The 56,226-nt window shown below is 63.5% G+C and carries 53 protein-coding genes (1 of these 53 only partly in view); 22 read left to right on the forward strand and 31 right to left on the reverse strand.

The genetic code is table 11. The features are described 5' to 3' along the window. Positions 1-362 (reverse strand): hypothetical protein (locus ACN0X6_RS19185; protein ID WP_417706401.1); only part of this gene is annotated, 362 nt, incomplete at its 3' end. Positions 363-514: 152 nt separating this feature from the next. Next, positions 515-817: an ArsR/SmtB family transcription factor gene (locus tag ACN0X6_RS19190; protein WP_417706402.1), complete on the reverse strand. Its 303-nt coding sequence runs from the start codon at positions 815-817 to the stop codon at positions 515-517. Between the two features lie 610 nt (positions 818-1,427). Here ACN0X6_RS19190 and ACN0X6_RS19195 point away from each other — a divergent pair. Further along, on the forward strand, positions 1,428-2,021 hold the full coding sequence (locus ACN0X6_RS19195; RefSeq protein WP_417706404.1) for a TetR/AcrR family transcriptional regulator: 594 nt from the start codon (positions 1,428-1,430) through the stop codon (positions 2,019-2,021). A 51-nt stretch (positions 2,022-2,072) separates the two neighbouring features. Here ACN0X6_RS19195 and ACN0X6_RS19200 read toward each other — a convergent pair whose 3' ends face one another. Next, a complete protein-coding gene (locus ACN0X6_RS19200; RefSeq protein WP_417706406.1) occupies positions 2,073-3,017 on the reverse strand; it encodes an LLM class oxidoreductase in 945 nt (314 codons plus the stop codon). A 369-nt stretch (positions 3,018-3,386) separates the two neighbouring features. Then, positions 3,387-3,755: a hypothetical protein gene (locus ACN0X6_RS19205; protein WP_417706408.1), complete on the reverse strand. Its 369-nt coding sequence runs from the start codon at positions 3,753-3,755 to the stop codon at positions 3,387-3,389. A gap of 369 nt (positions 3,756-4,124) precedes the next feature. Here ACN0X6_RS19205 and ACN0X6_RS19210 point away from each other — a divergent pair, with 369 nt between their 5' ends. After that, entirely contained in the window at positions 4,125-5,333 is a 1,209-nt protein-coding gene (locus ACN0X6_RS19210) for an MFS transporter (protein WP_417706410.1), read from the forward strand. A 41-nt stretch (positions 5,334-5,374) separates the two neighbouring features. Here the strand turns inward: ACN0X6_RS19210 and ACN0X6_RS19215 are convergent, their stop codons facing one another. The 7 genes from ACN0X6_RS19215 to ACN0X6_RS19245 all read right to left on the reverse strand — a co-directional run bounded on the left by ACN0X6_RS19215 (position 5,375) and on the right by ACN0X6_RS19245 (position 12,865). Continuing rightward, a complete protein-coding gene (locus tag ACN0X6_RS19215) occupies positions 5,375-6,319 on the reverse strand; it encodes a LysR family transcriptional regulator (protein ID WP_417706412.1) in 945 nt (314 codons plus the stop codon). Positions 6,320-6,508: 189 nt separating this feature from the next. Then, a complete protein-coding gene (locus ACN0X6_RS19220; protein ID WP_417706414.1) occupies positions 6,509-7,438 on the reverse strand; it encodes a D-2-hydroxyacid dehydrogenase family protein in 930 nt (309 codons plus the stop codon). Between the two features lie 14 nt (positions 7,439-7,452). After that, positions 7,453-8,967 (reverse strand): tripartite tricarboxylate transporter permease, encoded by a 1,515-nt coding sequence (locus ACN0X6_RS19225; protein ID WP_196477103.1) that lies wholly within the window; start codon positions 8,965-8,967, stop codon positions 7,453-7,455. A gap of 4 nt (positions 8,968-8,971) precedes the next feature. Then, complete coding sequence (locus ACN0X6_RS19230; RefSeq protein WP_417706416.1) at positions 8,972-9,424, reverse strand: tripartite tricarboxylate transporter TctB family protein; 453 nt, start codon at positions 9,422-9,424, stop codon at positions 8,972-8,974. 52 nt (positions 9,425-9,476) lie between these two features. Next, positions 9,477-10,457, reverse strand: coding sequence for a Bug family tripartite tricarboxylate transporter substrate binding protein (locus ACN0X6_RS19235; protein WP_417706417.1), 981 nt, complete (start codon positions 10,455-10,457; stop codon positions 9,477-9,479). 40 nt (positions 10,458-10,497) lie between these two features. Continuing rightward, positions 10,498-11,748, reverse strand: a complete 1,251-nt coding sequence (locus ACN0X6_RS19240) for an OprD family porin (protein ID WP_417706419.1) — start codon at positions 11,746-11,748, stop codon at positions 10,498-10,500. A 40-nt stretch (positions 11,749-11,788) separates the two neighbouring features. Beyond that, positions 11,789-12,865 carry a 4-oxalomesaconate tautomerase gene (locus ACN0X6_RS19245; protein ID WP_417706421.1) on the reverse strand — a complete coding sequence of 359 codons (1,077 nt, stop codon included), beginning with the start codon at positions 12,863-12,865 and terminating at the stop codon, positions 11,789-11,791. A 212-nt stretch (positions 12,866-13,077) separates the two neighbouring features. On the opposite strand from ACN0X6_RS19245, the gene ACN0X6_RS19250 reads away from it, so the two are divergent. From ACN0X6_RS19250 to ACN0X6_RS19260, 3 genes are all read left to right on the forward strand, one after another. Beyond that, the gene (locus ACN0X6_RS19250) at positions 13,078-14,010 is read left to right on the forward strand and encodes a LysR family transcriptional regulator (RefSeq protein ID WP_417706423.1); all 933 of its coding nucleotides are present in this window, start codon (positions 13,078-13,080) and stop codon (positions 14,008-14,010) included. Positions 14,011-14,139: 129 nt separating this feature from the next. Beyond that, positions 14,140-16,338 (forward strand): OsmC domain/YcaO domain-containing protein, encoded by a 2,199-nt coding sequence (locus ACN0X6_RS19255; protein WP_417706425.1) that lies wholly within the window; start codon positions 14,140-14,142, stop codon positions 16,336-16,338. A gap of 2 nt (positions 16,339-16,340) precedes the next feature. Then, positions 16,341-16,943 carry a nucleotidyltransferase family protein gene (locus ACN0X6_RS19260; RefSeq protein ID WP_417706426.1) on the forward strand — a complete coding sequence of 201 codons (603 nt, stop codon included), beginning with the start codon at positions 16,341-16,343 and terminating at the stop codon, positions 16,941-16,943. 206 nt (positions 16,944-17,149) lie between these two features. Here ACN0X6_RS19260 and ACN0X6_RS19265 read toward each other — a convergent pair whose 3' ends face one another. Then, complete coding sequence (locus ACN0X6_RS19265; RefSeq protein WP_417706428.1) at positions 17,150-18,067, reverse strand: LysR family transcriptional regulator; 918 nt, start codon at positions 18,065-18,067, stop codon at positions 17,150-17,152. Positions 18,068-18,189: 122 nt separating this feature from the next. On the opposite strand from ACN0X6_RS19265, the gene ACN0X6_RS19270 reads away from it, so the two are divergent. After that, the gene (locus ACN0X6_RS19270; protein WP_417706430.1) at positions 18,190-19,434 is read left to right on the forward strand and encodes a cation:dicarboxylate symporter family transporter; all 1,245 of its coding nucleotides are present in this window, start codon (positions 18,190-18,192) and stop codon (positions 19,432-19,434) included. Here the strand turns inward: ACN0X6_RS19270 and ACN0X6_RS19275 are convergent. The 4 genes from ACN0X6_RS19275 to ACN0X6_RS19290 form a co-directional block, all read right to left on the reverse strand. After that, on the reverse strand, positions 19,411-20,022 hold the full coding sequence (locus tag ACN0X6_RS19275) for a hypothetical protein (RefSeq protein ID WP_417706432.1): 612 nt from the start codon (positions 20,020-20,022) through the stop codon (positions 19,411-19,413). The genes ACN0X6_RS19270 and ACN0X6_RS19275 overlap by 24 nt on opposite strands. A gap of 9 nt (positions 20,023-20,031) precedes the next feature. Further along, the gene (locus ACN0X6_RS19280; RefSeq protein WP_417706433.1) at positions 20,032-21,624 is read right to left on the reverse strand and encodes an argininosuccinate lyase; all 1,593 of its coding nucleotides are present in this window, start codon (positions 21,622-21,624) and stop codon (positions 20,032-20,034) included. A gap of 50 nt (positions 21,625-21,674) precedes the next feature. Next, entirely contained in the window at positions 21,675-22,916 is a 1,242-nt protein-coding gene (locus ACN0X6_RS19285; protein ID WP_417706435.1) for an OprD family porin, read from the reverse strand. A gap of 135 nt (positions 22,917-23,051) precedes the next feature. Then, complete coding sequence (locus tag ACN0X6_RS19290; protein ID WP_417706437.1) at positions 23,052-23,939, reverse strand: LysR family transcriptional regulator; 888 nt, start codon at positions 23,937-23,939, stop codon at positions 23,052-23,054. Between the two features lie 119 nt (positions 23,940-24,058). Here ACN0X6_RS19290 and ACN0X6_RS19295 point away from each other — a divergent pair, with 119 nt between their 5' ends. From ACN0X6_RS19295 to ACN0X6_RS19310, 4 genes are all read left to right on the forward strand, one after another. Beyond that, positions 24,059-24,757, forward strand: a complete 699-nt coding sequence (locus ACN0X6_RS19295; protein WP_417706439.1) for a CoA transferase subunit A — start codon at positions 24,059-24,061, stop codon at positions 24,755-24,757. Positions 24,758-24,769: 12 nt separating this feature from the next. After that, complete coding sequence (locus tag ACN0X6_RS19300; protein WP_160018439.1) at positions 24,770-25,426, forward strand: CoA transferase subunit B; 657 nt, start codon at positions 24,770-24,772, stop codon at positions 25,424-25,426. A gap of 131 nt (positions 25,427-25,557) precedes the next feature. Next, positions 25,558-26,736, forward strand: coding sequence for an acetyl-CoA C-acetyltransferase (locus tag ACN0X6_RS19305; RefSeq protein WP_417706441.1), 1,179 nt, complete (start codon positions 25,558-25,560; stop codon positions 26,734-26,736). Between the two features lie 439 nt (positions 26,737-27,175). Further along, a complete protein-coding gene (locus tag ACN0X6_RS19310) occupies positions 27,176-28,519 on the forward strand; it encodes a short-chain fatty acid transporter (RefSeq protein ID WP_417706442.1) in 1,344 nt (447 codons plus the stop codon). A gap of 273 nt (positions 28,520-28,792) precedes the next feature. Here the strand turns inward: ACN0X6_RS19310 and ACN0X6_RS19315 are convergent, their stop codons facing one another. From ACN0X6_RS19315 to ACN0X6_RS19360, 10 genes are all read right to left on the reverse strand, one after another. Further along, a complete protein-coding gene (locus tag ACN0X6_RS19315; protein ID WP_417706443.1) occupies positions 28,793-31,399 on the reverse strand; it encodes a LuxR C-terminal-related transcriptional regulator in 2,607 nt (868 codons plus the stop codon). Positions 31,400-31,569: 170 nt separating this feature from the next. Then, positions 31,570-32,937, reverse strand: a complete 1,368-nt coding sequence (locus tag ACN0X6_RS19320; protein WP_417706445.1) for a DUF1329 domain-containing protein — start codon at positions 32,935-32,937, stop codon at positions 31,570-31,572. Between the two features lie 27 nt (positions 32,938-32,964). After that, positions 32,965-34,758: a DUF1302 domain-containing protein gene (locus ACN0X6_RS19325; protein ID WP_417706447.1), complete on the reverse strand. Its 1,794-nt coding sequence runs from the start codon at positions 34,756-34,758 to the stop codon at positions 32,965-32,967. Between the two features lie 355 nt (positions 34,759-35,113). Further along, positions 35,114-36,130 carry an alpha/beta fold hydrolase gene (locus ACN0X6_RS19330; RefSeq protein ID WP_417706449.1) on the reverse strand — a complete coding sequence of 339 codons (1,017 nt, stop codon included), beginning with the start codon at positions 36,128-36,130 and terminating at the stop codon, positions 35,114-35,116. Positions 36,131-36,316: 186 nt separating this feature from the next. Further along, complete coding sequence (locus ACN0X6_RS19335) at positions 36,317-37,471, reverse strand: phospholipase D-like domain-containing protein (RefSeq protein WP_417706450.1); 1,155 nt, start codon at positions 37,469-37,471, stop codon at positions 36,317-36,319. Between the two features lie 2 nt (positions 37,472-37,473). Next, on the reverse strand, positions 37,474-38,046 hold the full coding sequence (locus ACN0X6_RS19340; RefSeq protein WP_417706452.1) for a YceI family protein: 573 nt from the start codon (positions 38,044-38,046) through the stop codon (positions 37,474-37,476). A 204-nt stretch (positions 38,047-38,250) separates the two neighbouring features. Then, the gene (locus tag ACN0X6_RS19345; protein ID WP_192979862.1) at positions 38,251-38,571 is read right to left on the reverse strand and encodes an amidase; all 321 of its coding nucleotides are present in this window, start codon (positions 38,569-38,571) and stop codon (positions 38,251-38,253) included. Then, positions 38,568-39,686: a serine hydrolase domain-containing protein gene (locus ACN0X6_RS19350; protein ID WP_417706454.1), complete on the reverse strand. Its 1,119-nt coding sequence runs from the start codon at positions 39,684-39,686 to the stop codon at positions 38,568-38,570. The genes ACN0X6_RS19345 and ACN0X6_RS19350 overlap by 4 nt, the downstream gene beginning before the upstream one ends. 107 nt (positions 39,687-39,793) lie before the next feature. After that, positions 39,794-40,579 (reverse strand): MBL fold metallo-hydrolase, encoded by a 786-nt coding sequence (locus ACN0X6_RS19355; RefSeq protein WP_417706456.1) that lies wholly within the window; start codon positions 40,577-40,579, stop codon positions 39,794-39,796. A gap of 66 nt (positions 40,580-40,645) precedes the next feature. After that, positions 40,646-41,536, reverse strand: a complete 891-nt coding sequence (locus ACN0X6_RS19360; protein ID WP_417706458.1) for an acyl-CoA dehydrogenase — start codon at positions 41,534-41,536, stop codon at positions 40,646-40,648. Between the two features lie 148 nt (positions 41,537-41,684). On the opposite strand from ACN0X6_RS19360, the gene olsB reads away from it, so the two are divergent. Together olsB and ACN0X6_RS19370 are read left to right on the forward strand one after the other, a co-directional pair. Then, the gene (gene olsB, locus ACN0X6_RS19365; RefSeq protein WP_417706460.1) at positions 41,685-42,416 is read left to right on the forward strand and encodes an L-ornithine N(alpha)-acyltransferase; all 732 of its coding nucleotides are present in this window, start codon (positions 41,685-41,687) and stop codon (positions 42,414-42,416) included. Positions 42,417-42,484: 68 nt separating this feature from the next. After that, positions 42,485-43,267, forward strand: coding sequence for a lysophospholipid acyltransferase family protein (locus ACN0X6_RS19370; RefSeq protein WP_417706462.1), 783 nt, complete (start codon positions 42,485-42,487; stop codon positions 43,265-43,267). 81 nt (positions 43,268-43,348) lie between these two features. Here the strand turns inward: ACN0X6_RS19370 and ACN0X6_RS19375 are convergent, their stop codons facing one another. Next, positions 43,349-44,197 (reverse strand): universal stress protein, encoded by an 849-nt coding sequence (locus ACN0X6_RS19375; protein ID WP_417706464.1) that lies wholly within the window; start codon positions 44,195-44,197, stop codon positions 43,349-43,351. Between the two features lie 177 nt (positions 44,198-44,374). On the opposite strand from ACN0X6_RS19375, the gene ACN0X6_RS19380 reads away from it, so the two are divergent. Beyond that, complete coding sequence (locus ACN0X6_RS19380; RefSeq protein WP_417706466.1) at positions 44,375-47,092, forward strand: cation-transporting P-type ATPase; 2,718 nt, start codon at positions 44,375-44,377, stop codon at positions 47,090-47,092. Between the two features lie 93 nt (positions 47,093-47,185). On the opposite strand, the gene ACN0X6_RS19385 is transcribed toward ACN0X6_RS19380, so the two are convergent. Next, entirely contained in the window at positions 47,186-47,770 is a 585-nt protein-coding gene (locus ACN0X6_RS19385) for an ACP phosphodiesterase (RefSeq protein ID WP_417706468.1), read from the reverse strand. 126 nt (positions 47,771-47,896) lie between these two features. Between ACN0X6_RS19385 and ACN0X6_RS19390 the strand changes: the two genes are divergently transcribed. Then, positions 47,897-48,193 carry an ArsR/SmtB family transcription factor gene (locus ACN0X6_RS19390; protein WP_196476975.1) on the forward strand — a complete coding sequence of 99 codons (297 nt, stop codon included), beginning with the start codon at positions 47,897-47,899 and terminating at the stop codon, positions 48,191-48,193. A 27-nt stretch (positions 48,194-48,220) separates the two neighbouring features. Then, positions 48,221-49,270, forward strand: coding sequence for an alkene reductase (locus tag ACN0X6_RS19395; protein WP_417706470.1), 1,050 nt, complete (start codon positions 48,221-48,223; stop codon positions 49,268-49,270). Positions 49,271-49,382: 112 nt separating this feature from the next. On the opposite strand, the gene ACN0X6_RS19400 is transcribed toward ACN0X6_RS19395, so the two are convergent. Beyond that, positions 49,383-50,231 (reverse strand): ATPase, encoded by an 849-nt coding sequence (locus ACN0X6_RS19400; RefSeq protein WP_417706472.1) that lies wholly within the window; start codon positions 50,229-50,231, stop codon positions 49,383-49,385. Between the two features lie 351 nt (positions 50,232-50,582). On the opposite strand from ACN0X6_RS19400, the gene ACN0X6_RS19405 reads away from it, so the two are divergent. Then, complete coding sequence (locus ACN0X6_RS19405; RefSeq protein WP_160018460.1) at positions 50,583-50,870, forward strand: hypothetical protein; 288 nt, start codon at positions 50,583-50,585, stop codon at positions 50,868-50,870. On the opposite strand, the gene ACN0X6_RS19410 is transcribed toward ACN0X6_RS19405, so the two are convergent. Both ACN0X6_RS19410 and ACN0X6_RS19415 read right to left on the reverse strand, forming a co-directional pair. Then, positions 50,861-51,859, reverse strand: coding sequence for an NAD-dependent epimerase/dehydratase family protein (locus tag ACN0X6_RS19410; protein ID WP_417706474.1), 999 nt, complete (start codon positions 51,857-51,859; stop codon positions 50,861-50,863). The two genes, ACN0X6_RS19405 and ACN0X6_RS19410, sit on opposite strands and share 10 nt — an antisense overlap. 125 nt (positions 51,860-51,984) lie before the next feature. Continuing rightward, positions 51,985-52,887, reverse strand: coding sequence for a LysR family transcriptional regulator ArgP (locus tag ACN0X6_RS19415; protein WP_417706476.1), 903 nt, complete (start codon positions 52,885-52,887; stop codon positions 51,985-51,987). A gap of 94 nt (positions 52,888-52,981) precedes the next feature. Here ACN0X6_RS19415 and ACN0X6_RS19420 point away from each other — a divergent pair, with 94 nt between their 5' ends. From ACN0X6_RS19420 to putA, 6 genes are all read left to right on the forward strand, one after another. Further along, entirely contained in the window at positions 52,982-53,395 is a 414-nt protein-coding gene (locus ACN0X6_RS19420; RefSeq protein WP_417706478.1) for an ACT domain-containing protein, read from the forward strand. After that, positions 53,395-53,997 (forward strand): LysE/ArgO family amino acid transporter, encoded by a 603-nt coding sequence (locus ACN0X6_RS19425; protein WP_160018464.1) that lies wholly within the window; start codon positions 53,395-53,397, stop codon positions 53,995-53,997. The genes ACN0X6_RS19420 and ACN0X6_RS19425 overlap by 1 nt, the downstream gene beginning before the upstream one ends. Positions 53,998-54,046: 49 nt before the next feature. Then, positions 54,047-55,003: a LysR family transcriptional regulator gene (locus ACN0X6_RS19430; RefSeq protein WP_417706480.1), complete on the forward strand. Its 957-nt coding sequence runs from the start codon at positions 54,047-54,049 to the stop codon at positions 55,001-55,003. 90 nt (positions 55,004-55,093) lie between these two features. Next, positions 55,094-55,288 (forward strand): hypothetical protein, encoded by a 195-nt coding sequence (locus tag ACN0X6_RS19435; protein WP_417706482.1) that lies wholly within the window; start codon positions 55,094-55,096, stop codon positions 55,286-55,288. 86 nt (positions 55,289-55,374) lie between these two features. After that, entirely contained in the window at positions 55,375-55,602 is a 228-nt protein-coding gene (locus ACN0X6_RS19440; RefSeq protein ID WP_417706484.1) for a DUF2790 domain-containing protein, read from the forward strand. A gap of 414 nt (positions 55,603-56,016) precedes the next feature. Beyond that, positions 56,017-56,226 carry the 5' end (the start) of a trifunctional transcriptional regulator/proline dehydrogenase/L-glutamate gamma-semialdehyde dehydrogenase gene (gene putA / locus ACN0X6_RS19445; protein ID WP_417706485.1) on the forward strand. The gene runs 3,726 nt beyond the window's last position, so the window shows 210 of its 3,936 coding nt (coding positions 1-210); the start codon lies at positions 56,017-56,019; its stop codon lies off the right edge, out of view.

A 56,226-nucleotide genomic window follows, 5' to 3' on the forward strand; every position in this document is an offset into this window, starting at 1 on the left:
GCAATGCGCTCGCCGAGAGGCGTGCGGTCGAAACCGTCTTCAGCAATGCGCTCGCCGAGAGGCGTGCGGTCGAAACCACCTTCAGCAATGCGCTCGCCGAGAGGCGTGCGGTCGAAACCGTCTTCAGCAATGCGCTCGCCAAGAGGCGTGCGGTCGAAACCGTCTTCAGCAATGCGCTCGCCGAGAGGCGTGCGGTCGAAACCATTTTCCGAAACATTCAGATGGCCGGTGGTTACTTGCTGGACGGTCGTGGCGCTTTGCAACGGCTGCAGGTTGGACGGAGTTACAGCGAATGCAGTTGAAGCAGCATGGGCCAGAATTACAGCTGTAAGTACGTTCTTCAAAAAAGTTTGCGCTTTCATTTTTGGATCCTCGTTTCTGGAAAAAGGGATATAGGGAATTTTCGATATATGAGGTTAAAAAAAATGCATGTCTTGCCTAAGGTCTCTCCATCGCGAATCCTCGCTTCGACAAAAAGGGATATCGAGAATTATCGATACGCAAGGTTAAAAAATTACAGCTCCTTGCCTATGAGCTCGGCCAGAGCACGGATATTGGCTTCATTGCGCTTGTAGTAGGTCCACTGTCCGACCCGGCGAACTTCTACCAGGCCGACGCGTTGCAGCGTCGCGAGGTAATCCGACACCGTCGACTGCGACAGACCAACACCTTCCTGAATACTGCTGACGCACACACCCACGGTATGCACGTCCCCTTCATCCTGGGGAGGAAAGTTCTTCACCGGATCCTTCAACCCCTTGAGGACTTCAAGACGGGTTGGATTCGAGAGGGCTTTGAATACGTTGATCAGTTCCATGGGGTTCATAATATCGAGATTTGCCGATATGTCAATACGCGCTTCAACCGTTCGTCGGGCATTGAATCCAAGGGCTGCGGTCAGCTCGCCGGCGCTTACCTCTGCTATCAGATCGCTCAGGATAGTCGCCTGGGGAACAGAGCAGGCCCAATAGCACGGGGGCGCGGCAAGAGGTGCACGACATCTGCGAACGTCGTACCTGCTGATCGGGCCATCTCGCCCGGTGCTGTATTACCCGCGCCTCATCGAGCAAAATACCAGGCTGCAAGCCAAGGGACAGCACGTCCGGGAGCATCGGCAATCGATGGCCTTGTAGCTGCAGACATGGCCCGAACATGCCCTCGCCGCCCTGCCCTTTGGCACCTGCCACAGCATCGGTGGCATTATCAGCGCCATTGGCCTGGCATCTGATCGAAACGAAGATCTGATGGTAACGCTGCTCGTCCATGGAGCCATCTCCTGCTCTGTCTGCAGGTACCTGCGCCTGCATGGATGAAAGCGACCCCAGTGCAACCGCATACAATACGTATGTGAATCAGAATTCAACGTACGCGGCGCATGCCAATTGACTCATACGCATCGCACGCACATTGCTTGAGGACGAATTTCGATGGCGCAGAAGCGTGCAGCGATGATCGTGGAAACGCGCAACAAGCTGATCAAGGCGGCGCGCGAGGCTTTCGCGGCGAAGGGCTATGCGGACAGCTCGATGGACGACCTGACCGCTGCCGCAGGCCTGACAAGGGGCGCGCTCTATCACCACTTCGGAGGTAAACAGGGCTTGCTGCAGGCGGTCATCGAACAGATCGACGGAGAGATGATGCAACGCCTGTCGGTGATCATCGATGAAGCCGGCAGCACCTGGGACGGCTTCATCGATGAATCCATCGCCTACATCAAGATGGCGCTGGAACCGGAAATCCAGCGCATCGTGCTCCGCGATGGGCCTGCAGTACTGGGCGCTCCATCCCAGTGGCCAGACCAGAGCGCCTGTATGCGCAGCACGCAGCGCAGCGTGCAGAAATTGATTGACGAGGGAAGTATCGAGAACGTGGATGCCGAGGCGACGGCCTATCTGATCATGGGAGGACTACGCTGCGCCTCGTCATGGATAGCCCATGCAGACGACCCTCATTCGGCATCGGAGAGAGCCATCGAAGGTTTCGTAACACTGGCCTCCGGCCTGCTGCGCAAGCAGGCCTGATCCTTGCACTGAAATAACCGGCGCACGCTATCGAGGCCGCGCAAGATTCCTTCAGGGATTGATCGGGAAACTCGGCACGACGAACTCACCCAGCTCCTGAACCACCTCATGGGCTGGACGGCGAGCATATTTGAGGTTCAGCCCGACGTGATTGACGCCAATGCCCCTGAGCATTTCCAGGTAGTCGATCAAAAACCGATGCCCCGCTCTGAAGCCAAGGTGGATCGGGGTCGGCGGCTCGTCGGGATCTTCCGCAAGGTCGATATAAAGAGACTGCGAAAATGGTTTGAACACCTGAGTCAGTGAACGCCATCTATCGATGGTCGCCGCCTGCTGCTCGAGGCTCTGCGGGTAATAAAGCCAACCGTCGGCGTGCTGGGCAATCCATTCCAGCGATTGCCGCGAATTCCCCGTGACCATCAAAGGTATGGCGCCCAACTGAGGTTTTGGCAGCAGGTCTGCACCATGTAGCTCGACCCTCGGCGTTGAGATGCTGGGAAACTCCTCGCTCCAGACTTTGCGCATAACGGCCAGTGATTCCTGGAAGAACGCCTGGCGGTCATCGATAGAGGCGTTGAATGCGGCGAACTCCGTCGGCCTGTCGCCCGTTGCCAGACCAAGCACGAGGCGCTGCCCCGACAGCCGATCGACCGAAGCTGCCGCCTTGGCCAGGTGCAGCGGATGGCGCAATGTCGTGACGATACTGCCAGTGGCCAGGGCTATACGCGCCGTGTGCGCCGCTACGTAGCCCATGAATACCCAAGGGTCGTAGATATGCCCAACATCCCCGAACGACGGCACATGCAGCGGTACATCACGGAAATAAAGCGCTGAGAATCCATGAGCCTCAGCCATCTTTGCCGTACTGATCTGCTGCTCTATGTCCATATCCGGAATGGCGCCTGCGTATGACTCGATCGCAAAATAGAGCCCGAGTGTCAGATGCCCTTCTCGGTACATGGCCGAGTAACCGCGGTGGTGCTTGAAATCATTCATGTTCAATCCAGCGAAGATTAAATATCCACAGCCCCGCCCAACCCTATTGCGCAGCCGCCGCCTGCCATGGATCGCCCCTCGCTGATCCCTTGCGATGGGGACTTCCCGCACACCTCAGCAGCCTTGATCCAGCGAGGCTGGCGACTTGCAGCGCGCCCTTGGGAAACGCTGGCAGACCATCACTCGGCAAGCGGCGTGAGGATGCGTCGATTGCAGTCAGACCAGTTGATGTGAGCCTTCAAACTATCACATACGGATTGCATGTCAAATAAAACATACGCGCCGTATGTAAGACACTGAACGCCCCTGAAACACAAGACACCGCCTGCCCCTCACCTCAACCTTTACTCTTTGGGTTATTCATCTGGTTCACTCCTCATCAAGGGTTTGAACCTGGGCACCTCTAGCTTGCAGGGCGTGAATGCACCGATGCTGAGCATCATTCGAAGCCGGGCCACGTGTGGCAAGACGAGCGATCACAGGAGAGGTGAAGTAATCGACCGATGCCACCTCCGAGGCGGGATCCTGGATGTGAAGGACAGTGCTCAGCAGAGCAGCCCGGTCCAACCACTTGTGATCGGAGCCATGCAGGACGCCGTAATGGCGGTTATCGCCGTCGACGAAGAAAGCTGTACGCACCATGCCCTGTGCCTGGAAACGAAAAAAGCCGACTCTGGGGCCGGTTTCTTCACCCGTGGCTAAGGCTGGACTGAATCGGCTCGCCGAGGGTTGAGCCATGGAGGAAATCTTGCCCGCATCCGAACAGGATTCAACAGGGTTCCACGCCAAGCAGGGCGGATATCTCCGCGCCAGGATTCAGCCTCACCGCCTCGGCCAAATGCTCCGGCGCCTGGTGCGCCTGGTCATGACCAGACTGGAGTGACCCGGGATGTCCTGCCGGGTGAGGAGGTTGCCGCCGTTGTGGATGAAGGGGCTGGCGAAGTGCATGGGCGGCCTGGCCTCTCGGCAGGCGGATGGTCGGCCGAGCCGCGCTCAGCTGCACCCAACCAATTAAAGAAATTATTTCATTAATAGAATGAATAAATGACAAAAATAAGAACATAAATAATCAATAGACTCGCGGCCGTTATTCTCGGAGCTCCGCCCATGTCTGTTCATGAATCAGCCTCTCAGCCTGTCGGCTCGCAACGAGGCGCCGGCCTTAGCGTCGCCATCCTGGCATTTTCCGCCTTTCTCATCGTCACCACTGAATTTCTGATCGTCGGCCTCCTGCCTGCTCTTGCCCGAGACCTTAATATTTCCATCTCCATGGCAGGCCAACTGGTGACCCTTTTTGCCTTCACGGTGATGATTTTCGGCCCACCGCTGACGGCAATGCTGTCTCATCTGGATCGGAAGACGCTGTTCGTGACCATTCTGCTGATTTTCGCCGCCTCGAACGCGCTTGCGGCAGTAGCGGAGAGCTTCTGGCTTCTCGCCGTCGCGCGCCTGGTGCCTGCACTGGCGCTGCCCGTTTTCTGGGGTACCGCCAGTGAAACCGCAGGGCAACTGGTCGGCCCCGAAAAAGCGGGCCAGGCGATCGCGAATGTCTACCTGGGTATCTCTGCCGCGATGCTGCTCGGCATTCCGCTGGGCACTCTGGTGTCGAATGCGCTCGGCTGGAGGGGCGCATTCTGGTTGCTCGCCGGCTTATCGATGATCATGGCGCTGGCAATTGTGGCGTTCATGCCTGCCGTTTCCCGCGCTGCCAAGGTGAACTTTGTGCAGCAAGCGAAGATTTTCAAGGAACCCTATTTCCTTTCGAATGTGCTGCTTTCCATCGTCGTGTTCAGCGCCATGTTCACCGCCTACACCTATCTGGCCGACATCCTGGAGCGCGTGGCGGGCGTGCATCCGGAAAATATCGGATGGTGGCTGATGGCATTCGGCGCAGTCGGCCTGATCGGCAACTGGATTGGCGGCAAGGCGATTGCTGTGTCCCCGATCAAGGCCAGCGTGCTCTTTCTGCTTCTGCTGGCGATTGGCATGACTGCGGTTGTTCCGTTCGCTCATGTGGGCCTGATCTTCTGCGCTGCGCTGGGCCTGTGGGGCATTGCAAATACCGCTCTTTATCCGGTCAGCCAGGTCCGGGTCATGAGTTCGGTCTCCCACTCCAAGGCACTGGCGGGCACCACCAACGTATCGGCGGCGAATGCCGGCATCGGTATTGGCGCCATTGTCGGCGGCATGACCATTGCCAACCTGGGGCTCGAGTATCTTGGCTATGCGGCTGCGGCTATCGCCGTCATGGCTCTGATGCTGGTGCCGCTGGTACACAAGCTGGCGTCCCGGCAGGAGCAGGCACCTGCGACCTGAAAGCGTCGGTTCTGATCAATGCGGAGCATGATTCGGCGTGATCAGTGCTCCGCCGTATCTGTCGAGACTCTCGTTCCATACGGCGTAAGCCGGAGGCGCAGGTAGTCCAGAAGGGCTCTGACCTTGGCGACGTTTTCGCGATTTTTCAGCCAGATCAAATGCATGGGCAAACCATCCGTAGCCAGCTCTGGCAGTACCTCGACGAGCGTGCCCTGTTCAATGTGGCGCTGCGTAAGCCAGGTCGGTAACTGCCCGATACCGTGACCGGCAAGCACCGCTGCCACCTCCCCTTCGCCATCTCCCACTGCAATTCGCGTCTGCATGGTTCGGCGCTCCATCTCTCCCGGCCGCGCACCCCTGAAGAACCAGGGGCTGACCAAGCCATCGCTCTGCACGTAACCGATGCACTGGTGGTTATCCAGATCATCCTGTCTTTCTGGACAGCCGAAGCGCCTCACGTAGTCCGGTGAAGCGCAGAAGATCAGGCGCTGCGCACCGAAATACTCATGCCCCAGATTGGCCGGCCAGGTATCCGGGCCACCGATGCGAACGACGATATCGATGTTCTCGTAAACAGGATCGATGAACCGATCGGTGAACGAGATATGCGGCTGGAGCATGGGGTGCAGACGGACAAAATCCATGATCAGCGGCAGCACATGGAGGCGACCGTAGGAGGCCGGCAGGTCTATGCGGACCTTGCCATGGAGCTCGTGTTCCTCGCTGACGAGCGCATGCTCGACCTCTTCCAGCTCGGACAGAACCGATGTGCAGGTTCTGTAGAACAGGACTCCGGCATCGGTGAGCGCCAGCGAACGAGTGGTGCGATTGAACAGCCGCGAGCCCAAGCGCTCCTCCAGCCGTGCCACGCTTTTGCTGACGGCAGAGCCGGTGAGATTGAGGCGTTCGGCAGCAGCACTGAAGCTGCCGGAATCAGCGACAGCCACAAAGACATCGATCCCCTTCAGCCGCTCGGACGAGTGCATCCCTATCTCCATTTCTGAACCCAGGTGCGATCCTACCGAAATACCTGGCAGAGGCCTGCATCCAACTCGGTGATTCGCTCAAAAGCCCGCTGCAGACACGCTGCAGATCGATGCGTTGAGCTGATGCGATAGAACGCCGAGGAGGATTCGGACTCTGCCTCGATAATCCTTGCCGCAGCGCTCAGGCCGTCATCCTTGCGCAAACGCCCTGACATTGGCGAAAGCCTCGCCGAAGTAGGCTTCGTAGCTGTGCTTTTCGACATAGCCCAGGTGCGGTGTACAGAGCACGCGCGGATGGGTCAGCAGCGGATGATCGGCCTGCAGGATCGGCTCCTGCTCGAACACATCCAGCGCTGCCTGACCAGGCCGGCCAAGGTCCAGCGCGTCGAGTAGCGCCCCGGGGGCGATCAGCTCGGCGCGGCTGGTATTGACCAGCAGCGCGTCAGGTTTCATTCGCGCCAGGTCGGCAGCGCCCACGCAGTGCCGGGTGGCGGGCACCAGACGCAGGTGCAGGCTGAGCACGTCGACCTGCTCGAAGAAGGCTTCGCGCGTCGGCGCAGCCTCGTAGCCATCGGCGATGGCGGCCTGGCGCGAGGCCTCGCTGCCCCACACCAGCACACGCATGTCGAAGGCGCGCGCATAACGCGCCAGGCGCTGGCCGATCTTGCCGTAACCCCAGATGCCCAGCGTCTGACCATACAGACGCTGGCCGAGGTTGACCTGCCAGTGCCCGGCATACAGACCGTTGATGGCCTCGCGCAACTGCCGCCGGGCATTGAGGATCAGCGCCCAGGTCAGCTCGGCCGCCGCGATCGGCGAGCCGGTGCCCTCGGCGACGGTCACGCCGCGCTCGCGGCAGGCCTGCAGGTCGAGATGCGGGCCGGCTCGCCCGGTCTGGCTGATCAGTTTCAACCTGGGCAAACGTGCCAGCAGCGCGGCATCGATACTCGTGCGCTCGCGGGTCAGCACCAGCGCCTCGGCATCGGCGAAGCGCTCGGCCAGCACCTGCGGATCGCTGACGGCATCGTGATACAGGCGGACATCGAAGCCCTCCAACAAGCTGAAACAATCGAGCTGTTGAACGACCCGCTGATAGTCATCCGGTATCACGATACGCATGCCAACCCTCCGAATCAGGCCACGCTGGCGGCGCGGCCCTGCTGACGACGCGCACGCCAGGCGCGCCAGAATGGCAGCACGATCATCACCGCCACCAGGCCCCAGACCACCCAGGTGATCGGGCTGGCGTACAGGATACCGAGATCACCGCTGGACAGGGACAATGCGCGACGCAGGTTCTGCTCCATCATCCCGCCGAGGATGAAACCGAGCAGGATCGCCGACAGCGGGAAGTCCAGCTTGCGCATGACGTAGCCGAAGAGGCCGATGGCGATCATCAGGTACAGGTCGAAGGTAGTCGCATGCACCGCGTACACGCCGATGGCAGTGATGATCGCCACCGCCGGTACCAGCGCCCAGTAAGGGACGGCCAGCACCTTGGTGAAGACCTTGATCATCGGCACGTTCATGATGATCAGCATGATGTTGGCGACGAACAACGAGGCAATCAGGCCCCAGACGATGTCCGGCTGGTTCTGGAACAACAGCGGCCCCGGCGTGATGTTGTACAGCGTCAGGGCGCCGAGCATCACTGCCGTGGTGCCCGAGCCCGGTACGCCGAGAGTCAGCATCGGCACCATGGAGCCGCAGGCAGCCGCGCTGTTGGCGGTTTCCGGTGCGGCCAGACCGCGCAGGTCGCCGTTGCCGAACTTGTTGTCTTTCACCGCCAGGCGCTTCTCGCTCATGTAGGACACCGCGCTGGCCAGCGTCGCCCCGGCACCTGGTAGCACGCCGAGCACGAAGCCGACCACGCCGCTGCGCAGGTTGGTGGCAAACACGAAGCCGCCCTCCTTCATGCTGAACAGCATGCGCCCGCTGGCCTTGATCGCCTTCTGCCCATGATGGGTACGTTCGAGCAGCACCAGCAGCTCACTGACCGAGAACAGCCCCAGCACCAGCACCACGAACTGGATGCCATCGGCCAGGCCCAGGCTGCCGAAGGTGAAGCGGTAGACGCCGCTGTTGGCGTCGATGCCTACGCAAGAAAGCAGCAGACCGATCAGCGCCGCGACAGCGGTTTTCAAGGGTTTGTTGCCGGCCATCCCGGCCAGGCAGGTGATGGCGAACACCATCAGCACGAAATATTCGGCGGGGCCGAACGCAACCGCCCACTTGGCCAGCAGCGGCGCGAACAGGACGACACCAGCGGTGGCGATCAGGCCGCCGATGAACGAGCTCCAGGCCGACAGGGACAGTGCGACACCGGCTTGGCCCTGACGCGCGAGCGGGTAACCATCGAGGGTGGTCATCACCGCAGAGGCCTCACCCGGAATGTTCAGCAGGATCGAGGAAATACGGCCGCCGTATTCGCAACCCAGGTACACCGCAGCAAGCAGGATCAATGCGGTTTCCGGCGGCAGCCCCAAGGCGAAGGCGACCGGAATCAGCAGGGCCACGCCGTTGATGGGGCCCAACCCGGGCAGCAGACCGACGACCGTGCCGATCAGGGTCCCGCACAGGGCAGTAAGCAGGTTGTAGGGGCTCAGCGCCACGCCGAAGCCATGGCCGAGATAACCGAGAGTATCCATGGGTTCAGCTCTCCAGGGTCGAAAGGATGCCAAGCGGCAGGGGTACGGCGAGGGCTCTGTCGAACAGCAGGTAGAGGCCGATGGCCAACACCACACCACTGATCAGGCTGTGCAGCCAGCTGCCGCCATACAGACGCGCCATACCGATGCCGAACAGCACGCTGGCGGGGATGAAACCGAGCAATTCGAACAGCACCGCATAGCCGATCATCAGGCCGAGAAAGACCAGCGCCTTGATCATCACTTGGCGGTTCAAGGGTGGTTCTTCGCCCTGCACCTCACCGGCCGGCTTGAGCAGCAGTTGCAGGCAGGCACAGGCGATCAGCAGTAACAGCAGCAGCGGGAAGGCCTTGGGCCCGACCGGCTCGTAGGCAAACGGGGCGCTGTAGCCCCAGGCGAAAAATCCCAGGATGCAGCAAAGCAGCAGGGTCACCCCCGCAAAGATACGGTCATGCATGTGGATGCGCTCCAGAACGCTGCGCCGTCAGGGACGGCGCATGGGAACTCGATTACTCGACCAGGCCGAACTCGCGACCGAGCTTGCGGTACTCGGCAACCTGACGCTTGACCAGCGCATCCAGCTCCGGCCCGGTCACGTAGTAGGGCAGTACATCGCGGTCGGCCAGGTAGGCCTGGAAGTCGCTGGAGGCCGCAAGCTTGGCGAAGCGCTCCTGCCACCAGGCCACGTCTTGCTCTTTCACGTCCGGGCCGAGGAAGTAGCCGCGAATCAGTGGCCACTGGATCTCGTAACCCTGCTCGCGGGCGGTGGGAATCGAGGCCAGATCGCCGCCCAGACGCTCTTCGCTGAAGATCGCCAGGGTGCGGATCTTGTTGCCCTGCTGCGCGCGGATCTCGCTTGCGCTGCCAGTGACCAGGTCCACGTGGCCGCCCATCAGCGCCATGTAGTGCTCGGCGCCGCCCTCGAACGCGGCGTAACGCAACTCGCGCGGATCGACACCCGCCGCGCGGGCCAGCAGGGCGATCTTCACCCAGCCCTGACCGCCGACACTGCCGCCGCCGCCAACCACGATGCTTTTCGGGTCCTTCTTCAGCGCCCGCACCACATCGTCGAGGTTCTTGTAAGGCGAGTCGTCACGTACTGCCAGGGTGCCGTAATCGTTGCCGACGGTGGCCAGCCACTTCACTGCGGTCTCGTCGAAACGACCGTATTTACCCAAAGCCAGGTTCAGCAGCGAAGCGCCGGAGAAGGCCACCAGGGTGCCGGATTCTGCCCGGCGGTTGGCGGCGATGGCGTTGTAGGCCACGGCGCCGATGCCGCCAGGCATGTAGGTCACGCGCATCGGCGCCTTGAGCAGGCCTTCGTCCTTGAAACCGGCCTGGGCCAACTTGCAGGTCAGGTCGAAGCCGCCGCCTGGCTTGCTCGGGGCGATGCACTCCGGACGGGAAGGTTCACCAGCCAGTGCCGAGCCACTGGCAAGCAATACGGCGAAAGACAGCGGCAGAATGCGGCGAATAGTGCAGGTGATCATGATGGGTTCCTCTTATTGGTCTTGTATGTAGGCCGATGCGTTACCAGAGCGGCACGATATAGCTCAGGATCAGACGATTCTCGTCCAGGTCACGAACGAAGCTCGAACGGTACGTCGCGTTTCTCCAGGTCACTTTGAGATTCTTCAGCGGGCCATCGCCGAAGGCGTAGGCGATATCGGTATTACGCTCCCACTCGCGCCCTTCGCCTACCGCCAGGTCGACCTGGTCACCGCGTACATAGCGGGTCATGAAGGTCAGTCCCGGCACGCCGACGCGGGCGAAGTCGAAGTCATAGCGCAACTGCCAGGAACGCTGGTCCGGGCCGGCGAAATCGTTGATCTGCAGGAAGTTGGTCAGGTAAGGCGTGGCACCGTTGACATAGGTAAAGGCATCGTCGCCGAGCATTTTCTGGTAGCCGAGCCCCAGGGCATGCCCCGCGACGCTGTAGGTGAACATCGCGTTGACGGCCTGGTTGTCGATCTTGCCAACCCGCTCCTGCCCCGCTTCGCTGTTGCTGAAATAGCGCAGGTCGCTTTTCAGCTTGCCCGGCCCCAGCGCCAGGTTGTGCTGCACGCCGAGAAAATGCTGGCGATAGACATCGCTCAGTTCGGCGTAGTGATAGCTGGCGAGCAACTGCGGGTTGATCGCGTAATCGACCCCGGCGAAGCGCAGCTCGTCGCTCTCGGGGCTGCGACCGAAGCGGCCATTCTTGTTGTTCAGCGCCAGCTTGTCGGAGCCGGAGACATTGCGCTGCACCACGCGGTCGATCTCGCCCAGGGTGAAGGTGGCGCGCTCGAGATCCTTGCTCTGCACCTGCCAGCCCTCGAACACCTGCGGCAGCAGACGCGAGTTGCTGTACTGCAGGTAGGGCATCTTCGGCAGCAAGGTGCCCACGCGCAGCTGGCTTTCGGCGAAACGCACCTTGCCGGTCACGCCGAGCTTGCTGTAGTCGTCCTCGGCGCGATTACGGCTGTCACGCGGCAGCAGGTCGGTGCCGCTGCGATCAGGCGAGGAGTCGAGTTTGACCCCCAGCATGCCGATGGCATCGATACCGAAACCCAGGGTGCCCTGGGTGTATCCGGACTCCAGGTTGAGGATGAAGCCCTGCGCCCATTCTTCACGTTTGTTCTGCCCGGCATTCTCGCGAAAGTCGCGGTTGAGGTAGAAGTTGCGCAGCTCCAGGCTGGCCTTGCTGTCCTCGATGAAACCGGCGGCGTTGGCACTGACTGCAGGCAGCGCCATGACCGTCATGCCGACGACGGAGCAACTGAGGGATTTTTTTCTTGTCATTGTGGTTGGCCCCTACGGGTGTGGTTGTAGTGAAGCGAAATCAGGTGCCGGTGCGCCGCAGGCTGGGGATGTACACCTCACCCGAGAACAGGCGACGGGCCGTGCGTACCAGCGAGGCGCGCAGGTGCTCGGGGTTGCCGTCGGCGGCAGGCTGCAGGGAAACCTCGATCTGCCCGCCCGGGTGTTCCAGGCGTACCAGCGCCTCGCCTTCGATGGGCGCGATGTCCTGAGCGACGCTGTCGGGCAGTGCACAAGCCGTGGCCAGGCCGATGGCCCCGGTGGCGGCGACCGAGCGGTGGCAGTTGTGCGGCATGAAATAGCGCACGCTCAGCGTGCCGCCGTGGCGTGCAGGTGCCAGCAGCACCGGCTTGGGGATGACCATCTGCGATACGTCGCCGAGGCCCATGGCCAGGCCGGCCTGCAGGCGAATGCGCTCCAGGCGCTGGAGAAACGCAGCGTCGGCATCCAGTTCGGCAGGCGACTCATAGCCGGTCTTGCCCAGTGCCTCGGCATGCATCAGCACCATCGGCATGGCCATGTCGATGCAGGTCACCTCGATACCATCGAACGCGTCACGCACGCGGCCGGTGGGCAGCAGACGGCCGGTCTTGCCACCAGCGGCATTGAGGAAAGTCAGCTTGATCGGCGCGGCGGTGCCGGGCACGCCGTCGATGGCGGTGTCGCCGTCATAACGCACGCGGCCGCCCGGGGTCATCACGTCGGAATCGACGAAGGTGTTGGTGTTGAGATTGCGGATGCGCACCCGGGTCATCGGCGAGCCGGCATTGACCAGGCCGTGCTCGATGGCGAAAGGACCGATGGCACAAAGCATGTTGCCGCAGTTGGGCGCAGTGTCGACGCGGCGCTGGGTGACCATGACCTGCACGAACAGGTAGTCGACATCGGCATCCGGGTGCGGCGAGCGGCTGACGATCGCCACCTTGCTGGTCTGCGGGCTGCCACCACCGATACCGTCGATTTCCAGCTCGTGGCCAGAGCCCATCAGGCTGAGCAATACCTCGTCGCGCTGCTGCGGGTCCGTGGGCAGGTGATTGGCCAGAAAGACCGGCCCCTTCGAAGTACCGCCTCGCATGAGTACACAAGGTACCGTCCGCATGATGCCTCCAACGCAATAAACCTAGTGATTGTTGCTTTGCGTCGATTATGAGGAGCGGATATTTATTCTGTAAAATGCATATATTTCGATATTTATTCCATTAAACGCATTAATGCATGTGCGTGTTTCCCCGCTTGCCAGTGCTGAGCCGAAAGACTAGGGTTCATTGCTAACCTTCAAACAAAAATACGCCAGACTGATAACCCAAGCGCATGAATTACGAACTGCAAGACATCCGCGCTTTCGTGAAAATCGCCGAGTTCGGCAACTTTCACGAGGCCGCCAACGCCATCCACCTGTCCCAGCCGGCACTGACCCGTCGCATGCAGAAGCTGGAGGAAAGCCTCGGCACCCAGTTGCTGGACCGCACCACGCGCCGCGTCAGCCTGACCGCCGTGGGGCGGGATTTTCTGCCCAAGGCGCAGCGTCTGCTGGACGACTTCGAGCGTTCGATCCTCGGTATCCGCGAGTTGGCCGAGCGTCAGTCCGGCCAGGTCACCCTCGCCTGCATCCCGACGGCAGCCTTCTACTTCCTGCCGACGGTGATCCGCGCCTTCAACCTGCAGTACCCGAAGATCCGCATCCGTATCCTCGACCTCAGCGCCCATGAAGGGCTGGAAGCGGTGATACGTGGCGAAGCGGATTTCGGCATCAACATGCAGAGCGGACAAAGCGCGGAAATCGACTTCACCCCGCTGGTCAACGAGCCTTTCGTGCTCGCCTGCCGGCGCGATCATCCCCTGGCCAAGCAGCCGGAAGTGGCCTGGCGCGAGCTGAGCGATTACCGCCTGATCGGCGTCGGACGCCTCAGTGGCAACCGCGTGCTGCTCGATCACGGCCTGGCCCACCTCGACTGGCGCCCGAGCTGGTTCTACGAGGTGCAGCATCTTTCGACATCGCTGGGCATGGTCGAGGCCGGCCTGGGCATCGCCGCCCTGCCCAGCCTGGCGATGCCGGCCGAGGACCATCCGATTCTGGTCAGCCGTCCGCTGGTCGACCCGGTGATCAGCCGCACCCTGGGCCTGGTCCGCCGCCGCGGCTCTTCGCTGTCGCCGGCGGCCGAACAGTTCGTCGAAACCCTGCTGCGGCAATGGCCGAGCTACACCTCCATCGGTACCAGCAACCCCGCCGAACTCGACAGCTGAGCCATCGCTCGGGCCGGCATTGCGCTCGCCGCCGGTCCGGCGCGCCTCGATCGCCAGCCGCCAAACAAGACAGGCCGCCGAAAAACCGGATAATGGCGGCCATTTTGTTTCGCTCGCTGGTACTGCCCCATGGAAATCAAGGTCAACTTTCTCGACAACCTGCGCCTCGAAGCCAAGTTCGACGACTTCACGGTGATCGCCGATCAGCCGATCCGCTACAAGGGCGACGGCTCGGCGCCGGGGCCGTTCGACTATTTCCTGGCCTCCTCGGCGCTGTGCGCGGCCTACTTCGTCAAGCTGTACTGCCAGACGCGGGACATTCCCACCGAGCACATTCGCCTGTCGCAGAACAATATCGTCGACCCGGAGAACCGCTACGCGCAGATCTTCAAGATCCAGGTCGAGCTGCCGGCCGATATCTCCGAGAAGGACCGTCAGGGCATCCTGCGTTCCATCGACCGCTGCACGGTGAAGAAGGTGGTGCAGCAGGGCCCCGAGTTCATCATCGAGGAAGTGGAAAGCCTCGACGCCGACGCCCAGGCGCTGCTGATGCCGGTGTCGGATACCACCACCTACATTGCGGGCAAGGACCTGCCGCTGGAGCAGACCATCGCCAACATGTCGGGCATCCTCGCGGACCTGGGGATGAAGATCGAGATCGCCTCCTGGCGCAATATCGTGCCCAACGTCTGGTCGCTGCACATTCGCGACGCGCAGTCGAACCTGTGCTTCACCAACGGCAAGGGATCGACCAAGGAAAGCGCCCTGGCCTCGGCCCTCGGCGAGTTCATCGAGCGGCTGAACTGCAACTTCTTCTACAACGACCAGTTCTGGGGCGAGGACATCGCGACTGCCGAGTTCGTCCACTACCCCAACGAACGCTGGTTCAAGCCCGGGCCGAAGGATGCGCTGCCCGAGGAAATCCTCGACGAGCACTGCCTGGCCATCTACAACCCGGACGGTGAACTGCGCGGCTCGCACCTGTACGACACCAATTCAGGCAACACTGTGCGCGGCATCTGCTCGCTGCCGTTCGTGCGCCAGAGCGATGGCGAGACGGTGTACTTTCCGTCCAACCTGATCGAAAACCTCTACCTGTCCAACGGCATGAGCGCCGGCAACACCCTGGCCGAGGCCCAGGTGCAGTGCCTGTCGGAGATCTTCGAGCGCGCGGTCAAACGCGAAATCCTCGAAGGCGAGCTGTGCCTGCCGGACGTGCCGCCAGACGTGCTGGCCAAGTATCCGGGCATCGTCGCCGGCATCCAGGGCCTGGAGGAACAAGGCTTCCCGGTGCTGGTGAAAGACGCCTCGCTCGGCGGCGAATTCCCGGTGATGTGCGTGACCCTGATGAACCCGCGTACCGGCGGCGTGTTCGCCTCCTTCGGCGCCCACCCGAGCCTGGAAGTGGCGCTGGAGCGCAGCCTCACTGAGCTGCTCCAGGGCCGCAGCTTCGAGGGCCTCAACGACCTGCCGCAGCCGACCTTCGACAGCCTGGCGCTGACCGAGCCGAACAACTTCGTCGAGCACTTCATCGACTCCAGCGGCGTGGTGTCGTGGCGCTTCTTCGGCGCCACGCCGGATTTCGAATTCGTCGAGTGGGACTTCTCCGGCGCAGGGGCAGATTCCAACGAGCAGGAAGCCGCCACCCTGTTCGGCATCCTCGAAGACTTGGGCAAGGAGGTCTACGTAGCCACCTATGACGACCTCGGCGCCAACGCCTGCCGCATCCTGGTGCCGGGCTACTCGGAGATCTACCCGGTCGAGGACCTGATCTGGGACAACACCAACAAGGCGCTGCTGTTTCGCAAGGACATCCTCAACCTGCACGCCCTCAGCGACCGCGAACTCAAGTCGCTGCTGCGCAACCTCAGCAACACCGAGGTCGACGATTACACCGACATCACCACGCTGATCGGCATCGAGTTCGACGACAATACGGCCTGGGGCCAACTGACCATCCTCGAGCTGAAGCTGCTGATCAACCTGGCGCTGAAGAAGTACGACGACGCCAAGGAGCTGGTCGAGGCCTTCCTGCAGTACAACGACAACACCGTCGAGCGCGGCCTGTTCTATCAGGCGGTCAACGCGGTGCTGGAGATCCAGCTGGACGATGAACTGGAGCTGGCCAACTACGAGCACAACCTGCGGCGCATGTTCGGCAGCGAGCGCATGGACGCGGTGATCGGCTCGGTGGACGGCAGCGTGCGTTTCCATGGCCTGACGCCGACCAGCATGAAACTGGAAGGCCTGGACAAGCACCTGCGCCTGATCGACAGCTACAAGAAACTCCACGCGGCCCGCGCCAGGGCGGCGGGCCTGGCCGGCTGAGCATGGCCAGCGAGCGCCCGGCCCAAAGCGTAGCAGCGCTGATGCTCGCCGCTGGCTACAGCCGCCGCTTCGGCGCCGACAAGCGCCGTCTCGTGCTCGACGACGGTCGCTCGCTGCTGGCGGCCAGCCTGGCCCTGTCCTGTTCGATGCTCGAAGAGGTCTGGCTGGTGCTGCGCCCGGACGAGACAGGCGCTGAGTTGGGATTATCCGCAGGCATCAGGCTCGTCCAGCATCCAGCGACGGCGCAAGGCATGGGCCACAGCCTGGCCGCAGGGGCCGAGCGGCTGCTCGCCGAATCGAGCGCTGACGCGGTGGCGATCTTTCTCGCCGATATGCCGCATATTCGCCGCGATACCTTAGAAACCCTGCTCGCCCACGCCAGCGCAGACAATATCGTGCTGCCCAGCTACCAGGGCAAACGCGGCCATCCGGTGCTGTTCGGCCGTGATTTCTGGCCGCAGCTGGCGGCGCTGAGCGGCGATGCAGGAGCCAGGCCGGTGCTTGAGCAGAACCCCGAGGCCGTATGCATCGTCGCACTGGACGATCCTGGCATCCTGCAGGACGTCGATACCGAGGAAGACTGGCAATGCCTCAGCACACGCTGAGCACTCAGAACCTGTTCACGATCTGCTGCACGTCGGCCCTGCTACGTTGAAACCAGGCTGGCACGCCAGCCCGAGCTGGGCGCCCCCGTCCAAATGCTCATTCACAGCTCGTAAAGTCGGTCGCGACCCCGGCCGTTTTTCGCCTGATTTTGCGGGGTCGCCATCGGTGTTGCCTGGCTCTAGCTCACGAGATCGTCAACAGGTTCTCAGTGCGACTCCTTGCGATATTCGCTGCCCAGCGCCCGCGCCAGGGCAATGAAATTGGCCACCTGCGGTGACTGGTGCAACTCGCGGCAAACCAGAGTGATCGGCGCGACCAGACGCGGCTTGGCGTCGCGAATCGAGCGATAAGCCACGCTGTGCTCGTGAAAGCCGCGCATCGAAGCCGGCACCACCGAAACTCCGGCGCCAGCGGCCACCAGGCTGACGTTGGTGAGCATGCGTTCCACCTCGAACGCCACATGCGGCTCGAAACCGGCATTGCGGCAGGCCTGCAGGAAATTGGCGTACATCCCCGGCGCACCGGGACGGCGCACCAGAATCAACGGCTCGTCAGCAAGATCCTTCAGCGAAACCGCCCCTTTGCTCGCCAACAGGCGATGCCCGACCGGCAAGGTGAGCACCAGCTCTTCGTTGAGCAGACGGTGATAGGCGATGCCGACAGGGCTGGCCACCGGCGCGCGTACGATTCCCACATCGACTCGCTCGCTCACCACGTTATCGGTCAACACTCTGGCACTGCCCTCGTTCAAGGCAATGTCCACCCCTGGATAGTCTTCACGGTAACGACGAATGATCTTGGGAATCAGCGGATGGGACGCTGCAGAGCTGGTGAACCCCAGCCGCAATGTTCCTTCAATGCCCTGTGCAGCGCGCGCAGCCTTGAGCCCCCCCTGCTTTACGCGCAAGAGGATGTCCTTCGCCTCACGCAAAAACACCTCGCCGCCCACGGTCAAGTCGACACCTTTGGCGTGACGAATGAAAAGCTCGAACCCCAGTTCCTGCTCCAGTGCTCGAATCTGCTGACTCAAGGGCGGTTGCTGCATGTTCAAGCGCGCAGCAGCGCGAGTGAAATGACGCTCTTCAGCAACCATGACGAAGTAACGAAGGTGACGAAGCTCCATTGGGATAGTTCACCGTTGGGAAGGATGGAAGCAGGGCTGAACGATACCGAATCGCTCGCTCCATGGGTTAGGATGAGCCACTGCGCACAGCAGACAACAATAACTACAAAAAACAGAATGCAATGATCCAGCGACTGGTCCGTTCCGGTATTGCCCGACTGCTTATGGCCGTTCTGCTCGGCGCTATGCTCGGTGTCTGGAATCCGCCTCTGGCAATCCAGATGAAACCGCTCAGCGAGTTGTTCCTCAGCGTGATCGGCTGGCTGACTCCTTTTGTGATGTTCATCCTGCTCTGCTCCAGTGTCGCCAAACTAGTCGGCTATCCAGGCAGCGCAAGGCTGGCCTTGAGGATGCTGGGTTACTGGCAACTCGTCTCCGTGCTTTCACTGAGTATCGGGCTTTTGGTGGCGCTGACGCTGCAACCTGGCAACGACGCCCACTCATCACAAGTGGCTGAAGGGATTACCCGCACGGAAGTCATTACTCAGCTTCCCGGCATGGTGCTGCATACGCTTGAGCAGAGCCTGATTCTCAAAGTGCTGCTCGCCGCATTGATCTGTGGCTACGTGCTGGGACTTTCCGGCACTGCTGGCGCCCCACTACAGAGACGGCTGGATCAGGGCGTCTCGATGATATTTGCGCTGATGTCCGGCATCATCCGCTTCGCTCCTCTGGCCGCTTTTGGCGCCATGGCTTTCACCCTGGGCAAATACGGCGCAACTGCCGCTGTACCGCTGTTGAAGTTCATCATCGCCATCTATGTGGCCAGCCTTCTCTATGTCACGTTGATACTGGGACTGATACTGCGCCTGACAGGGTTGCGTCTGCGCCGCTTGATCCTTTACATCAAAGAGGAGTTGCTGCTGGTCGCTGCGACAGGCTCGTCGGTAGCGGCCCTGCCGAAGCTGCTGGACAAGCTCGAAGCAGCTGGCTGCGATAGCCAGGTCGCCCGCCTGGTGTTGACCGGCGGTTACAGCTTCAACCTCAACGGTTCAAACCTCTACCTGATCGTAGCGATGGTGTTTCTCTCCCAATTGGCGGGGAACGAGCTGAGTGTCGGGCAAATGTTGCTGCTACTCTGCACCAGCCTGTTCACCTCGCTGGGAGCCACCAGCGTCGCGGGTTCAGCCTTCATCATTCTGACTGCCACGCTCAGCGTCTTGCAGTTCGCTCCCCTGGAAATGCTGGGCATGCTCATCGGCGTTGAGCGTCTGATGAAATGCCGCTCACTGACGAATGTTCTGGGCAACTGCGTGGCCTGCCTGTTCATCAGCCGCTGGAACGGTGCCCTGGATGCTGAAAAATCCCGGCAAGTGCTGGGAAGGCCTCAACGACGGCGGCGGTCACTCATGTTCATTGGCCGATGAAGTACGCTGCTCCAGCCGATAGCGCAGTTCAAAGCGCCTAGTGAACTGGGGAGGGTCCTTGACGTGCTCCAGGATCAGTAGCTGCAGCAGCTTTGCCTCTGAGCCACGGCTGATGAGATCGACCTCCCGTAGCTCTGCGAAGCTCGATCCCTGATCGAGATAACGCAGCAAAGCGTCGAGAATCGATACCGCAGAAATACCCTTCATAGCGTGCGTGGAACGCTCGCCCCTGGCCCACCCTCCGGCGATCCAGGCCGGCATGTCTGGCTGAAGCCGTGGGTCATCCGAATGCAGAAATACAGGGACAAGCACAAGCGTGTCCGGCGAAGGAACGAGAACTTCCTCGAAACCTGTGCCCAACAGAATCTCTACCCGTTCAAGGCCTTCGGGGAGGTTGTAGATGTCCGCGCTGGCCGCTATCAATACCGAGAACAGCGTGCGGTCAGTGTGCAAACGCATGAAATGCGTCGTCAGCTCTACCCGCGACATCGGGGCAAGCGCAGTTTCATAAACATCGGGATACGGCGAAGCGCTGCTACCGATCATCGATAGCAGCGCAGGCAACCAGAGTAGATGCTTGCTCAGCACATTCAGTGGTCAAGGCCGTGCGAGACGATTGAAAGCCTTGTCCAGCACTTGCTCCGCCTCGGTCAGATGCTGGCGACGCTCACTCATCCAGCTCCGATCAGCAGACAGGTTTTTCTGCGCAGCAGCCAACATGCGTTTGACCTCCGCTGGCTGCGGACCACCCGTGCCCTTGCGCGTCTCTACCATGGTGCGAGGTGAGAGGGTCGCGCGGAACTCAGACTCGCTCAACGGCAACCTCTGATCCTGCCATTTGTACTTCTGCGCAGCCTTGGTATAGAGCCTCTGCGCATCGGCATAGGGGAAGTTCTTCGGCAGCAAACCGTCTTTCCGTGCCTCACCGACGATCAGTGAAGCAAAGCTGTGACCAATGCGGAACGGCACCTTGTGCTCGCGCTCCAGGGTGTCGGCCAACTCCATCGAGGTGGTCCAGTCGTTATCCAGCTCCTCCATGGCACGCTCGGGATTGATCACCAGAGCATCGAGCACAGCATCCAGACGCTTGAACATCTGCGTAGCCGACTCGAACAGACCGAGCTCATCGAACGCGATCTTGTAATCGGTCATCCCGGTCGTGACGTTGTGGGCACGGATCGTCGTGGCGCCCGCCAAACCAACGACATCGGATGCCGACTCACGGGTTCGCATCAGCAAACCGGGGTTACGTTTCTGCGGCATGGCGCTGCTGCTGTAAGTCGAGCCCTCCTCAAGCAGCAACCAGGGACGCGTCTGATGGTACTGAGTGTGAATGTCACCGATAAGCGCCCCGACACGAATGGCCGAAGACGATGCGATACCGGCAGCTTCCAGTGGAATGTCGAAAGTCGAGACCTGGCTGGAATCCAGAGAGTTCTCACGCACGCCATCGAAACCGAGCAACGTCGCCAGGCGTTCGCGATTGAGCGGCCAACCAGAATTGGCCAGCACCGCTGTGCCCATCGGGCTGAGGTTGAGACGGCCGTAGAGTTCGTGAATACGCTGGGCATCACGCTGGAAGGCGGCCTCGAAGGCCAGCAAATAATGGGCATAACTGATCGGCATGGCCTGCACGCCGTTGGTATAGGCCGGGATCAGCGTATCGACATGGTCATTGGCGATGTTCAGCAGGCGCTCACGCACGCTGTTCAGACCATCGCTGAGATCCAGCACCTGAGCACGCAGCACGGCCAGGCGATAGGTGGCGTACATGTCCTGCCGGCTGCGCCCGGAATGAATCAGCGAGGCTTCGGGCCCAATCTTGTCGATCATGATCTTCTCGACCTGAAGGACATCGCTAGGGCGCTTGCCATCCGGCTGTCCAGCCTGATCGATGACATGCTGAACACCGCTGGCAATCCGTTTGCCCTGAGGTGCACTGACGATCCCCTCCTCGGTGAGCATGACGATGGACGCCTTGTTGATGCGGTTCATCCACTCGAACTGACTTTCATAAGCACCGCCCTTCAGGGCTCGCTTGTCTGTACTTGCGCCAATCTTGGCAGCCTGCGCGGCACATTCGGCGGTAGTGGTGCAGGGTACCTCGGCGGTGTTGGCTGCCTGAACCGTGAGCGGCAGCAGTAACGCAGCACTAATGGCAAGGGGTAACAGAGTCTTGTGCGCTTTCATGAGAAAACCTCGAAATGGTCCGAGCCACATCAGGGCTCGGTGGGGAAAGATCAGAGCAGAGGCAGGGTGTAGCTGAAGATCAGCCGGTTCTGATCGACATCGTTGCCGCCGTTGCTGCGGTAGGTGCCGTTACGCCATTTCACGCCGAAGTTTTTCAATGGGCCGTTCTGAACCACATAGCCGATGTCGGTATTACGCTCCCATTCCTTGCCCTCACGGCCTCCTGCACGTTCGAAATTGTCGCCACTGATATAGCGCGTCATGAACGTCAGGCCTGGTATTCCCATGGCGGCAAAGTCGTAGTCATAGCGCACTTGCCAGGAACGCTCCTCGGGGCTGGCAAAATCTGCCGAGATCATCACGTAGTTGACGAGAAAGGAGTTGGTTCCCTCGATATGCGGGAAACCGGTATCACCGCTCATTTTCTGATACGCGACAGCGAATGAATGGCTATTGAGGTTGTAAGTGAACTTGGCACCTACAGCGGTGTTATCGACATTGCTGTTGCCGTCGTTGGTGGAGCGGGCATAACGGATATCACTGTCGAACGAGTGCCCGTCCATGATGGGCAAACGATGTCGCAGATTGACGATGTGCTGTCTGTAGTTCTGATCCAGATGACCGTAGTTGTAGGCCGTCGTCAGGTTCTTCGACCATTTGTAACTGGCACCGCCGAAGTTGAATTCATCACTGGCCTGTCCGCCCCGAATGCCTTTACCGGCGACCAGCATGTCCTCCGACGCACTGGTGTTGCGCAGACTGTTCTGCGTCAACTGACCGAAATCCAAAGTCAGGCCATCGATTTCTCGTGACTGCAACTGGGCACCCCGAAAAGTTTGCGGCAGCAAACGAGAGTCACTGGGTAGCACGGTCGGCAACTTCGGAATCAGTGTGCCAACGTGAAGCGTGCTCTTGGATACGCGAGCCTTGGCCGTAAACCCCAGCTGACTGTAGTCATCCGGTGCCTTCTCATCGCCACTCGGCAGCAGGCCGGTGCCCTGCCGATCAGGACCAGAATCCAGTTTCAAGCCAAGCAACCCGAGCGCATCGACCCCGAACCCTATCGGTCCATCGGTAAAGCCGGATTGGTAGTTGAGCAGAAAACCCTGTGCCCACTCATCTCGTTTTGACTGGTTTGCACCGTCCTGACGAAAGTCATGGTTCATGTAGAAGTTACGCAGTTCGATGGACGCCTTGCTGTCTTCGAAGAAGGCGGCGTTTACGGCGACGGGAAAGGCGAGGGAGCTGCCCACTGCAAGAAGAGCGGGCAGACGCGAGGTACGTCGTATCATTTTTATGCCTCGATTCATTGTTGTTGTTAGCGGCCAGACGACTGGCACGAGGATGCTAAAGACAACGAATCGAGATTTAAAATATATAAATAATCTAGAACCAATACTTAAAAAATATATTTATTACTGTCCGCATCAACCCTTTTTCGCTAACCCAAGCAAGGTCTCACTCAGCGCCTGCGCCGCCCTGGACAGCTGATGCCCGGCCTGGTGCAACAGCCCCACCCGACGCGACACCTGCGGCTCGCTCAGCGGCAGGCAGCGGGCGCCCAGCTCTTCCATCTGCTGCCGGCACAATTGCGGCACGGCGCTGACGCCGAGGCCTTCGGCGACCATGCGCCCGACCGTGACCAACTGATGACTCTCGAACGCCACCGGCAGCTTGCCGTGGCTGGAGATCACGCTGTCTTCCAGCAGCAGGCGCACCGCCGAGGGGCGTTGCAGGGTGATGAAGGGCTGCTCCAGCAACTGCGTCCAGGTCAGCGCCGACTGCCCGGCCAGCTCGCTGGCCGCCGGCACCACGGCCACGAAACGATCATCGTACAGCGGCGTGAACTGCAGACCGTCGAGGGTCGCCGGCTCGAAGGCGATGCCCAGTTCGACGCGGCCATCGCGCACCATCTCCATCACCTGTTCGTTGATCACGTCGTGCACCGCTACGTTGACCCGTGGGTAGGCATCGCGAAACGCGCGCAGCGCGGCCGGCAGGCGGTTGCCGGCGAACGACGGCATGGCGGCCACCGCCACCTTGCCCATCTGCAGGGTGAAGTGCTGGCGCAGCAGATCCTCGGTGTTGTCCCAGTCGGCCAGCAGGCGCACGGCAATCGGCAGCAGCGTCTCGCCCTCCGGCGTCAGCGCCACGCTGCGGGTGGTGCGCACCAGCAACTGGCCGCCGAGCGATTGCTCCAGATTCTTGATCGCCAGGCTCAGTGCCGGCTGCGACAGGTGCAGACGCTCGCAGGCCTGGGCGAAGCTCAGGCTCTGCGCCACGGCGAGAAAGGCGCGTAGCTGCTTGACGGTCATTGATTTATTTACCTGATCAATCAAGAGGAAAAACAAACTTAACAAATAAGCTCATAGCGCAGAAGCTTGGCCACAGCCTGGCAGTGCTCCTGCCCCACAACAACAAGAGGCAGCCTCGAATGAGCGGACTCGACAAACGCGTCGGCAGCTATGCAGAAGCCCTGGACGGCCTGCAGGACGGCATGACCGTGCTGGCCGGCGGCTTCGGCCTGTGCGGCATCCCCGAGAATCTGATTGCAGAGATCCGCCGCCGTGGTGTGCGCGACCTCACCGTGGTGTCCAACAACTGCGGGGTCGATGGTTTCGGCCTCGGCGTGCTGCTGGAAGATCGGCAGATCCGCAAGATGGTCGCCTCCTATGTCGGCGAGAACGCCCTGTTCGAGCAGCAGCTGCTCTCCGGCGAGCTGGAAGTCGAACTCACCCCGCAAGGTACCCTGGCCGAGAAGCTGCGCGCCGGCGGCGCCGGCATCCCCGCCTTCTTCACCGCCACTGGCTACGGTACCCCGGTCGCCGAGGGCAAGGAGGCGCGCGAGATCAACGGCCGCCACTACATCCTCGAACCCGCCATCACCGGCGACTTCGCCATCGTCAAAGGCTGGAAGGCCGACCACTTCGGCAACGTGGTCTACCGCCACACCGCGCAGAACTTCAACCCGGTGGTCGCCAGCGCCGGACGCATCACCGTGGTCGAAGTGGAAGAGATCGTCGAACCCGGTGAACTCGACCCGACGCAGATTCACACCCCCGGCATCTACGTCGACCGGCTGATCTGCGGCAGCTTCGAGAAACGCATCGAAAAACGCACGCTGCGCGCCTGAGGAGATACCAGCATGGCTCTTACCCGTGAACAAATGGCTCAGCGCGTCGCCCGTGAATTGCAGGACGGCTTCTACGTCAACCTCGGTATCGGCATCCCCACCCTGGTGGCCAACTACGTGCCCGAGGGCATGCAGGTGATGCTGCAGTCGGAAAACGGCCTGCTCGGCATGGGCGCCTTCCCCACTGAAGACGAGGTGGACGCCGACATGATCAACGCCGGCAAGCAGACCGTCACCGCGATCAAGGGCGCGGCGATCTTCGATTCGGCCCAGTCCTTCGCCATGATCCGTGGCGGCCATGTCGACCTGACCGTGCTCGGCGCCTTCGAAGTGGACGTACGCGGCAACATCGCCTCGTGGATGATCCCCGGCAAGCTGGTCAAGGGCATGGGTGGCGCCATGGACCTGGTGGCCGGCGCCGACAACATCATCGTCACCATGACCCACGCCTCCAAGGACGGCGAATCCAAGCTGCTGGAGCACTGCAGCCTGCCGCTGACCGGCTGCGGCTGCATCCGCAAGGTGCTGACCGACCTGGCCTACCTGGAAATCGAGAACGACGCCTTCATCCTGCGCGAGCGCGCGCCGGGGGTGAGCATCGAGGAAATCGTCGCCAAGACCGCCGGTAAACTGATCGTCCCCGAACACGTGCCGGAAATGAGCTTCTAAAGTTGTCTACCGTTCCGTAGGCGCCACCACGCACGGCGTCTACGGAACGTTTTTTAACTATGTCCTACACCCTGTAGGAGCGGATTCATCCGCGAGGCTTTTTCCGCCCTACCGCGCCAAGAGGATTCCCCATGCAAGACGTCGTCATCGTTGCCGCCACCCGCACCGCCATCGGCAGCTTCCAGGGCAGCCTGGCCGATATTCCCGCGCCGGAGCTCGGCGCCATCGTCATCAAGCGCCTGCTGGAACAGACCGGCCTCGACGCCGCCCAGGTCGATGAAGTGATCCTCGGCCAGGTACTTACCGCAGGCAGTGGCCAGAACCCCGCACGCCAGGCTGCCATCCGCGCCGGCCTGCCCCATGCTGTGCCAGCCATGACCCTCAACAAGGTCTGCGGCTCGGGCCTCAAAGCCCTGCACCTGGCCGCCCAGGCCATCCGCTGTGGCGATGCCGAAGTGATCATCGCCGGCGGCATGGAGAACATGAGCCTCGCGCCCTATGTGCTGCCCAAGGCCCGCACCGGCCTGCGCATGGGCCATGCGCAGATGCTCGACAGCATGATCGTCGACGGCCTGTGGGACGCCTTCAACGATTACCACATGGGTATCACCGCCGAGAATCTGGTGGAGAAATACGGCATCAGCCGTGAAGCCCAGGACGCCTTCTCCGCCGCTTCGCAACAGAAGGCCGTGGCGGCCATCGAGGCTGGGCGTTTCGATGCAGAGATCACTCCAGTGCTGATCCCGCAGCGCAAGGGCGACCCCGTCGCCTTCGCCCGTGACGAGCAGCCGCGTGCCGGCACCACCGCCGAATCCCTGGCCAAGCTCAAGCCGGCGTTCAAGAAAGACGGCAGCGTTACCGCCGGCAACGCCTCCAGCCTCAACGATGGCGCCGCTGCCGTGCTGCTGATGAGCGCGACCAAGGCGCAGGCGCTGGGCCTGCCCGTGCTGGCGAAGATTGCCGGCTATGCCAACGCCGGTGTCGACCCGGCAATCATGGGCATCGCCCCGGTTTCCGCCACCCGCCGCTGCCTGGACAAGGCCGGCTGGAGCCTGGCCGATCTGGACCTGATCGAAGCCAACGAAGCCTTCGCAGCCCAGGCGCTGTCGGTCGGCCAGGAACTGGGCTGGGATGCCGACAAAGTCAACGTCAACGGCGGCGCCATCGCCCTCGGCCACCCCATCGGCGCCTCGGGCTGCCGCGTGCTGGTGAGCCTGCTGCACGAGATGATCCGCCGTGATGCCAAGAAAGGCCTGGCCACGCTGTGCATTGGTGGTGGTCAGGGTGTGGCGCTGGCCATCGAGCGCTGAGCCGTAGGGTGGATCGCGCTTCACCGATCCACCGCTGTGGTGGATGTAAAAAGCGACATCCACCCTACAGGCCCGCGTGAGAAACCAGAGCACCGTAGCCCGGATGCAGTCCGGGGAAACCCAGCATGGACCTCCCGGATTGCATCCGGGCTACGCAAACAGCTCGGCCTCGGCCGAGCTTTGTCATATCCACTGCAAACCGCAGGCATAGCCAACCCTGAATGCCTGGTAAAGCCCCAGAACATGTTCAAAGCCTCGCGAGCTAGAGGCATGCAAGGCAAAAACAGGCGAAGAACGGTCGGAGTCGCGTGCGACTTTACGAGTTGTAAATGAGCATTCTGATCGGACTCGCGCACGAGCCTGTTTTTAACGCTGCAGGCCCGACGCGCAGCAGGCTTTGAACAGGTTCTTACACAACCATAAGAAAGAGGCGTCATCCATGTTCAACACCCTCACCCGCATGAGCGTGAGCCTGGTACAGAAGTACCTGCCCTCACCTTTCGTGTTCTCCGCCTTGCTCACGCTGGGCGTGCTGCTCGCTGGTATCTTCTCCACCGGCCAATCGCTACCGGCCATGGTGCAACATTGGAGCGGTGGTTTCTGGACGCTGCTCGGCTTCGCCATGCAGATGTCGCTGATCTTCGTCACTGGCCACGCCCTGGCTAGCGCACCGATCATCAACCGCCAACTCGACCGCCTCGCCGGTCTGGCACGCACGCCCGGTCAGGCGATCATCATGGTCACCCTGGTGGCGCTGGTCGGTTGCTGGGTCAACTGGGGCTTCGGCCTGGTGATCGGCGCGGTATTCGCCCGCGCCCTGGCGCGCAAGGTCGATGGCGTCGACTACCCGCTGCTGGTGGCCTCGGCCTACTCGGGCTTCCTGGTCTGGCACGGCGGCCTGGCCGGCTCGATTCCGCTGTCCATGGCCACCGGTGGCCCGGATCTGGCACGTATCACCGCAGGCGTGCTGAGCGATCCGGTGAGCATCACCGAGACCCTGTTCAGCCCGTTGAACCTGACCATCGTGGCTCTGCTGTTCATCGGCCTGCCGCTGCTCAACCGCGCCATGCACCCGCGTCAGGGTGCCAAGGTCGCCGATGCCGCCAAGCTGGTGGAATCGCGTGCGCAGCTGCCGGCTCGTGAAACCCCGGCACAGCGCCTGGACGACAGCCGCATCCTCGGTCTGGCACTGGTGGCCATGGCCGGTATCTACCTGTTCAACCACTTCGCCACCAAGGGCTTCGTGCTTGGCCTGGACCTGGTCATCGCCATCTTCCTGTTCTGCGGCCTGCTGATGCACGGCACCCCGGAGCGCTACATGCGCGCGGTGGACGAGAGCGTGCGCGGCATTGGCGGCATCGTCCTGCTGTTCCCCTTCTACGCCGGGATCATGGGCATGATGATGGGCGCCAACGCCGACGGCATCTCCCTTGGCCGGCAGATCACCGAAGCGTTCATCTCCTGGTCCTCGGCTGACACCTTCCCGCTGCTGGCCTTCCTCAGCGCTGGCGTGGTCAACGTGTTCGTGCCGTCCGGTGGCGGCCAGTGGGCCGTACAGGGCCCGATCATGCTGCCGGCCGCTCAGGCACTGGGCGTCTCGCCGACCGTTACCGCCATGGCGATTGCCTGGGGCGACGCCTGGACCAACATGATCCAGCCGTTCTGGGCACTGCCGCTGCTGGGCATCGTCGGCCTCGGCGCACGCGACATCATGGGCTACTGCCTGATCATGCTGCTGTACTCGGGCGTGGTGATCTGCGGCGCGTTCTACTTCCTCGGCTGACCAGGCAGCTAGGCCTTGCAGGGTGAGCTGGGCGGGTGATCCGCTTCGGCCCACGCTGACCAACCCAGGTGGGCTAAAGCCCACCCTACGAGCTGACTATTTGCTTGGTTGAATCCCCGCTCGCGATCACCGCACTGTGAGGCCTCGCGAGCTAGAGCGATGCAAGGCAGAGGCAGGCGAGCAACGGTCGGAGTCGCGGGCGACTGTACTTTTGTACATGAGCATTGTGAGCCTGCCTCTAACGCAGCAGCGCCGACGCGCAGCAGGCCGAACTCAATCCCCCATCAGCCCCTGCGCCTTGGCCATGGCCACCGCCTGGGTGCGTCTTTGCACGCCGAGCTTGACGTTGATCCGCCGCGCATGGGTCTTGACCGTGTGCAGCGAGATGAACAGGCGATCGGCGATTTCCTGATTGGAGCAGCCCTGCGCGATCAGTTGCAGCACTGCCAACTCGCGTGAGCTGAGCAGCGCAGTACCGGCACTGGCCGGCTCATCCAGGCGCGGCGCAGGTTCGAACAGGCGCTGATGCAGGCTCTGCCCAGCCTCACTCGGCAACAGGCGCTCGAGCCACTGCGCCTGACGCTGCTGCAACTCCTGCAACGGCCGCAGCAGACGCAGCTGTCGCGCCTCGCCAAGCGCCTGCTGCAACAGGCCATCGGCCTGCTCCTGCTGCCCCTGCATGAGCAGCGCTTCGGCCAGGCTGACCCGACATTCGCAGGCCAGGCTGCGATGCCCGGCGAGCTGGCATTCATCCAGCAGCAGGCGCAGTGCATGCTCAGCGGCAGCGTGGTGACCGAGCAGCAGGTCGCTCAGCGCCAGGTAACGACGCAAGCGTGGCAACAGATCGTAGAACTCCGAGGGCGCCAGTTGCTGACGCTGCTGCAACTGCTGCAGGGTCTGGGCGAACAGCTCGCGTGCGCGCCCGGTCTGCCCCTGACGCAGCAGCAGCCGCCCGGCCTGCAACTGCAGCACGCAGCGGTAACGCACTTCCGGCACATGCGACCACTGCATCACCCGCTCGGCCCGCTGCAACCACTGATGGGCCTCGTCGAGATCGCCACGGCTTTCCGCCAGCTCCAGCATGCCGAGGTAGCCGGAAATGATGTAGGCATCCTCGCAGTGCTCGGCCTCCTGCAGCCCCAGCCGATACGCCTGCTGCGCCGCCTCGTCGAGGCCCTGGCGGGCCAGCAGGCTGGCCCGCACCAGCAGCAGGCGAGCGACCACCGGGCTATGGTTGAAGCGTTCGCGCAGCAGCGCCAGGGACTGCTCGGCGAGCTCAGCGGCGCGCCCGGCCTCGCCACGCATCTGCAGCAGCAGGCAGTGATCGGTATTGAGCAGCGCCTCGAAGATCAGGCTACCGTGCAGTCGTGCCAGGCGCAGGCCCTGATCCAGGGATTGCTTGGCCTGGTCCAACGCATGTTCGGCCATATGCTGCTGGGCCAGCGCCTGGTAACAGAGCACGCGCTGCGACCAGCTGCCCTCGTCCAGCATCTGCAGGGCCTGCTCGCAGTGCACCCGGGCATCGCGGCGCCCGCACTGACGCGCCAACACACCCGTCAATGCCTGCCAATGGGCGACCAGTTTGCGCTGGCGGCGCTCATCCGGTTGCGGCATGAAATGCGCCAGCCCCTGGATGCAGTCGGCCGCTTCATCGAAACGAGCGCAGATGATCAGGGCCCAGGCCTGCAGCACGATCAACCGCGGTGAACTGGCGAACAGCCAGGCCGGCAGCTCTTCGCGCCATTGCAGGAACTGAGCGACCGAGTGCCCCTGCAGCAGTTGCTCCTGGCTGAAACGCTGCAGGTAGTTGACCGCGACCTCGACCTGCCCCGCCAGCAGGGCATGCTCGACGGCCTCGCGAATATCGCCGTGCTGAGCGAACCACTGACAGGCACGCACATGGATGGAGGCCGGCACCGGCGCGCCCGGCAGCAGACGCAGGATCTCGGCCAGCGGTCGCCACAGACGGAACCAGGTACCGCTGCTGTCGAGACTGCGCACGAACAGCTGGCGCCGTTGCAGTTCGCCCAGCAATTCACTGCCACGACCCTCCAGCAGATGCTCGCAGAGCGGCAGGGAAAAACGCGGCAGCAGAGCCAGGGCATGCAGATCGCTGCGCAGCTCCTCGTCCAGATCGGCCAGCACCTCACGCTGCACGTAGTCGCGCAGCACCGGGCAGCCCTCCTGCAAACGCTGGCGCAGCGCATCTTCGTCGGCATCGAGCAACAGCAGACGGATCGCCGCCAACCAGCCTTCGCTGCGTTCGAGCAGGGCCTGCCGGACGTCATCAGCCAGAGTCACTTGCAACGCCGCCAGCAACTCGCTCAGCGCCGCGTCATCCAGCGCCAGCTCCTCGCCCTGCAGCTCCAGCAGATCGCCCTGCAGCAACAGACGCGGCAGGTTCCAGGCCGGTATGCGGCGACTGGCGACCCACCAGGTGACCTGCTGCGGCGCCGCAGCGAACAACCGGTCGAGGCAGGCATCGAGCTCATCGTCGGCCTGTCGCGGGTAGTCGTCGATAAAGATCCACAGACGCCCCGCATGCTCGTGCAGCCGATCGATCAGCCCCGCTTCGCCGGCATCGTCGAACGGCAATTGCATGGCTGCGGCCAGTCGCTTGCACAGCTGCGGCGGCGTCAGGCTGCGCCCTCCGAGGTCGAGCCATACGCGCTCGACGCCGGCCAGTGTGTGGCGCGCGCATTGACCGAGCAGCACGCTCTTGCCAGAACCGGCAGGCGCGCACAGCAAACGCAGGCGCGACTCGCTGGCCAGCAGACGCTGCAGCAGGGCTGGGCGGGAAACCACACAGGGCGGCAAACGCGGTAGATCGGCAGGTTGCACCTGCAGCGCACTCGGACGGGCGATGGCAAGGGTAGGCATGGCAGCGGTTCTCTCTGCTTGTCATTGTTGAACCACCCGGCGATGGTACCCCGCTCAACGCGTGCGACCACCCCTTGGCGCTTATGGCGCGAGATTCACGTGAGAGAGGCACGCAGAAAAAAGCCGGCGGCGCACAGGGCGACACCGGCTTGCTTCGGGCTGCTACCAGGTCAGCGCACGCCGGCGTTACGCAGCGCGGCCGGGGTGAAGTCCTTGGCCGAGGCCTGGGTGCCGTACTGCACCGAGGTTTTCTCCTCGTTGGCCATGCCGATGGCGATGTATCGCCCGGCGATGATGTCGTACAGCGCCTCGAACGCGTAGACCGGCACCTTCTGCGCATATTGCTGCATCAACATCGCCTCGCCGACACGCCAGAGCTGGCCGCGGCCGTCGTAGTGCTCGGACAGGGCGATCTGCCAGGAGTCTTCGTCCACGTAGAAGCGACGCTTGGCGTAGATGTTGCGCTCGCCCGCCTTGAGCGTCGCCTCCACTTCCCACACCCGGTGCAGCTCGTAGCGGATCAGGTCCTGATTGACGTGGCCGGCCTTGAGGATGTCGGCGTACTTCACCTCAGGCGTGGCCACGCGGTAGTTGTTGTAGGGGATGAACAGCTCGCGCTTGCCTACCAGTTTCCAGTCGTAACGATCCGGCGCGCCGTTGAACATGTCGAAGTTGTCCGAGGTACGCAGGCCATCTGCGGCAGTACCCGGACCGTCGTACGCCACCTGCGGCGCACGGCGTACGCGACGCTGGCCGGCGTTGTACAGCCAGGCCATGCGCGGCTCGGCGACCTGATCGAGCGAGTCGTGCACCAGCAGCACGTTGCCGGCCAGACGCGAGGGTGCGGTGACCCGTTGCTTGAAGAACAACAGAGCATTTTCCGCCTTGCCTGGATCGACATCGGGGATGTTCTCCGGGAAAGCCACTTCATCCTCGAAGTGCACCAGGGTATAGGCGCCGTTGGTCTGCGGCGAGGCCTGCACGATGCTGCGCCTGAGGTTACCGCCGCGATAACGGGTGATGTGGTTCCACACCACCTCCAGGCCGTTCTGCGGAATCGGGAAGGCGTAATAGCGGCTATCGGTGAAACCGGTCAGACCGTTGCCGCCATCGCGCAGGCCGGTCTTCAGCGCGCTGGTTTTGGCTGCGGCGTTGATCGCGTCCGGCACCGCCGTGCTGCGGTGCGTCGGATACACCGGCATGCGATAGCTGTCCGGGTAGCGCGCGAACATCGCCAGTTGCCCGGCTGACAACTGCTCGCGGTACTGCTCCAGGTTCTGCGCGGTGATGGTGAACAATGGCTGTTCGCCAGCGAAGGGGTCACTGAGAAAACCGCGTGCATCGACCTGCCCGGCATCGCTGGCCATGCCGCCCGTCCAGGCGGGGATGGTGCCGGCCGCATTGCCGGCCATCTCGCCGCCCAGCGGGGTCAGGCTGGTACCGAGCTTGGCCGCTTCCTGCTCGCTGACTGCGGCCAGCACACCGCTGGCCAGCAGGCTCAGGGACAGTGCGCCGAGCATCTTCAGGGTTGTATTCATCTGCATTCCTCAACTGATCCTGATGGCCTAGAAGCTCACGCCGAAGCTGAGCGCCAGGAAGTCGCGGTCGACCGCGACGTTGTAATCACCGCCGAAGAAGTCGGTGTACGACAGGCTGGCGGTGTAGGTATTGCGGTAGTCGGCGTCGACACCAAAGCTCACGGCCTTGGAACCCTCGTTGAACAGGCCGTTGGGGCCGTAGCCGTCGACGTCATGCGACCAGGAGATGTTCGGCTTGAGGTTCACCCCGGCGAACACGTTGCTGTACTCCCAGATGCCGCGCACGCGGTAGCCCCATGAGGTGCTGGTGACGAAGCCATGGGTGTCGCCACGAAAGCCGTAGGCCCCGAACAGCGAATCGCGGCCGTAGCGCAGGTCTTCACGGCTCTCCAGCCCACCGACGTGGGCCATGCCGATCTCGCCCACCAGGGTGAAGCGCCCGGCGCCCATTACCTGATCGAAGAAATGGGTGAAGGTGGTCTGCACCTGGGTGACTTCCTTGCGCCGATAGCCGACGTTGTCCTGGCCAGGCCCGGCCGCGACCGGTGCAGTGCCAGGGGCGATGGGGTTGAGCAAACTCAGGGTCATGTCGGTGGTGTTGATCTGCAGCGGCAGGTTCGGCCGGTAGCTGATCTCGCCCGCCCAGGCCGTGCCGGTGGGCAGCGTGGTGGAGAAGCTCAGGCCGTAGAGACGAATATCCTCCGGGTACTCGAGGTAGTAGCGACCGTTGCCGAGCATCACGCTCTGCGCCAGACCGGCTCCGCTGCCCGGCGCGATGCCTTCGGCGGTGCCAATGATCCCCGGCAGGGCGGCCAGGGTCGCCAGGCCGGCGTTCTGCGTGCTGACGATGGGCGTGCGGCTGTGATAGTTCATGAAGTACGCGCCGTACTCGGTCTCGTCGCCCAGCCAGCGCAGGGCCAGGCCCCACTGGCCGCTGTCGCGCGCATCGCGATCACCGGCGCGCGGCAGGATCACCCCTTCGCTGTCGACCCGAAAGCCCTGACCGAACGCTGCCGCCACCGGCTGCAGCGGCGCGATGGCTGGCGAGCCGATGTGATAGCCATTGTCACAGCCATCGGCGGCCACATCGGCGGTGGAGAAGAAGGTCCCGCAGTTGTCGATGATGGTCTGGTCCCACTCCAGCTGGTAGAAGGCCTCCATGCTCAACTGATCGGTCAGGCTCTGCGACAGGTAGAGCATGTTCACCGGAATCAGACCTTCCTTGATCTCCGCGCCTGGGCGACGGAAGGCGGCCACGTCGATAGGGTTGATGGCGTTGATGCTGTTGCCGATGAAGGTGCTCTCCCCCCAGCTCACCACCTGCTTGCCGACCCGCACCGTGCCCGGCAGATCGCCAATGGCGTAGTTGTGGTAGAGGAAGGCATCGAGGATTTCCGCCCCCGAAGACTGCGCGCCTTCCTTGCGATTGCTGTCGTCGATGTCCTTGAACAGGCGACTTTCGTCCTTGAGTTCGAAGTCGTACCAATACTTGCCGCGCACGAACACGCCGGTATCGCGGTACTTCAGTTCGAGGTCGTGAATGCCCTTGAAGATCTTCGAGAAGGTCTCGCCCTTCTTGAAGTTCAGGCGTCCATCATCGCCGGTCTGCGCCTGGCCCTGGCCACCGTTGTTGGGGCCGATCAGATCGCGATCCGGACTGCGCATCGACCAGCTGGCGCCGACCGACAGCGAGCTGTCGAACTGCCCTTCGATCTCACCGATGTTGAAGTTGACGGCCTGCGCCGGTGCGACGAAACCGACGGCGACGGCCAAAGCCAAGGTGTGCGGCTGGAATAGTCCGGGCCCTGTTGTTCTTGTCATGCGGGTCTCCTGAAGTGGGGTGCAACTGCAGGGAACCCTACGCAGCGACCACATCCCGGATAAGCGCACCAAGGAGGGATTTCATCTGTCGCCCGAAAGGATGAATGGCGCCCTGGCTTGGGGCGCAGGCCGCGACACTCAGCGTGCTGAATGACGGGGTATCAGGAAGGTGGGGAACTATTTATTGGCAGAGCCTACTGGCCAGTGCGCAACGCCAGGAGCGGCGCCCCGCCGCGAACAGGGGCTGCGAAGCCCGGACAGCTCCACCACCAGGCTGGGCTGTAACGAAAGCCGCCGGGAGCGCCTAAATCCGATCGCCATCGGCAGAGCCCGAAATCGGGCTCTGCCGGGTCGCTCAGTTGCTGCCGGCCGCCAGTTCGCGCAACAGGACCTCGTGGAACAGCGCCGGCGCTTCGACCTGCGGCGAATGGCCCAGCTCCGGCCACTCCACGAGTTTTGCCTCGGGAATCGCCTCGGCGGTCTTGCGGCCCAGTTCCGGGTAGTTGCCAAGGCGCTGCGCGACTTCTGCCGGCGCACGATTGGCGCCTGGGGCGGTGCGATCCTTGCCACCGATCAGCAACAGGGTCGGCGCCTTGATATTGGCGAACTCGTGCACCACAGGCTGAGTGAACAGCATCTCTGCCGTCTGGGCCTGGTTCCAGGCGACGATCTGCTTGCCCGGGCCGCTGTACATACCGTTGAGCATGTCGACCCAGCGGTCGTACTCGGGCTTCCACACACCGTTGTAGTAGAACTTCAGCTGGTAGTTCTTGATGCCGTCGTAGGAGGTCTTCAACTCCCCCTGGTAAAGCTGGTCCACCGTCACGTAGGGCACGCCCTCCGCCTGCCAGTCCTCCAGACCGATGGGGTTGACCAGCACCAGCTTCTCGACACGCGAGGCATGACTCAGGGCGTAGCGCGCGGCCAGCATGCCACCCATGGAATGACCGATCAGCGTGGCCTTCTCCACACCCAACGACTCGAGCAACGCGTCGGTATTGCTGGCCAGTTGGCCGAAGCTGAACTGATAGCCACGTGGCTTGCTCGAACTGCAGAAACCGATCTGATCCGGCGCGATCACGCGGTAGCCGACATCGCTCAGCGCCTTGATGGTCGCCTCCCAGGTCGCGCCGCAGAAATTCTTGCCATGCAGCAGCACCGCCGTACGACCATTGGCCTGGCCGGCTGGCTTCACGTCCATGTAGCCCATCGACAGAGCCTGCTGCTGCGAACTGAATTCGAAGCGCTGGATCGGGTGGGGATACTCGAAACCTTCCAGCTGAGGGCCATACCCGGCCTGCGGCGAAGCCTGGAGCGCGGAGAGGGGCAGGAGGCTGGCGGAAAGTGTCGCGATGAGCAGGGGTTTGTTCACGGGCGCATTCCTGTATCGGGTTCAATGCTGAACGCCTGCTACGACCAGACGCAGGCGTAAAGAAGCGCTCGACTATAACAACCGACCTCCACCCGCAAGGCGGCAATGCATTGCAGGATATGACCTAGAACCTCGAGATAGAGCCTTCCAGCGTCTCCCATGGCTGCGAGCGGATCGCTCTGGCGTTCAGCGCCAGCGATCGAGCAGATTCACCGCCAAGCGATCCAGCCAGCCCCACAGGCGCTGTTGCGCGCGGCGCCACCAGGGGCGCTGGTGCCAATCGTCGAGGGTGATCTCGCGGCTGACGCCGAAGTCCTCGATGAAGCTGGCCGCCACTGACCGGGTAAAATCCGGGTCCAGCGCTTCGACATTGGCGTCGAGATTGAAGCGCAGGTTCCAGTGGTCGAAGTTGCACGAGCCGACGCTGACCCAATCGTCCACCAGCACCATCTTCAGGTGCAGGAAACGCGGCTGATACTCGAAGATGCGCACGCCAGCCCTGAGCAGTTTCGGGTAGTAGCGCTGCCCGGCAAAACGCACCGGCGGGTGATCGGTGTGGCGCCCGGCCAACAGCAGGCGCACTTCAACACCGCGCGCGGCAGCTCGACGCAGGGCTCGGCGGATTTTCCAGGTCGGCAGGAAGTAAGGCGTGGCCAGCCAGATGCGCTGCTTGGCGCCCTTCAGCGCGCGCATCAGCGACAGCAGAATATCGCGATGCTGCGCCGCGTCGGCATAGGCCACACGCCCCAGGCCAAGCCCGGCGGGCGGACACTCCGGCAGACGCAGCGCTACCGGCTGATGACTCGGGCGCCAGGAAAAGCGCGCCAGCCAAAGCTGCTCGAACAACTGCTGCCAGTCGCCCACCAGCGGCCCTTCGATCTCCACCATGACTTCGTGCCAGGCACTGCGAGGCTCGTCTGGCAGCCAGAACTCATCGGTGGAGCCGGTACCGCCAACGTAGGCCAGACGCTGGTCCACCAGCAGCAGCTTGCGGTGATCACGGTGAAAATTGCGGATACCCCGCCGCCAGCGCACCGGGTTGTACCAGCGCAGCTGTACACCGGCGGCCTGCATGCGCTCACGCAACACGATGCCCAGGCCTGCCGCACCGTAGGCATCGAACAGACCACGCACCCTCACCCCGCGCTCAGCCGCGCGGCACAGCGCGTCGACCAGACGCTCGCTGCAGCGACCGTCTTCGATCAGATAGAGCTCGATTTCCACCTGCTGCCGAGCGCCCTCTATGGCTGCCAGCATGCGCGGGAAAAACACCGGGCCGTCCAGCAGCAATTCGAAGCGATTGCCGCCTCGCCAGGGAAAGATGCTGCCGCGCGCATGCACGCTCAACGCGCCGTGAAGATCAGCACGGCACCCACCGGCACCGACAGGCTGATGGCCGGCAGTTCGGCGATTTTACGCAGCGCCTCGATGCCACTGGCCAGGGCGAAATCTTCGGCGTGCAGCACCAGCGGCGCCAGGGTCACCACCTGGAAGCGGCGATCATCGAGGCGCGTGACCAACAGTTCGCTGTGCAGCTCGCGCGTGCGCTCGTTGAGGGTCAGGTGGAGGGGCAAGCGCAACTCCAACTGCGCGCCGGGTGCCAGATCGGTCAATTGCGGCAGGTTGACCTGGGCAGTGATGCGCGCCTCGGGCAGACGCGAGGTGTCGAACAGCATGGCGCGCAGGCGCTCGTCACGCAGCGGGATACCGGTGCTCAGCGAATCAAGATCCACGCGCAGGCGCGCACGCCCATCGGCCGCGATCTGCCCGTGCAGGGTGAGAAAGCGATGCACCTCCGACTGGCTGCCGGAATGGGTGGAGATGAACGAAAGACGCGAAGATTCGTTGTCCAGATACCAGTCGGCGTGAACGGGCAAGGCAGCGGCAAGCAGCAGGGCGAGAAGCGAACGGCGCATGAGAACTCGAAAAAGGCATGACCAGGCGGCAACGATAGTCGCCACGGCCCGCCTTGCAAAGCCCGGCGCCTCTTCCACCCGTAGCCCGGATGCAATCCGGGAGCGCCTCACCAACATGCCCCGGCTTTCATCCGGGCTACGCGCTTGGCTTCCCTCTCCCATTCATGGGGGCACGACTAGTGGAGAGGAGTCCGGGGGGAGGCCCTACTCATTCGGCAGCAGCTGACAGCCCTGCCGCTCACCCAGCCAGACCGCGCTGTGGGTGCGACCCAGGCCGCTGGCGGTGACGCGCTTGGCGCTGTCGTCATCGAGCAGGCTGCTGATCGGCACGTACTGCTTCACATAGCCTTCGCAATAGGCCGCCGGGTTGCCACTGACGTAGCGGCAGGAGCAGTACTCCTTGGCCGTGTAGGCGCCGATGATGTCGGGGAACGCCGCCAGATGCGCGCGGTTCGGCCAGGCCCAGGCCAGCAGCAGAATCACCAACAGCGCCACCACGCTGAGAATCGGATGACGACGAATCATGGCTGCACCTCCGTGGCGAAAGCCGCCTGCACGCGCTTGAGCAGTTCGTTGTGCTGGAAGCTGCCGTCACGGTCATCGGCGTAGCGCACCACCACCAGTTTTTCCTCGGGCAGCACGTACAGCCCCTGCCCCCAGTGCCCCAGGGCGGCGATGGTAGCGGCCGGTGCATCCGGCCAGGGTCGCGCGCTGCCTGGCAGTTCGGCATTGAGCCACCAATGCCCGCCCGGGACGGCATCGCCCGGCTTGGCCAACTGCGGCTGATAGCTGGCAAAAGGCGTGGATACGAAATCGACCCAGGCGCCCGGCAGCAGCTGGCGCTCTCCCCAACGACCGCCGCGCTGCATCAGCAGGCCGACACGGGCCAGGTCGCGCGCGGTCATGTAGGCGTAGGACGACGCGACGAAGGTGCCGCTGGCGTCGCGCTCCCAGACTGCGCTGGTGATGCCCAGCGGCTCGAACAGCGCCGTCCAGGGATAGTCGGCATAGGCCTGCTCGCCGACCATGCCACGCAACGCGGCCGCCAGCACGTTGCTGTCGCCGCTGGAATAACGAAAACGCGTGCCCGGCGCGGCGTCTGCGCCGTGCGCGGCGGTGAAGGCCGCCATGTCGTCACGGCCACGGGTGTAGAGCATGGCCACCACCGAGGATTTCAGCGGCGCGTACTCGTAGTCCTCTTCCCAGGCCAGACCCGAAGCCCAGTTGAGCAAGTGCCCGATCTTGATCTGCGGATGCTCGGCCATCGCCGGGTAGTACTGCGCGGCCGCTGCGTCGAGCTTGAAGCGCCCTTCGCCATAAGCCACACCCAAGGTGCTGGCCAGCAGGCTCTTGGCCATCGACCAGGAGAGATGCGCGGTCTGTACCGTGGTCGGTTCGGCATAGCGCTCGTAGACGATCTGCCCGTCGCGGATCACCAGCAGCGCATCGGTGCGCACGCCCGTGCGTTCGGCTTCATTGCGATCCGGGAAGGCGTACTGTTCGAGCTCAGCCAGCGCGGCGCTCTCGACGCGTGGCTGGCTCTGCCAGTCGGGTTGCGGCCAGTTTTCCGCCTGGGCGGTGCTGGCAGCCAGGCTGAAACCGAGCGCCAGGCTCAGTCGACGAAGCAAGGAGGTGGACATGGGCGGCCTCGATCAGAAATCGTGGCGCACCCTAGCATGGCCATGGTGACGGCTTGAAGTGACGAAACCGCCATCCCCCGCCTTCATTCGGGCAGCGCACCCTGCCGCTATCTGGGCAGTTGGTAATCCTCAGGCCCCATCAGGTCGAGACCGCATTCGAGGTTCTCGATCCAGTAGAGAAAGGCGCTGATCATTTCCGGGCCGACGAAGGGCCGGCCGTGCTGCGGCACGATCATTTCCACATCCATCTGCCGCACCATCGCCGCCCACAGGCGACACGCCTTGTTGCCGGCCATGTAGCGGCGGTGGAAGCCTTCCATGTTCGGCACATGGTTGACGAAGTCGCGTACCGGCGTGGCGTCATCGACCATCGAGGCGCCCATGTCACCGGAGAAGAGGATCTTGCTCACCGGGTCATACACCTGGAAGTTACCCACCGAGTGCAGGAAATGCGCCGGTACGGCCTTGAGCGAGCATTTGCCCAGCGCAATGCTCTGGCCGCGATCCGGCAACGCGATGATGCGATCAAAGGTGTTGATGCCACGGCTCAGCACCAGGTAATTGGCCGTCAGGTGCGGCAGGAAACGCGCCCACAGCTTGGAGCAGATCACCCGCGCACGGGTGTGCAGCAGCCACTTGTCCAGCGAGGCGATGATGTCCGGGTCCTGGTGCGAAGCGAAGATGTAGGTCAGGTCCTGCACCGGGATGTGCTTGGACAGCTCCAGCGACAGCGGCGTGTAGGTCAGGTCACCGCCCGGATCGAGCAGCAGGTACTGCTCGTTGTCGGTGATCAGGAACTGGTTGGATTGCACGCCTTCGCCGCTGACCAGGTCATCGAACATCAGGCATTGGTGGTTGCCGTTATCGAACAGCACGATGGGCTCGCGGCGCATGGAAACCTCGTCAGTGAATCGCGAGGCAACCTTATGCGCGCCAACAGCAATGGGTACTGATATGGATCAACGGGCGGCGACAATCCGCCGCGCGTTCTCCAGGCGCTTGCCGCGCGCCGCCTCGGCGATGCGCAGCAAGCCCTTGTCGCGCTGCCACAGCTCGGCCCATTGCGCAGGGCCAGCGGCAAAGGCCGCCTCCAGCTCGCCCGCCAACGCCTGCTGCGTGGCGAACAACCCGGCCAGCAACAGATGGGTAGTGGGCGCATCGGGCGCCTGTCGCGCGACCTCGGCACAGCCGGCCAGCAGCGCCTGCAGACGCAACAGCAGCGTTTCAGGCCAGCCACAATCGCGCCCCACACCCAATTGCCAGGCGACAACAGCGGTAAGTACGTGTACGTCTTCCAGGGTGCGGAAAGGTTTGACGTAGTCGCTCCAGCCGTCGCCGGCCAGGCGCTCGCCCTGGGCCTGCTGCAGATGCAGTCGCGCATGGCCGATATCCGGCATCAACGGTAGTGCCGGCAGCGGCTCGATACAAACGCCCGGTGCGCCCTGGCGTACCACGCCGAGCGCCAGCCGCGGCGCTTCACCCTCACCTTCCTCGCGCGCCGCCACCAGCAGCCAGTCGGCGCATTCGGCGGCGGTGACGAAATCCTTGCGCCCGGTGATCTGCAGGCCATCGATGCGTGTGTTCATGTCCGCCGGCCGGGTGCTGCGGTTCTCCGTCACGCACAGGGCGCCGGCCGTCCAGGGCGCTGCAGGCCAGAGCACGCGCAACGCCGCCTGATAGCCGGCGAGAAACGCCAACCCCGGCGTAGCCGCCTGCAGGCCGCCCAACAGCGCCAGCTCGAAAGGTTGCGGCGTACCGCCCAGACGCACCAGCAAGCGGGCGTACCAGTCTTCCAGGCCCGCCTCGGCAGTCAGGCGTTCACCGGGCTGAAACAGACTCGACCAGGGCATCGTACAGGCTCCTCGCAGCAGCATTTGCGCCGCTGTCACATAAGCATAAGAAAAGCGTCACGGTGGTGACACTGCAGCTACCTAGCCTGAGCTTGCCCAACAAGATCGACCGGCTGCAAGCACTCAGCCGGCACACGGAGGATCTGGCATGACTCAAACTGCTCGCCGTCTGCAGGCCGAACGCCTGCAAGGCCCCGCCGCCCTGCGTGAAGCTCAGGCCTTGCGTTATCGCGTATTCAGCGCGGAATTCGATGCCAAGCTCAATGGCGCCGAACTGGGTCTGGACATGGACGACTACGACATCCACTGCCGCCATATCGGCGTGCGTGACCTCAACAGCGGCGAACTGGTCGCCACCACTCGCCTGCTCGATCACCAGGCCGCCGCGGGCCTCGGTCGCTACTACAGCGAAGAGGAGTTCGCCCTGCACGGCCTGGCCAAACTGGAAGGCCCGGTACTGGAAATCGGCCGCACCTGCGTCGATGTCGCCTACCGCAACGGCGCTACCATCGCCGTGCTCTGGGGCGAGCTGGCCGAGGTACTCAACGAAGGCGGCTACCGCTACCTGATGGGCTGCGCCAGCATCTCCATGCAGGACGGCGGCATCCAGGCCCAGGCCATCATGCAGCGCCTGCGCGAGCGCTACCTGTGCACCGAGCACCTGCGCGCCGAGCCCAGGCACCCGCTGCCGCAACTGGATGTGCCGGGCAACGTCATCGCCGAGATGCCGCCGCTGCTCAAGGCCTACATGCGCCTGGGCGCGAAGATCTGCGGCGAGCCCTGCTGGGACCGCGACTTCCAGGTCGCCGACGTGTTCATCCTGCTCAAGCGCGACGAGCTGTGCCCGCGCTATGCCCGGCACTTCAAGGCCGCAGTCTGACAGCTACACTTGCATCCCCTGCGCCGGCCCTGTAGACAGAGGCCGGCTTTTTTCATCTGGAGTCCCGCATGCCCCGACTGCGCCTGGCCCTGCGCCTGCTACACCTGGCCCTGGTAATCGCCTTCGGCACCTTGCTGGCCGGCATCGTCAGTCTGTTCGAGCGGGTGGTTCGGCATGACCTGATGCCGTTGCGCCAACGCCTGACGCGCTGGTTTCTGGCGCGCCTGGGCGGTGCCCTGCCGTTTCGCGTGCGGGTCGAAGGCGAACTGCCGACGCAGCCGATGCTGTGGGTCAGCAACCATGTGTCATGGACCGACATTCCGCTGCTGGGCGCCCTGCAGCCGCTGTCCTTCCTGTCCAAGGCGGAAGTGCGCGGCTGGCCGGTCGCCGGCTGGCTGGCGCACAAGGCCGGCACGCTGTTCATCCGTCGCGGTGCCGGTGACAGCAGCCAGGTCGGCCAGCAGCTCACCCGCCATCTGCAGCAGGGCCATCACCTGCTGATATTCCCCGAAGGCACCACCACCGACGGCCTGGGCCTGCGCACGTTCCATGGCCGTCTGCTGAGCAGCGCCATCGACAGCGGCGTGGCCGTCCAACCGGTCGCCATCCGTTATCTGCGCGATGGCCAACCCTGCCCGGTAGCGCCCTTTGTCGGCGACGACGACATGCTTTCGCACCTGCTGCGCCTGCTTTCCAGCTCGGCCTGTGAAGTGGAGATACGCCTGCTCGCGCCGATCCCCAGCGAATCACGCAGCCGCAACGAACTGGCCCGGCACAGCCAGGCCATCATCGCCAGCGCCCTGCAACTGGAAACGCCCGCCATGGTGCCGACCGAAGCCGAAGCCGCCTAACTCCACCGCGTAGCCCGGATGCAATCCGGGGGCTTTTGCAAGGGCTCCCTGGATTTCATCCAGGCTACAGGTCATAACCGCTCAGCCAGCCGGCGGCACGATCAACGCATCGCTGTCGAGCGAGGCCAGCAACCGACTGGCCACGCTACCGAGGAAGAAGCGCGAAACGCCTTCACGGGCGTGGGTGCCAAGGACCAGCAGGTCCGCACCGGAGTGACGCAAGGCCTCGCCGACCACACCTTCGGGCGAGCCGATCTGCACCCGCAAACGCTCGTCGCTCAGCTTCGCACCGACTGCATCCAGACGCTCCAGCAGTTGCTGACGCAGCAGCTCGCGCTGGTTCTCCAGCACCTCGGCGCTGATGCCGGCCTCCATCATCGCGCCTGCCGCTACCGGCTCGACCGCACTGGCCACATGCAGGCTGTCCAGGCTCGCCAGGCCCAGCTCACACGCTCGGTTCAGCGCCTGCTGCGAGGTGTGCGAGAGGTCCATCGCCAGCAGCGCATGACGATACTCGTGCGTCACCGGGCCGTTGACCCGCAGCACCGGCAGATGGCTGCTGCGCACTGCGCGCTCGAGCGTGGTGCCGACGAAGAAGTCGCGCAGCGCCGACTTGCGATGCGCGCCCACCACCAGCAGATCGGCGCCCATGCCCTGAGCGCTCTCGACGATCACCGCTGCGGCCTCGCCAGTGCCCACGATCACTCGCGGAACGCTGCCGGCCTGCTCACCCAGGCGCTCGGCCTGCGCCTGCAAGAGCGTCTCGGCTTGTTGCACCTGACGCTGCACGTGCGCGGCCGGCGCATCGTCATCGATCACATGCACAAGGCTCCACTCGCCGCCGCCCTGGCGACGGATCAGTTGCACGGCGCGCTGCAGCGCATGCGCCGAACGCTCGGACAGATCGGTCGCTACCAGAATCTTGATCATCTCGTTTCCTCCATGGGGTTCAACACCGCGTTACATTCAAGCGCCTCCCGACGCCTTACTCCTTGATGCAGGTCAGGCCCGACGCGGTAAAGCGGACTAGGGTAATCAGGACGGCTCACTGCCCCGCCAGATGGCGTCCGACAGGTGCAGCCCGGCCCAACGAAGGAGACGCGCCGCATGGGCAATGCCCCCTCACCACATAGTGACCACACCTGGCACGGTTTGACTGCACAACAAGCGCTCGACACCCAACACAGCAGCAGCAGCGGTCTCAGCCAGGAAGAAGCCGAACTGCGCCTGCAACGTCACGGCCCCAATCGTCTGCCACCACCCAAGCGACGCGGCCCGCTGCTGCGTCTGCTGTACCAGTTCCACAACGTGCTGCTGTACATGATGATGGCCGCCGCCCTGGTCACCGCCCTGCTCGGCCACTGGGTCGATACCTCGGTGATACTCGCTGCGGTGCTGATCAACGTGGTGATCGGCTTCATTCAGGAAGGCAAGGCGGAGAACGCCCTCGACGCCATCCGCAATCTGCTGTCGCCGTACGCCCTGGTCATGCGTGGCGGCGAGCGTCGCGAGATCGACGCCGGTCAGCTGGTGCCAGGCGACATCGTTCTGCTCGCCTCCGGCGACAAGGTGCCGGCCGACCTGCGCCTGATCAGCGTGAAGAACCTGTTGGTAGAGGAGGCGGCACTGACCGGCGAATCGCTACCGGTGGAGAAATCCCTGGCTCGTTGCCAGACGGACGCGGCGCTGGGCGACCGCCGCTGCATGGCCTATTCCGGCACCCTGGTGGCCAGTGGTCAGGCCAGCGGCGTGGTGGTGGCCACGGGTGCTGACACCGAGCTGGGCGGCATCGGCGCCATGCTGCAACAGGTGCAGACGATGACCACGCCGCTGCTGCGGCAGATCGAGCAGTTCAGCCGCTGGCTGGCACTGGCCATCCTGATCTTCGCCCTGGCGACCTTCGCCCTCGGCACCTTCTGGCATGGCCAGGACCCGGCCGAGATGTTCATGATGGTGGTGGCGCTGACCGCTGCCGCCATCCCCGAAGGCCTGCCGGCGCTGATGACGGTGATTCTCGCCCTCGGCGTGCAGCGCATGGCCGCGCGCAACGCCATCGTGCGGCGCCTGCCGGCCGTGGAAACCCTGGGTTCGGTGACGGTGATCTGCTCGGACAAGACCGGCACCCTGACGCGCAACGAGATGACCGTGCAGCGTCTGGTCACTGCCAGCCGCGTGCTCGACGTCAGCGGCGTCGGCTATGCCCCGGCGGGCGCCTTCCATCTCGACGGTGCGCTGGTGGAGCCGGATGCCGCATTACTGGAAATCGCCCGCGCCGCCACCCTGTGCAATGACGCCCAGTTGCAGCAGGACGCCGCTGGCAGCTGGCGCCTGCAGGGCGACCCCACCGAGGGCGCACTGCACACCCTGGCCCTGAAGACCGGGCTGGAGACCCCGACGCTGAATGTGCAACTGCCGCGCAGCGACAGCATCCCCTTCGAGTCCGAGCATCGCTTCATGGCCAGCCTGCACCATGACCATCAGGGCCACGGCGTGATCTACCTCAAGGGCGCGCCGGAGCGTCTGCTGGAAATGTGCAGCGACCAGCGTGATGGCGACGGTAGCGTGCAGCCACTGGACGCCGACTACTGGCGGCGCCAGGCCACCGATCTGGCTGCCCGTGGCCTGCGTCTGCTGGCCATCGCCAGTCGCGCGGCCTCAGCCTCCCAGCGCAGTCTGAACTTCGCCGATGTGGAACAGGGCATGACCCTGCTGGCTCTGGTCGGCATCATCGACCCGCCGCGCGAGGAAGCCATCGCCGCCGTCGCCGAATGCCAGCGCGCCGGTATCCGGGTCAAGATGATCACCGGCGACCATGCCGAAACCGCCCGCGCCATCGGCGCCCAGCTGGGTATCGGTATCGGCCTGCCGGCGATGACCGGCGCCGAGCTGGAGCTGCTCGACGAGCGCAGCCTGCGCGAGGTACTGCCGGGCGTCGAGGTGTTCGCTCGCGCCAGCCCGGAGCACAAGCTGCGCCTGGTACAGGCCATGCAAGCCAGCGGCGACGTGGTGGCGATGACCGGCGATGGCGTCAACGACGCGCCGGCCCTCAAGCGCGCCGACGTCGGCGTGGCCATGGGTGACAAGGGTACCGAAGCGGCCAAGGAAGCGGCCGAAGTGGTGCTCGCCGACGACAACTTCGCCAGCATCGCCGGCGCCGTGCGCGAGGGCCGGGCGATCTACGACAACCTGAAGAAATTCATCCTCTTCGCCCTGCCCACCAACGGCGGCCAGGCGCTGATCGTAATCGCCGCCATCCTGTTCCAGCTGACCCTGCCCCTGACTCCGGCACAGGTGCTGTGGATCAACATGGTCACCTCGGTGACCCTGGGCCTGGCCCTGGCCTTCGAACCGGCCGAGTCCGGGCTGATGGACCGCCCGCCACGGGCACCGGACGAGCCATTGCTGTCGGCCTTCTTCGTCTGGCGCGTGCTGCTGGTATCGCTGCTGATGGCCGGCGCCGGGATCGGCCTGTTCCTCTGGGAAGTGCAGCGCGGCAACAGCCTGGAAAGCGCCCGCACCATCGCAGTGAATGCCGTGGTGATGTGCGAGGTGTTCTACCTGATCAACAGCCGGCGCATCTTCGCCTCCGTGCTCAGCCTCGATGGCCTGCTGGGCAGCCGCGCGGTCCTGCTGGCCATCGCCGCCTGCCTGGTACTGCAGGCGCTCTACACCTATGCGCCGCCGATGCAGGCTGTGTTTGGCTCAGTCGGCATGAGCCTGGATGAGTGGCTGCGGGTACTGCTGGCAGGCCTGGCGCTGTTCAGCGTGGCGGAACTGGAGAAATGGGTGGTGCGGCGCTTTGGCCTGTATGCCCAGGCGGCTTGAGCCTCTGTGAGAGGGGCTTGAGCGATGATCGTCGCGGCTGAAGCCCCCTACGGATGCCGGGAACTCCCGTAGGGTGCGCCATGCGCACCGCCTCTACCCCGATGCGTTCAACTCAGCCTCGGCAAAGGCCATCAGCTCGGGGTAGAAGGCGCGAAAATCTTCGCTCAGCGGCTCGTACAGGAGCTCCAGCTCCGACAGGCTGCCATCGAGCAGTTGCGGTTTGGACAGGCGCCGCTGCATGCCGGCAATCACCTGCTCCAGCACCGCGAACTCGCGGTAGCTGCCCAGCCAGTCCTGCGCCGCCATGCGCGGCGCCATCAGCGCCAGGCGTCCTGGCAGCTCCGCCTCGGCGGCCAGCACGCGATACACCTGGCGGGTGAAATGATCCAGCGGCTGCGCCGCATACTCGGCCCAGTCGCGCGCCAGGCAATGGTCGAAGAACAGATCCAGCAGCATGCCGGCCGTGCGTCGCCGCTCGGCGGGAAAACGAGCACGCGCGCGCGCCTGCAGCGGGTGGCTGTCGGTAAAGGCGTCGATGCGCCGGTGCAGGCGGATGGCCGCCTCGATTTCTGCCGGCCAGCGCCCACTCAGCGGGCCTTTGACAAAATCGCCGTAGAGGCTGCCGAGCAACTGCGGCGGTGCGTCGCCACCAAGATGAAGATGGGCCAGGTAGTTCATCCCGCGAGCTTACCGCCCTGAGCAGGACAATCGAAGCCGTTGATGGAGACTATTGGAACAATCGATCTGTATATCGCCCGGAGACGATATAAGGTTCGCCCCATGACGATACACACCGACACCGCCATGGACATCGACCTCATCATCAAGGCCCTCGCCCACCCGCTGCGCCGCGACATCCTCGACTGGCTGAAGGAGCCCGAGCTCAACTTCGCCGAACAGGATCACCCGCTGGAGATCGGCGTGTGCGCCGGCAAGATCTTCCTGCGCACCGGCCTGTCGCAATCCACCGTTTCCGCCCATCTGACCACCCTGCAACGCGCCGGTCTGGTGACCAGTCGCAAGGTCGGCCAGTGGCACTTCTTCAAGCGCAACGACGAGCTGATCCAGGCTTTCGTCGAGCGCCTTGGCCAGCAACTCTGATTTGACCTTTCCCTCGGAGAAACCACCATGCCCACACTGTTCGACCCCATCCAGATCGGTGATCTGCACCTGAACAACCGCATCATCATGGCGCCGCTGACCCGCTGCCGCACCGACGAAGGCCGCGTGCCCAACGCACTGATGGCCGAGTACTATGTGCAGCGCGCCTCGGCCGGCCTGATCATCAGCGAAGCCACCGCCGTCACGCCGATGGGCGTGGGCTACCCGAATACCCCCGGCATCTGGTCGGATGCGCAGATTCGCGGCTGGAGCAACATCACCCAGGCGGTGCACGCCAACGGCGGCAAGATCGTCCTGCAGCTCTGGCACGTCGGCCGTATCTCCGACCCCATCTACCTGGACGGCGAACTGCCGGTCGCCCCCAGCGCCATAAAGCCGGCCGGTCACGTCAGCCTGGTGCGTCCGATGAAGGACTACGTCACCCCGCGTGCGCTGGAGACCGAAGAGATCGCCGATATCGTCGAGGCTTATCGGCAAGGCGCCGAGAACGCCATGGCCGCCGGTTTCGATGGCGTGGAAATCCACGGTGCCAACGGTTACCTGCTCGACCAGTTCCTGCAGAGCAGCACCAACCAGCGTACCGACCAGTATGGCGGCAGCGTCGAGAACCGCGCGCGTCTGCTGCTGGAAGTGACCGACGCCGCCATCTCGGTATGGGGCGCCGGCCGCGTCGGCGTGCACCTGGCACCGCGTGCCGACTCGCACGACATGGGCGACGCCAACCGTGGCGAAACCTTCGGCTACGTCGCTCGCGAGCTGGGCAAGCGCGGCATCGCCTTCATCTGCGCTCGCGAAAAAGCCGACGATGACAGCCTGACGCCGCAACTGAAGCAGGCATTCGGCGGTGTATTCATCGCCAACGAACGCTTCACCAAGGATCAGGCCAACGCCTGGCTGGCCGAAGGCAAGGCCGATGCCGTGGCCTTCGGCATCCCCTTCATCGCCAACCCGGACCTGCCGCAGCGCCTGGCGCAGGACGCTGCGCTGAACGAGCCGCACCCGGAAACCTTCTACGGCTCGGGCCCGGTCGGCTATATCGACTATCCGCGCCTGTAAGATCGCAGCTGACGCACCTCCCGCAAGCGATATCCTGTGGGAGGGGCTTTAGCCGCGACCAATAAACGAACGCCCCGCATTGCGGGGCGTTCGTTTATCGAGAGCGTGGCACTCAGCGCTGATTGATCTGCTGCTGCAGATTCACTACCTGGCTCTGCAGGGTGTTGATGTTGCGCGTCATCTGCGCGCGGAAGGCATCGAACTCGGCGGTATTCGGACCGGCACTGGCGGCCGGGCGGTTGTCCAGTTCGCTGCGCAGCACCAGCAGATCCTGCTCCAGGCTACGGATCGATTGCGCCGGGTTGCCCTGCTTCTTCAGCGCATCGATATCACCACCGAGGGCCTTGATACGCGTGTCGAGCTTGGCCAGTTCGGCCTGGGTGGCCTTGGCATCCCCCTGCGCGGACTTCAGTGCGGCCTGCTCGGTGGAAAGCGCCTGCAGACGCTTGTCGAAATCGGCGCTGGCACCGAGACCACTCTTGAGCTCGGTTCCCAACTGCTCGACGCGCTTGTCCAGTGCAGCCTGCGCCGTGGCGCTCTGCTGTTGCTGCTTGCCCAGTTCGGCCAGACGATTTTCCAGCTGTTTGACCTGCAGTTTGAGCGCTTCGCTGCCGCTGGTGACGTTGGACTCGGTCGCCACCACCTTGCCGGAAATATCCTGAATGCGCCCGGCCGCCTCCTCGCTGATGCGCGCGAAGCTTTCCTGGGTCGCCACCAGGCGCTGCTCCATCAGGCCGATCTGCTGCAGGCTCCACCAGCCCAGGCCGGCCAGGGCGAAACTCAGCGCGCCCACCAACGCCCACAGCGGCCCGGTGCTGGCACCCTTGGCCACTGGCACCTTGCTGCTGGTCAGGCGGCTGCTGCGCGCGGCGGGCTCCTCACGCGGCTCGGCGAAATCCTCACGGCGCTCCGGAGTCAGGCTGGGCAGATTGTCGAGTTCGTCGTTGGCGTCGTTACGCATGGTCGGACCTATGGTTGGAACGAATGAACGGAAATGCCGCGCAGTATACCGATTCGCCATTACACCATCAGCGTCGCGCCAAGCAGGTGCGCGGCGCACCGACGAAGGGCGCGACAGGGCCATCGACTCGCCTGCAGCCCGGCAGTTCCGCAAAACTTGAACTGGTACGCACTTTGCTTTTTCTCCCGTCGTGAACGAGCCGATAGCGCGTCGCTCACAAGCCAGCAGGCGGCCTGAAAGTTCTGCAAAGCACGAAGAAGTGTTCCAGTCGACGGAGATCAGGCTGGCGCGGTTACGGATGGCGAGGAAGGCCTGAGCCCGTGACCCTTCAACCAATCGGGGGAAGTGGCAATGGAACTGAACAAAGAAGTACTGGACTGCATGAAAGCGCTGCGTCGTCGTCTACGCGAAGAGCAGGACGTGGACATTCGCCTGAGCCAGCCCAACGCGGTCGGTGCCATGCTCGATGGCAGCCTGAAATCCGACGATGAAGAAACCCGCCGCCTCGGCCAGCGCCTGGCCGAACTGTCCGATCAACCGCAGCGCGCAGCGGCCACGCCACTGGCCGCCGTCGAGCTACCGGTCGGTGCGCCAACCGGCTCGGTACGCATCTATCGCGGCCAGCGCATCTACGCCTGAGGCCCCATCTGCGCCTGCCACCAGGTGCAGAACTCATCCAGTGCATCCCACAGGCTGGCCCGGGGCTCGTAGCCAAGGTACTCGCGGGCACGGTCGATGTTCAGGGAGAAATCCCTGGCCATTACCGCCACACCGAGGCGAAACAGACTCGGCTCGGGCCGCCCCGGCAGCACCCGACACACGCCTTCGTTGAGCGTCGCCGCCGCATAAGCCAGCGGGAACGGCACATGTCGCGTCACCGGCGGCAGCTCCAGACGACGTAGCACGTAATTGACCACGTCCCACAGCGGCACCGGCGCGCCATTGCTGATGTTGTACACCTGGCCGAGCGCCGCACCGCCCACCTGCAACGAACTGAGCAAGGCGTCGTTGAGATTGTGCACGTTGGTGAAGTCGACCTTGTTCAGGCCATTGCCGATGATCCCCAGGCGTCCCTTGCGCTGCATGCCGATCAGCCGTGGGAAGATGCTGGTATCGCCCGCGCCGGTGACGAAACGCGGACGCAGGGCGATCACCTCCAGGCCGAACTCCTGCGCGGCGAACACCTGCTGCTCGGCCAGGTACTTGGTCTTGCCGTAGTGATCGGAGAAGCGTCTGGGTACCTGCTCCTCGCGAATATCGACATGGGATTTGCCATCGAAATAGATCGACGGTGAGGACAGATGCACCAGGCGACGCACCTTCTGCTTGAGGCAGGCGTCGACGACATTCTCGGTGACCGTCACGTTGGCCTGATGAAAATGCGCGTAATCGCCCCACACGCCCACCGCGCCGGCGCAGTGCACCACCGCCTCGACATCCTGGCACAGCGCCTGGGCCAGCTCGGCATCACCGAGATCACCCTGAATGAACTGCGCACCGCGCTTGAGCAGATGCTGCACGCCCTCGGCACGACGGCCGTTGACCCGCACGTCCAGGCCCTGTTCGAGCGCGAAGCGCGCGAAGCGCCCGCCGATGAAGCCACTCGCGCCGGTGACCAGAATCCTCATCGCCATCCCCTGCCATTGCTTCTTGTAGTTGCCGCACTCTAGCAGCGCCTGATCCCCCCTGCCCTGTCGGTAACGGCCAGAATACCGACCCGCCAAGCCTCATTCGTCGGGCGGGCACATACACCCTACGGACCGGGTTGCGCCTGCACCAGCACGCCGCCAGTTGCGCGACGCAGGCGTTCGGTCAGCTCGCTGAGCAACTCGCCGCCATTGCGCCAATGGTGCCAGTACAACGGCACATCGATGAAGCGCTCGGGCAGCAGATCCACCAACCTGCCGCTGGCCAGCTCCTCGCGTACTTGCAATTCCGGCACCAGACCCCAGCCCAAGCCGCCTTCAGCGAGGCGCACGAATCCTTCGGACGAGGGACACAGGTGATAGGCGAAGGCGCCTGTGACGCCGAGGCCCGCCAGGTAACGATGCTGCAACTGATCATCCGGGCCGTAAACGATGGCTGGCGCACGCACCAGCGCGTCGACGCTGACGCCTGCAGCAAAATGCCGGGCGATGAAGCCCGGGCTGGCCAGCGCGCGATAGCGCATCGCCCCCAGCGCCAGGCTGCGCGCCCCCGCCACCGGACGCTCGGCAGCACACACGCAACCGGCCACTTCGCCCGCTCGCATGCGCTTGAGGCCAACCTCCTGATCTTCTACCACCAGCTCCATCAGCACTTGCTGGGTGGCGCAAAACTCCGCCGTCGCCGCCGCCCACCAGGTCGCCAGGCTATCGGCGTTGATGGCGATGCGCAGACGCTCCGGCAAGGCCTGTTCATCCAGCCCCGGCACCTGACCTTGCAGGTCGCGCTCGAGCAGGCGCACCTGCTGCACATGGTTGAGCAGACGCCGGCCGATTTCGGTGGGCGCCGGCGGCGTCGCGCGCACCAGCACCGGCTGGCCGACCCGCGCTTCGAGCAACTTGATGCGTTGCGACACCGCCGACTGCGACAGCCCAAGCACCTGCGCGGCACGCTCGAAGCCGGCCTGCTCCACCACCGCAGCCAGGGCGGCGAGAAGTTTGTAATCGAACAATCGATTTTCCTAATGAGCGATCAGCAATATTGCTTTCTCTTATACATTCACAGGCAGCAGACTGGCCAGCATTCAGCCCAATCAGGAGCCCGCCATGCCCGCCGAAACCAACCTCGCACGCCTGCTGCAGAACATGACGCCGCAGCTCAACCCCGGTCAGTACGTGTTCTGCTGCGTCCCAGCCGAGCATGACTGCAGTGCCCTGCAGCCGCTCGCCAGCATGCGCGAAGCTGAGGGCCTCAGCCTGGTGCTGACGCGCGAAATCGCCGATGCCCATGGCCTGAGCTACGACTACGTCGCCGCCTGGATCACCCTCGAGGTGCATTCGTCGCTGGCCGCTGTCGGCCTGACCGCGTCCTTCTCCGCCGCCCTGGCGCAGGCCGGCATCAGCTGCAACGTGGTCGCAGGTTTCCATCACGACCATATTTTCGTGCCCAGCGAGCGAGCCGAACGGGCGCTCTCCACCCTGCGCGCCCTGTCGGCGGCGTCCATGCCGGAGCTGTCGTGATGTGGCAGAGCTACAGCAACGGCCTGCTGGTGGCCATCGGACTGATCATGGCCATCGGGGCGCAGAACGCCTTCGTCCTGGCGCAGAGCCTGCGCCGCGAACATCACCTGCCGGTGGCAGCCCTGTGCATCGTCTGCGATGCCCTGCTGGTGGCCGCCGGCGTGTTCGGCCTGGCCACCCTGCTGGCGCAGAGCCCGACCTTGCTGGCCATCGCTCGCTGGGGTGGCGCGGCCTTCCTGATCTGGTACGGCAGTCAGGCGCTGCTGCGCGCCGCGCGCCCGCAATCGCTGCAAGCGGCAGGCAGCGAACCGCGCTCCTTGCGCGCAGTGATGCTCGCCGCGCTGGCAGTCACCCTGCTCAACCCGCACGTTTATCTGGATACCGTGCTGCTGATCGGCTCGCTCGGTGCGCAGCAACCTGAACCTGGCGCCTATGCCGCAGGCGCCGCCAGCGCCTCCTTTCTCTGGTTTGCCACCCTGGCGCTCGGCGCCGCCTGGCTTGCACCCTGGCTGGCCAGGCCACTGACCTGGCGCCTGATCGACCTGGGCGTGGCAGCGATGATGTTCGCCGTGGCAGCGCAACTGATCCTGGGTGCGTTGTAAGGTTCGCAGTCGCGCATAATGCGTCTGGCCTATTACGCCAGGAGCAACAATGGATACCCTGCATGCGATGCGCGTGTTCGTTCAGGTGGTCGAGCGCGGCAGCTTTACCGCTGCCGCCCAGACGCTGGATCTGTCCACCGCGCAGGTATCGCGACTGATCACCGACCTGGAACAACACCTGCAGGCGCGCCTGCTGCAGCGCACCACGCGGCGCCTGGCGCTGACCGAAACCGGCGAGCGCTATCTGGAGCGCTGCCGGCAGATTCTTGGCCAGATCGACGAAGCCGACGCCGAGGCGCGCGGCGCGCATCACACCCCCAGCGGTCGCCTGCGCGTGCACACCATGACCGGCCTCGGCCTGCAGCACCTGACGCCATTGATCGCCCGCTACGCCGAGCGTTATCCACAGGTGGTGGTCGAGCTCACGCTGGCGCAACGCACCCCGGATCTGCTCGAAGACGGCCACGACGTGACCGTCGCCTTCGCCCGCGACCTGCCGGACTCGCAACTGGTCGCGCAACGCCTGGGCCCGGTCTACAGCGTGCTCTGCGCCGCCCCCAGCTACCTCGCCCAGCATGGCACTCCGCAGCAGCCGAGCGATCTGCAGCAGCACCGCTACCTGCGCCTGACCGACCCGCTGTACCGTGGCCAATGGGATTTCGGTGACGAACAACTGGAGGCGCTGCCGGCCGAGTGCTTCCAGGTCAACGTCGCCGAAGCGCTGGTCAAGGCGGCCCAGGCCGGCATGGGTTTCTGCCTGCTGCCCTCGTTCGTCGCCAGCCAGCCGCTGCGTGAAGGACGCCTGCTGCGCATCCTGCCGCAGCACCGCCTGCGCGCCCTGAACATCTATGCGATGTATCCGTCGCGACGCTTTCTCGATGCCAAGACCCGCACCTGGGTGGAGTTTCTCAAAGCCGAACTGCCACCGCTGCTGCGCGGTGACGAAGCGGTACTGGATGACGCGCAATACTGGGCTACGCCTGCAGGATTGTTGCGCGAAAGGTAAGAGTCATTCACCCGAAGCGCGCTTTTTCGCACCTCGATGCCTCACTAGGATGACTTCGAACCCACGAAGAATCCCAAGAGGATCGCCCCAATGAAGAACCTTCTCACTGCCACTGTCCTGTCCCTTTCCACTCTGCTGGCCGCCCAAGCCTGCTTCGCCGAAGAGTCGGCGGCCTTCGTCGCTCATCAGCAGGCCCATCAGCAGGCCCATCAGCAGCAAGCGCACGCCACAGCCACCCAGCAGGCGCAAACCGTGAGCACGCAAAACGCCAATCAGCACGGCTGAACCAGAGCTTACCTGGCGCCGGCCGCGCTCCTGACCGGCGCCCCTCGGGCCGCGGAAACGGCCCTTTTTCTTGCATCGAGGCCATCATGAAACCTATCGCCTGCCTGCTCGCTCTGGGCTGCGCCACGACCCTGGCACATGCCGAAACGCCCGAGCACTACCATTACGGCATGCGGCTGGATATCGCCAAGGTCATCAGTCAGACCCTGCCGCAAGGTTGCCAAGCGGGTGAAGCCCGCATGGTCTATCTGGACTCCAACGGTGAGCAGCACACCCTGATCTACCAGCGCATCGGCGAAGACTGCCGCTACTGATCCGCGCCAGGCGCTGCTCGGCGCCTGCAATCCGTCACCTCGCACCACTCTTCCCATATCGGCGGTCTACCCTGATCAATAGGCAGCACCTTGTCGGCGATCGGGTAGCACCCAGGTTGCACCCCAGAAACGTACAGCGCCCCTAAGCACGCTCTGGCTTTGCTCATCAAGGGCCGGACCAGTCGCTCTCAGGCTGTAAAAACACCGAGAAGATATCGAGAGATTAGACGTTCGTCGGCCCAGGATAATTATTGGTTGCACCTGGTTGCACCACGCATATTCTCGGGTTTAATCTCCCGCAGCTTTTTTGTTGCCCGCCATCCATGGCGGCAGCCCCTGGGGCCGTCGCAAGCGACGCCAGAAACTGCTCCAGGCAGTTTCACCCTGTACAACCGACAAAAACAGGACACACCTATGGCCACCACCACGCTTGGCGTAAAACTCGACGATGCCACCCGCGAGCGCCTGAAAAAGGCCGCTGCGCAGATCGACCGCACCCCGCACTGGATGATCAAGCAGGCGATCTTCAATTATCTGGAGCAAGTCGAGAGTGGCCTGACGCCCGCCGAGCATGCCGGCCTGGCCGCCGCTGCCGGTGAAGAAGCGCTGGAGTCGCTGACCGAG

The organism is Pseudomonas sp. (assembly GCF_048269965.1).
Taxonomy (GTDB): domain Bacteria; phylum Pseudomonadota; class Gammaproteobacteria; order Pseudomonadales; family Pseudomonadaceae; genus Aquipseudomonas.

What these genes read in the sequence shown, in the direction of transcription:
- ACN0X6_RS19235 (WP_417706417.1), bottom strand. Translation starts at nt 10,457, where the DNA reads ATGATCACCTGCACTATTCGCCGCATTCTGCCGCTGTCTTTCGCCGTA.
- ACN0X6_RS19395 (WP_417706470.1), top strand. Translation starts at nt 48,221, where the DNA reads ATGCCCACACTGTTCGACCCCATCCAGATCGGTGATCTGCACCTGAAC.
- ACN0X6_RS19220 (WP_417706414.1), bottom strand. Translation starts at nt 7,438, where the DNA reads ATGCGTATCGTGATACCGGATGACTATCAGCGGGTCGTTCAACAGCTC.
- ACN0X6_RS19200 (WP_417706406.1), bottom strand. Translation starts at nt 3,017, where the DNA reads ATGAATGATTTCAAGCACCACCGCGGTTACTCGGCCATGTACCGAGAA.
- ACN0X6_RS19315 (WP_417706443.1), bottom strand. Translation starts at nt 31,399, where the DNA reads ATGCCTACCCTTGCCATCGCCCGTCCGAGTGCGCTGCAGGTGCAACCT.
- ACN0X6_RS19350 (WP_417706454.1), bottom strand. Translation starts at nt 39,686, where the DNA reads ATGTCCACCTCCTTGCTTCGTCGACTGAGCCTGGCGCTCGGTTTCAGC.
- ACN0X6_RS19370 (WP_417706462.1), top strand. Translation starts at nt 42,485, where the DNA reads ATGCCCCGACTGCGCCTGGCCCTGCGCCTGCTACACCTGGCCCTGGTA.
- ACN0X6_RS19405 (WP_160018460.1), top strand. Translation starts at nt 50,583, where the DNA reads ATGGAACTGAACAAAGAAGTACTGGACTGCATGAAAGCGCTGCGTCGT.
- ACN0X6_RS19280 (WP_417706433.1), bottom strand. Translation starts at nt 21,624, where the DNA reads ATGAAAGCGCACAAGACTCTGTTACCCCTTGCCATTAGTGCTGCGTTA.
- ACN0X6_RS19430 (WP_417706480.1), top strand. Translation starts at nt 54,047, where the DNA reads ATGGATACCCTGCATGCGATGCGCGTGTTCGTTCAGGTGGTCGAGCGC.
- ACN0X6_RS19400 (WP_417706472.1), bottom strand. Translation starts at nt 50,231, where the DNA reads ATGCGTAACGACGCCAACGACGAACTCGACAATCTGCCCAGCCTGACT.
- ACN0X6_RS19375 (WP_417706464.1), bottom strand. Translation starts at nt 44,197, where the DNA reads ATGATCAAGATTCTGGTAGCGACCGATCTGTCCGAGCGTTCGGCGCAT.
- ACN0X6_RS19225 (WP_196477103.1), bottom strand. Translation starts at nt 8,967, where the DNA reads ATGGATACTCTCGGTTATCTCGGCCATGGCTTCGGCGTGGCGCTGAGC.
- ACN0X6_RS19255 (WP_417706425.1), top strand. Translation starts at nt 14,140, where the DNA reads ATGGAAATCAAGGTCAACTTTCTCGACAACCTGCGCCTCGAAGCCAAG.
- ACN0X6_RS19230 (WP_417706416.1), bottom strand. Translation starts at nt 9,424, where the DNA reads ATGCATGACCGTATCTTTGCGGGGGTGACCCTGCTGCTTTGCTGCATC.
- ACN0X6_RS19345 (WP_192979862.1), bottom strand. Translation starts at nt 38,571, where the DNA reads ATGATTCGTCGTCATCCGATTCTCAGCGTGGTGGCGCTGTTGGTGATT.
- ACN0X6_RS19380 (WP_417706466.1), top strand. Translation starts at nt 44,375, where the DNA reads ATGGGCAATGCCCCCTCACCACATAGTGACCACACCTGGCACGGTTTG.
- ACN0X6_RS19420 (WP_417706478.1), top strand. Translation starts at nt 52,982, where the DNA reads ATGCCCGCCGAAACCAACCTCGCACGCCTGCTGCAGAACATGACGCCG.
- ACN0X6_RS19240 (WP_417706419.1), bottom strand. Translation starts at nt 11,748, where the DNA reads ATGACAAGAAAAAAATCCCTCAGTTGCTCCGTCGTCGGCATGACGGTC.
- ACN0X6_RS19270 (WP_417706430.1), top strand. Translation starts at nt 18,190, where the DNA reads ATGATCCAGCGACTGGTCCGTTCCGGTATTGCCCGACTGCTTATGGCC.
- ACN0X6_RS19245 (WP_417706421.1), bottom strand. Translation starts at nt 12,865, where the DNA reads ATGCGGACGGTACCTTGTGTACTCATGCGAGGCGGTACTTCGAAGGGG.
- ACN0X6_RS19340 (WP_417706452.1), bottom strand. Translation starts at nt 38,046, where the DNA reads ATGCGCCGTTCGCTTCTCGCCCTGCTGCTTGCCGCTGCCTTGCCCGTT.
- ACN0X6_RS19360 (WP_417706458.1), bottom strand. Translation starts at nt 41,536, where the DNA reads ATGCCCTGGTCGAGTCTGTTTCAGCCCGGTGAACGCCTGACTGCCGAG.
- ACN0X6_RS19390 (WP_196476975.1), top strand. Translation starts at nt 47,897, where the DNA reads ATGGACATCGACCTCATCATCAAGGCCCTCGCCCACCCGCTGCGCCGC.
- ACN0X6_RS19325 (WP_417706447.1), bottom strand. Translation starts at nt 34,758, where the DNA reads ATGACAAGAACAACAGGGCCCGGACTATTCCAGCCGCACACCTTGGCT.
- ACN0X6_RS19435 (WP_417706482.1), top strand. Translation starts at nt 55,094, where the DNA reads ATGAAGAACCTTCTCACTGCCACTGTCCTGTCCCTTTCCACTCTGCTG.
- ACN0X6_RS19260 (WP_417706426.1), top strand. Translation starts at nt 16,341, where the DNA reads ATGGCCAGCGAGCGCCCGGCCCAAAGCGTAGCAGCGCTGATGCTCGCC.
- ACN0X6_RS19425 (WP_160018464.1), top strand. Translation starts at nt 53,395, where the DNA reads ATGTGGCAGAGCTACAGCAACGGCCTGCTGGTGGCCATCGGACTGATC.
- ACN0X6_RS19290 (WP_417706437.1), bottom strand. Translation starts at nt 23,939, where the DNA reads ATGACCGTCAAGCAGCTACGCGCCTTTCTCGCCGTGGCGCAGAGCCTG.
- ACN0X6_RS19295 (WP_417706439.1), top strand. Translation starts at nt 24,059, where the DNA reads ATGAGCGGACTCGACAAACGCGTCGGCAGCTATGCAGAAGCCCTGGAC.
- ACN0X6_RS19300 (WP_160018439.1), top strand. Translation starts at nt 24,770, where the DNA reads ATGGCTCTTACCCGTGAACAAATGGCTCAGCGCGTCGCCCGTGAATTG.
- ACN0X6_RS19205 (WP_417706408.1), bottom strand. Translation starts at nt 3,755, where the DNA reads ATGGCTCAACCCTCGGCGAGCCGATTCAGTCCAGCCTTAGCCACGGGT.
- ACN0X6_RS19355 (WP_417706456.1), bottom strand. Translation starts at nt 40,579, where the DNA reads ATGCGCCGCGAGCCCATCGTGCTGTTCGATAACGGCAACCACCAATGC.
- ACN0X6_RS19215 (WP_417706412.1), bottom strand. Translation starts at nt 6,319, where the DNA reads ATGCACTCGTCCGAGCGGCTGAAGGGGATCGATGTCTTTGTGGCTGTC.
- ACN0X6_RS19310 (WP_417706442.1), top strand. Translation starts at nt 27,176, where the DNA reads ATGTTCAACACCCTCACCCGCATGAGCGTGAGCCTGGTACAGAAGTAC.
- ACN0X6_RS19250 (WP_417706423.1), top strand. Translation starts at nt 13,078, where the DNA reads ATGAATTACGAACTGCAAGACATCCGCGCTTTCGTGAAAATCGCCGAG.
- ACN0X6_RS19285 (WP_417706435.1), bottom strand. Translation starts at nt 22,916, where the DNA reads ATGATACGACGTACCTCGCGTCTGCCCGCTCTTCTTGCAGTGGGCAGC.
- ACN0X6_RS19210 (WP_417706410.1), top strand. Translation starts at nt 4,125, where the DNA reads ATGTCTGTTCATGAATCAGCCTCTCAGCCTGTCGGCTCGCAACGAGGC.
- olsB (WP_417706460.1), top strand. Translation starts at nt 41,685, where the DNA reads ATGACTCAAACTGCTCGCCGTCTGCAGGCCGAACGCCTGCAAGGCCCC.
- ACN0X6_RS19305 (WP_417706441.1), top strand. Translation starts at nt 25,558, where the DNA reads ATGCAAGACGTCGTCATCGTTGCCGCCACCCGCACCGCCATCGGCAGC.
- ACN0X6_RS19440 (WP_417706484.1), top strand. Translation starts at nt 55,375, where the DNA reads ATGAAACCTATCGCCTGCCTGCTCGCTCTGGGCTGCGCCACGACCCTG.
- ACN0X6_RS19190 (WP_417706402.1), bottom strand. Translation starts at nt 817, where the DNA reads ATGGAACTGATCAACGTATTCAAAGCCCTCTCGAATCCAACCCGTCTT.
- ACN0X6_RS19195 (WP_417706404.1), top strand. Translation starts at nt 1,428, where the DNA reads ATGGCGCAGAAGCGTGCAGCGATGATCGTGGAAACGCGCAACAAGCTG.
- ACN0X6_RS19410 (WP_417706474.1), bottom strand. Translation starts at nt 51,859, where the DNA reads ATGAGGATTCTGGTCACCGGCGCGAGTGGCTTCATCGGCGGGCGCTTC.
- ACN0X6_RS19385 (WP_417706468.1), bottom strand. Translation starts at nt 47,770, where the DNA reads ATGAACTACCTGGCCCATCTTCATCTTGGTGGCGACGCACCGCCGCAG.
- ACN0X6_RS19320 (WP_417706445.1), bottom strand. Translation starts at nt 32,937, where the DNA reads ATGAATACAACCCTGAAGATGCTCGGCGCACTGTCCCTGAGCCTGCTG.
- ACN0X6_RS19265 (WP_417706428.1), bottom strand. Translation starts at nt 18,067, where the DNA reads ATGGAGCTTCGTCACCTTCGTTACTTCGTCATGGTTGCTGAAGAGCGT.